At 59.3% G+C, this 57181-nt stretch carries 52 protein-coding genes (1 of these 52 cut by a window edge); 33 read left to right on the top strand and 19 right to left on the bottom strand.

Going from position 1 to position 57181, the window contains the following annotated elements; all coding sequences use genetic code 11:
• From ilvG to ompA, 6 genes are all read left to right on the top strand, one after another.
• Nucleotides 1-1421: the 3' portion of an acetolactate synthase 2 catalytic subunit gene (gene ilvG, locus AB5Y81_RS17625; RefSeq protein ID WP_279485122.1), read on the top strand. The gene continues 241 nt to the left of window position 1, outside the view; 1421 of the gene's 1662 nt are visible here — the last part of the coding sequence; its start codon lies beyond the left edge, outside the window; its stop codon occupies nt 1419-1421.
• On the top strand, nt 1418-1669 hold the full coding sequence (gene ilvM, locus AB5Y81_RS17620) for an acetolactate synthase 2 small subunit (protein ID WP_005306810.1): 252 nt from the start codon (nt 1418-1420) through the stop codon (nt 1667-1669). Before ilvG ends, ilvM begins: the two co-directional genes overlap by 4 nt.
• Before the next feature lie 12 nt (nt 1670-1681).
• A complete protein-coding gene (locus AB5Y81_RS17615) occupies nt 1682-2626 on the top strand; it encodes a branched-chain amino acid transaminase (protein WP_010635712.1) in 945 nt (314 codons plus the stop codon).
• A gap of 146 nt (nt 2627-2772) precedes the next feature.
• Nucleotides 2773-4614 carry a dihydroxy-acid dehydratase gene (gene ilvD / locus AB5Y81_RS17610; protein WP_279485123.1) on the top strand — a complete coding sequence of 614 codons (1842 nt, stop codon included), beginning with the start codon at nt 2773-2775 and terminating at the stop codon, nt 4612-4614.
• A 104-nt stretch (nt 4615-4718) separates the two neighbouring features.
• A complete protein-coding gene (ilvA, locus tag AB5Y81_RS17605; RefSeq protein WP_017781280.1) occupies nt 4719-6239 on the top strand; it encodes a threonine ammonia-lyase, biosynthetic in 1521 nt (506 codons plus the stop codon).
• 245 nt (nt 6240-6484) lie between these two features.
• The gene (gene ompA, locus AB5Y81_RS17600) at nt 6485-7591 is read left to right on the top strand and encodes a porin OmpA (RefSeq protein WP_279485124.1); all 1107 of its coding nucleotides are present in this window, start codon (nt 6485-6487) and stop codon (nt 7589-7591) included.
• Nucleotides 7592-7641: 50 nt separating this feature from the next.
• Here ompA and AB5Y81_RS17595 read toward each other — a convergent pair whose 3' ends face one another.
• Entirely contained in the window at nt 7642-8040 is a 399-nt protein-coding gene (locus AB5Y81_RS17595; RefSeq protein WP_185450496.1) for an HPP family protein, read from the bottom strand.
• Between the two features lie 137 nt (nt 8041-8177).
• On the opposite strand from AB5Y81_RS17595, the gene AB5Y81_RS17590 reads away from it, so the two are divergent.
• Both AB5Y81_RS17590 and AB5Y81_RS17585 read left to right on the top strand, forming a co-directional pair.
• On the top strand, nt 8178-8732 hold the full coding sequence (locus tag AB5Y81_RS17590; RefSeq protein WP_017781277.1) for a TetR/AcrR family transcriptional regulator: 555 nt from the start codon (nt 8178-8180) through the stop codon (nt 8730-8732).
• 52 nt (nt 8733-8784) lie between these two features.
• Nucleotides 8785-9912 (top strand): hypothetical protein, encoded by a 1128-nt coding sequence (locus AB5Y81_RS17585; RefSeq protein ID WP_017781276.1) that lies wholly within the window; start codon nt 8785-8787, stop codon nt 9910-9912.
• A 56-nt stretch (nt 9913-9968) separates the two neighbouring features.
• Here the strand turns inward: AB5Y81_RS17585 and priA are convergent, their stop codons facing one another.
• Nucleotides 9969-12176 carry a primosomal protein N' gene (priA, locus tag AB5Y81_RS17580; RefSeq protein ID WP_279485125.1) on the bottom strand — a complete coding sequence of 736 codons (2208 nt, stop codon included), beginning with the start codon at nt 12174-12176 and terminating at the stop codon, nt 9969-9971.
• A gap of 148 nt (nt 12177-12324) precedes the next feature.
• Here priA and rpmE point away from each other — a divergent pair, with 148 nt between their 5' ends.
• The 3 genes from rpmE to AB5Y81_RS17565 all read left to right on the top strand — a co-directional run bounded on the left by rpmE (nt 12325) and on the right by AB5Y81_RS17565 (nt 15538).
• Nucleotides 12325-12540: a 50S ribosomal protein L31 gene (gene rpmE, locus AB5Y81_RS17575; protein WP_005306787.1), complete on the top strand. Its 216-nt coding sequence runs from the start codon at nt 12325-12327 to the stop codon at nt 12538-12540.
• Between the two features lie 127 nt (nt 12541-12667).
• Nucleotides 12668-14101 carry a DUF2867 domain-containing protein gene (locus AB5Y81_RS17570; protein WP_054543723.1) on the top strand — a complete coding sequence of 478 codons (1434 nt, stop codon included), beginning with the start codon at nt 12668-12670 and terminating at the stop codon, nt 14099-14101.
• A 180-nt stretch (nt 14102-14281) separates the two neighbouring features.
• A complete protein-coding gene (locus AB5Y81_RS17565; protein WP_124249531.1) occupies nt 14282-15538 on the top strand; it encodes a malic enzyme-like NAD(P)-binding protein in 1257 nt (418 codons plus the stop codon).
• A gap of 76 nt (nt 15539-15614) precedes the next feature.
• Here the strand turns inward: AB5Y81_RS17565 and AB5Y81_RS17560 are convergent, their stop codons facing one another.
• The 4 genes from AB5Y81_RS17560 to trmA all read right to left on the bottom strand — a co-directional run bounded on the left by AB5Y81_RS17560 (nt 15615) and on the right by trmA (nt 19404).
• Nucleotides 15615-15797 (bottom strand): hypothetical protein, encoded by a 183-nt coding sequence (locus tag AB5Y81_RS17560; protein WP_010635722.1) that lies wholly within the window; start codon nt 15795-15797, stop codon nt 15615-15617.
• A 54-nt stretch (nt 15798-15851) separates the two neighbouring features.
• Entirely contained in the window at nt 15852-17177 is a 1326-nt protein-coding gene (gene rstB / locus AB5Y81_RS17555) for a two-component system sensor histidine kinase RstB (RefSeq protein WP_279485126.1), read from the bottom strand.
• 233 nt (nt 17178-17410) lie between these two features.
• Nucleotides 17411-18121, bottom strand: coding sequence for a two-component system response regulator RstA (gene rstA, locus AB5Y81_RS17550; protein WP_279485127.1), 711 nt, complete (start codon nt 18119-18121; stop codon nt 17411-17413).
• A gap of 149 nt (nt 18122-18270) precedes the next feature.
• Nucleotides 18271-19404: a tRNA (uridine(54)-C5)-methyltransferase TrmA gene (gene trmA / locus AB5Y81_RS17545; RefSeq protein WP_279485128.1), complete on the bottom strand. Its 1134-nt coding sequence runs from the start codon at nt 19402-19404 to the stop codon at nt 18271-18273.
• A gap of 170 nt (nt 19405-19574) precedes the next feature.
• Here trmA and AB5Y81_RS17540 point away from each other — a divergent pair, with 170 nt between their 5' ends.
• From AB5Y81_RS17540 to AB5Y81_RS17510, 7 genes are all read left to right on the top strand, one after another.
• Nucleotides 19575-20717 (top strand): DUF5610 domain-containing protein, encoded by a 1143-nt coding sequence (locus AB5Y81_RS17540; RefSeq protein WP_010635726.1) that lies wholly within the window; start codon nt 19575-19577, stop codon nt 20715-20717.
• 87 nt (nt 20718-20804) lie between these two features.
• Nucleotides 20805-21338, top strand: coding sequence for an ATP--cob(I)alamin adenosyltransferase (locus AB5Y81_RS17535; protein ID WP_279485129.1), 534 nt, complete (start codon nt 20805-20807; stop codon nt 21336-21338).
• A gap of 96 nt (nt 21339-21434) precedes the next feature.
• Nucleotides 21435-23117 carry an HAD-IIIC family phosphatase gene (locus AB5Y81_RS17530; protein ID WP_279485130.1) on the top strand — a complete coding sequence of 561 codons (1683 nt, stop codon included), beginning with the start codon at nt 21435-21437 and terminating at the stop codon, nt 23115-23117.
• On the top strand, nt 23110-23334 hold the full coding sequence (locus AB5Y81_RS17525) for an acyl carrier protein (RefSeq protein ID WP_094698603.1): 225 nt from the start codon (nt 23110-23112) through the stop codon (nt 23332-23334). Before AB5Y81_RS17530 ends, AB5Y81_RS17525 begins: the two co-directional genes overlap by 8 nt.
• Nucleotides 23331-24095 carry an AAC(3) family N-acetyltransferase gene (locus AB5Y81_RS17520; RefSeq protein WP_279485131.1) on the top strand — a complete coding sequence of 255 codons (765 nt, stop codon included), beginning with the start codon at nt 23331-23333 and terminating at the stop codon, nt 24093-24095. The genes AB5Y81_RS17525 and AB5Y81_RS17520 overlap by 4 nt, the downstream gene beginning before the upstream one ends.
• Nucleotides 24085-24489, top strand: coding sequence for a VOC family protein (locus AB5Y81_RS17515; protein WP_139398567.1), 405 nt, complete (start codon nt 24085-24087; stop codon nt 24487-24489). The genes AB5Y81_RS17520 and AB5Y81_RS17515 overlap by 11 nt, the downstream gene beginning before the upstream one ends.
• Nucleotides 24486-25847, top strand: a complete 1362-nt coding sequence (locus AB5Y81_RS17510) for a DUF4910 domain-containing protein (protein WP_279485132.1) — start codon at nt 24486-24488, stop codon at nt 25845-25847. Before AB5Y81_RS17515 ends, AB5Y81_RS17510 begins: the two co-directional genes overlap by 4 nt.
• Here the strand turns inward: AB5Y81_RS17510 and AB5Y81_RS17505 are convergent.
• From AB5Y81_RS17505 to pseF, 6 genes are read right to left on the bottom strand one after another with little or no spacing between them, the layout of a single operon-like run.
• On the bottom strand, nt 25829-26575 hold the full coding sequence (locus AB5Y81_RS17505; protein WP_123246500.1) for a class I SAM-dependent methyltransferase: 747 nt from the start codon (nt 26573-26575) through the stop codon (nt 25829-25831). The genes AB5Y81_RS17510 and AB5Y81_RS17505 overlap by 19 nt on opposite strands.
• The gene (locus AB5Y81_RS17500) at nt 26575-26835 is read right to left on the bottom strand and encodes a hypothetical protein (RefSeq protein ID WP_279485133.1); all 261 of its coding nucleotides are present in this window, start codon (nt 26833-26835) and stop codon (nt 26575-26577) included. Before AB5Y81_RS17500 ends, AB5Y81_RS17505 begins: the two co-directional genes overlap by 1 nt.
• Complete coding sequence (locus tag AB5Y81_RS17495; protein WP_279485134.1) at nt 26832-28127, bottom strand: motility associated factor glycosyltransferase family protein; 1296 nt, start codon at nt 28125-28127, stop codon at nt 26832-26834. Before AB5Y81_RS17495 ends, AB5Y81_RS17500 begins: the two co-directional genes overlap by 4 nt.
• Entirely contained in the window at nt 28120-29166 is a 1047-nt protein-coding gene (gene pseI / locus AB5Y81_RS17490) for a pseudaminic acid synthase (protein ID WP_368146745.1), read from the bottom strand. The genes AB5Y81_RS17495 and pseI overlap by 8 nt, the downstream gene beginning before the upstream one ends.
• 6 nt (nt 29167-29172) lie before the next feature.
• The gene (gene pseG / locus AB5Y81_RS17485) at nt 29173-30429 is read right to left on the bottom strand and encodes a UDP-2,4-diacetamido-2,4,6-trideoxy-beta-L-altropyranose hydrolase (RefSeq protein ID WP_279485136.1); all 1257 of its coding nucleotides are present in this window, start codon (nt 30427-30429) and stop codon (nt 29173-29175) included.
• The gene (pseF, locus tag AB5Y81_RS17480) at nt 30419-31114 is read right to left on the bottom strand and encodes a pseudaminic acid cytidylyltransferase (protein ID WP_279485137.1); all 696 of its coding nucleotides are present in this window, start codon (nt 31112-31114) and stop codon (nt 30419-30421) included. Before pseF ends, pseG begins: the two co-directional genes overlap by 11 nt.
• 164 nt (nt 31115-31278) lie before the next feature.
• Here pseF and AB5Y81_RS17475 point away from each other — a divergent pair, with 164 nt between their 5' ends.
• The 15 genes from AB5Y81_RS17475 (at nt 31279) to AB5Y81_RS17405 (ending at nt 48483) form a co-directional block, all read left to right on the top strand.
• The gene (locus AB5Y81_RS17475; protein ID WP_279485138.1) at nt 31279-31815 is read left to right on the top strand and encodes a GNAT family N-acetyltransferase; all 537 of its coding nucleotides are present in this window, start codon (nt 31279-31281) and stop codon (nt 31813-31815) included.
• A complete protein-coding gene (locus AB5Y81_RS17470; protein ID WP_005306726.1) occupies nt 31812-32045 on the top strand; it encodes an acyl carrier protein in 234 nt (77 codons plus the stop codon). Before AB5Y81_RS17475 ends, AB5Y81_RS17470 begins: the two co-directional genes overlap by 4 nt.
• The gene (locus AB5Y81_RS17465) at nt 32045-32794 is read left to right on the top strand and encodes an SDR family NAD(P)-dependent oxidoreductase (protein ID WP_279485139.1); all 750 of its coding nucleotides are present in this window, start codon (nt 32045-32047) and stop codon (nt 32792-32794) included. Before AB5Y81_RS17470 ends, AB5Y81_RS17465 begins: the two co-directional genes overlap by 1 nt.
• Nucleotides 32794-34164 (top strand): AMP-binding protein, encoded by a 1371-nt coding sequence (locus AB5Y81_RS17460; protein WP_279485140.1) that lies wholly within the window; start codon nt 32794-32796, stop codon nt 34162-34164. The genes AB5Y81_RS17465 and AB5Y81_RS17460 overlap by 1 nt, the downstream gene beginning before the upstream one ends.
• On the top strand, nt 34164-35222 hold the full coding sequence (locus tag AB5Y81_RS17455; protein ID WP_268027883.1) for an acyl-protein synthetase: 1059 nt from the start codon (nt 34164-34166) through the stop codon (nt 35220-35222). The genes AB5Y81_RS17460 and AB5Y81_RS17455 overlap by 1 nt, the downstream gene beginning before the upstream one ends.
• On the top strand, nt 35219-36406 hold the full coding sequence (locus tag AB5Y81_RS17450) for an acyl-CoA reductase (protein WP_279485521.1): 1188 nt from the start codon (nt 35219-35221) through the stop codon (nt 36404-36406). Before AB5Y81_RS17455 ends, AB5Y81_RS17450 begins: the two co-directional genes overlap by 4 nt.
• A gap of 158 nt (nt 36407-36564) precedes the next feature.
• The gene (locus AB5Y81_RS17445; RefSeq protein WP_017779509.1) at nt 36565-37548 is read left to right on the top strand and encodes a glycosyltransferase family A protein; all 984 of its coding nucleotides are present in this window, start codon (nt 36565-36567) and stop codon (nt 37546-37548) included.
• A complete protein-coding gene (gene glf, locus AB5Y81_RS17440) occupies nt 37545-38702 on the top strand; it encodes a UDP-galactopyranose mutase (protein ID WP_279485141.1) in 1158 nt (385 codons plus the stop codon). The genes AB5Y81_RS17445 and glf overlap by 4 nt, the downstream gene beginning before the upstream one ends.
• A gap of 3 nt (nt 38703-38705) precedes the next feature.
• A complete protein-coding gene (gene gmd / locus AB5Y81_RS17435) occupies nt 38706-39770 on the top strand; it encodes a GDP-mannose 4,6-dehydratase (RefSeq protein WP_017779511.1) in 1065 nt (354 codons plus the stop codon).
• A 3-nt stretch (nt 39771-39773) separates the two neighbouring features.
• Entirely contained in the window at nt 39774-41606 is a 1833-nt protein-coding gene (locus AB5Y81_RS17430; protein WP_279485142.1) for a radical SAM protein, read from the top strand.
• The gene (locus tag AB5Y81_RS17425) at nt 41603-43507 is read left to right on the top strand and encodes a glycosyltransferase (protein ID WP_164673738.1); all 1905 of its coding nucleotides are present in this window, start codon (nt 41603-41605) and stop codon (nt 43505-43507) included. Before AB5Y81_RS17430 ends, AB5Y81_RS17425 begins: the two co-directional genes overlap by 4 nt.
• Nucleotides 43504-44349, top strand: a complete 846-nt coding sequence (locus AB5Y81_RS17420; RefSeq protein WP_080631849.1) for an SDR family oxidoreductase — start codon at nt 43504-43506, stop codon at nt 44347-44349. The genes AB5Y81_RS17425 and AB5Y81_RS17420 overlap by 4 nt, the downstream gene beginning before the upstream one ends.
• Complete coding sequence (locus AB5Y81_RS17415) at nt 44346-44711, top strand: cupin domain-containing protein (RefSeq protein ID WP_164673739.1); 366 nt, start codon at nt 44346-44348, stop codon at nt 44709-44711. The genes AB5Y81_RS17420 and AB5Y81_RS17415 overlap by 4 nt, the downstream gene beginning before the upstream one ends.
• A 24-nt stretch (nt 44712-44735) precedes the next feature.
• The gene (locus AB5Y81_RS17410; protein ID WP_164673740.1) at nt 44736-46574 is read left to right on the top strand and encodes a radical SAM protein; all 1839 of its coding nucleotides are present in this window, start codon (nt 44736-44738) and stop codon (nt 46572-46574) included.
• Between the two features lie 13 nt (nt 46575-46587).
• Nucleotides 46588-48483, top strand: a complete 1896-nt coding sequence (locus AB5Y81_RS17405; protein WP_279485143.1) for a glycosyltransferase — start codon at nt 46588-46590, stop codon at nt 48481-48483.
• Nucleotides 48484-48506: 23 nt separating this feature from the next.
• Here the strand turns inward: AB5Y81_RS17405 and AB5Y81_RS17400 are convergent, their stop codons facing one another.
• From AB5Y81_RS17400 to yegD, 7 genes are all read right to left on the bottom strand, one after another.
• Nucleotides 48507-49973, bottom strand: coding sequence for a putative sugar O-methyltransferase (locus AB5Y81_RS17400; RefSeq protein WP_080631852.1), 1467 nt, complete (start codon nt 49971-49973; stop codon nt 48507-48509).
• A gap of 46 nt (nt 49974-50019) precedes the next feature.
• The gene (gene pseC / locus AB5Y81_RS17395; RefSeq protein ID WP_279485144.1) at nt 50020-51165 is read right to left on the bottom strand and encodes a UDP-4-amino-4,6-dideoxy-N-acetyl-beta-L-altrosamine transaminase; all 1146 of its coding nucleotides are present in this window, start codon (nt 51163-51165) and stop codon (nt 50020-50022) included.
• Nucleotides 51162-52166: a UDP-N-acetylglucosamine 4,6-dehydratase (inverting) gene (pseB, locus tag AB5Y81_RS17390; protein WP_279485145.1), complete on the bottom strand. Its 1005-nt coding sequence runs from the start codon at nt 52164-52166 to the stop codon at nt 51162-51164. Before pseB ends, pseC begins: the two co-directional genes overlap by 4 nt.
• Before the next feature lie 221 nt (nt 52167-52387).
• Nucleotides 52388-54217, bottom strand: coding sequence for a maltodextrin glucosidase (malZ, locus tag AB5Y81_RS17385; RefSeq protein ID WP_279485146.1), 1830 nt, complete (start codon nt 54215-54217; stop codon nt 52388-52390).
• Nucleotides 54218-54222: 5 nt separating this feature from the next.
• The gene (locus AB5Y81_RS17380; protein ID WP_017764864.1) at nt 54223-55071 is read right to left on the bottom strand and encodes an HDOD domain-containing protein; all 849 of its coding nucleotides are present in this window, start codon (nt 55069-55071) and stop codon (nt 54223-54225) included.
• An 80-nt stretch (nt 55072-55151) separates the two neighbouring features.
• A complete protein-coding gene (locus AB5Y81_RS17375; protein ID WP_017787065.1) occupies nt 55152-55571 on the bottom strand; it encodes an META domain-containing protein in 420 nt (139 codons plus the stop codon).
• 177 nt (nt 55572-55748) lie between these two features.
• A complete protein-coding gene (gene yegD / locus AB5Y81_RS17370) occupies nt 55749-57110 on the bottom strand; it encodes a molecular chaperone (RefSeq protein WP_219326665.1) in 1362 nt (453 codons plus the stop codon).
• Nucleotides 57111-57181 lie beyond the last annotated feature (71 nt).

Here is a 57181-nt window from a genome sequence, read left to right as displayed (position 1 = left end):
GCCTCGCGGAGGCGCTGCTCGACTCGGTGCCGCTGGTGGCCATCAGCGGTCAGGTGCCCTGCGCCGCCGTCGGGACCGATGCGTTCCAGGAAGTGGACGTGCTCGGCATGTCTCTCTCCTGCACCAAGCACTCCTTTATGGTGACGGATGTGGCGGATTTGCCTCAGGTGATTGCCGAGGCCTTCGCCATCGCCAGTGAAGGGCGCCCCGGCCCCGTGCTGATCGACCTGCCCAAGGACGTGCAACTGGCCAATGTTCAACTGACCAAAGCGCCGGCCCAGAGTCTGCTGTTTGCGGTGGCGGAGCCCGAGCATCTCAATCCGGCCGAGCTGACGGCCGCTCGCACCCTGCTTGCTGCTGCCGAGCGTCCGGTGCTCTACGTCGGTGGCGGGGTGGGGATGGCCAACGCCGAGCAGCAGCTGCGCAACTTTGCCGCCGCCACTGGCATGCCTGCGGTCACCACCCTCAAGGGGATAGGGGCGCTCGATCCCGACAGCCCCGTTTATCTGGGCATGCTCGGCATGCATGGCACCAAGGCCGCCAACTATGCGGTGCAGCAGTGCGACCTGCTGCTGGTGGTGGGCGCCCGTTTCGATGATCGGGTGACTGGCAAGCTGGAGGAGTTCGCCCCCGAGGCCAAGGTGATCCATCTGGATGTGGACGCCGCCGAGTTTGGCAAGCGCCGCGCCGCCGAAGTGGGCATCACTCAGGATCTCAAACAGGTGTTGCCGCGTCTCGCCATGTCCCTCTCCATCGACCCATGGCGTGAGCACTGCGCGAACATGGCCCGCGAGTACGCCTTTCGTTACGACCATCCCGGCCAGCCCATTTATGCCCCGGCACTGCTCAAGCAGCTTTCTGCCAGGTTGCCGGAGAGCAGCGTGGTGGCCTGCGACGTGGGTCAGCACCAGATGTGGGTGGCCCAGCACATGCGCTTCACCAGCCCGCGCAACCACCTCTCCAGCGCCGGTCTCGGCACCATGGGCTTCGGCCTGCCCGCCGCCATCGGCGCCAAGATGTCGCGCCCCGAAGATGAGGTGGTGCTGGTGAGCGGCGACGGCTCTTTCATGATGAACGTGCAGGAGCTTGGCACCATCCGCCGGGCCCAGCTCAAGGTGAAGATGGTGCTGCTGGACAACCAGCGCCTCGGCATGGTGCGCCAGTGGCAGGAGCTGTTCTTCGACGGCCGCTACAGCGAGACCATCCTCTCCGACAATCCCGATTTCGTCGCCCTGGCCGCCGCCTTCGGCATTCCGGGCGAGACCATCACATGCAAGGAGGAGATAGCCCCGGCCCTCGACCGTCTGCTGGCGAGTGAGAGCGCCTATCTGCTGCATGTGGCCATTTCAGAGGAAGAAAACGTCTGGCCCCTGGTTCCGCCAGGAGTCGCCAACCACCAAATGATGGAGCAACGCCCATGAGTCAGTTCAATACCTTGCAAATCCATGCCCAGCCCAGACCCGAAGTGATGGAGCGGGTGCTGCGGGTGGTGCGTCACCGCGGTTTCAACCTCTGCGCCCTCAACATGGAGCAGGATTGCCAACAACTGCGGATCACGGTTACTGTCGAGTCGGTGCGTCCCATCCAGCAGTTGTGGAGCCAGCTGGTGAAGCTGGTGGACGTCTCCCGGGTCGATGCACTGGAACAGCAACCCCGGATCAGAGCTTAAGGAGCCAAGCCAATGTCACAGCCTTCCCAATCCGCCACTCATCCCCAATACATCTGGTTCAACGGCAAACTGGTGCCCTGGCAGGATGCCCAGGTGCACGTGATGAGCCACGCCCTGCACTATGGCTCCTCGGTCTTCGAAGGGGTGCGTGCCTATGACACCCCCAAGGGGACCTGCATCTTCCGCCTGCAGGAGCACACCCGCCGCCTGTTCGACTCCGCCAAGATCTACTGGATGGAGGTCCCCTACAACGAGGCCGAGATCAACGAGGCCTGCCGCACCGTGGTGCGCGAGAACGGCCTGAAAAGCGGCTACCTGCGCCCGCTGGCTTTCATCGGTAACGTGGGCCTTGGCCTGCATCCTCCCAAGGATGCCAAGGCCGACGTGATCGTTGCGGCCATTCCCTGGGGCGCCTATCTCGGCGAAGAGGGGTTGAAGAACGGGGTGGATGTGTGCGTCACCTCCTGGAACCGGCTCGCCCCCAACACCATTCCCACCGGCGCCAAGGCGGGTGGCAACTATCTCTCCTCCCAGCTGATCAGTCGCGAGGCCAAGCGCAACGGCTTCGCCGAGGGGCTGGCGCTGGACGTGAACGGTTACCTGAGCGAAGGGGCGGGGGAGAACCTGTTCCTGGTGAAGAACGGCGTGCTGTTCACCCCGCCCGCTACCGCCGCCATCCTGCCCGGTATCACCCGCGACACCATCATGACGCTGGCCCGCGATCTGGGTTACGAGGTGCGCGAGCAGGCGCTGCCCCGTGAGGCCCTGTATGTCGCAGACGAGATCTTCATGACCGGCACGGCGGCCGAGGTGACCCCGGTGCGCTCCGTCGATCGGATGCAGGTGGGTGCCGGTTGCCGCGGTCCGGTGACCGAGCAACTGCAGAACGCCTTCTTCGGCCTGTTCAACGGCCAGACCGAAGACAAGTGGGGCTGGTTGACCCCGGTGGCTGACTGACAAATGAGGGGAGGCGATGTGCCTCCCCGAGTCGCTTCCGGTGAGGGCACTGCGCGGTGCCCTCACCAGGATCGATTCCCGATCCGAGAGTCACTTTTTCATTTCCAAAGATAATGAGCCCGCTGGGCATTCAGGGAGTAGAGACAATGCCGAAGTTGAGATCCGCCACCACCACCCACGGACGTAACATGGCCGGGGCCCGCGCCCTCTGGCGTGCCACCGGCATGACCGATCAGGATTTCGGCAAGCCCATCATCGCCGTGGTCAACTCCTTCACCCAGTTCGTGCCGGGCCACGTCCACCTCAAGGATCTGGGCCAGCTGGTGGCGCGAGAGATCGAAGCCGCCGGCGGGGTGGCCAAGGAGTTCAACACCATCGCCGTGGATGACGGCATCGCCATGGGCCACGGTGGCATGCTCTACTCCCTGCCATCGCGCGAGCTTATCGCCGACTCGGTGGAGTATATGGTCAACGCCCACTGCGCAGACGCCATGGTCTGCATCTCCAACTGCGACAAGATCACCCCGGGGATGCTGATGGCCGCCCTGCGCATCAACATCCCGGTGATCTTCGTCTCCGGCGGCCCGATGGAAGCGGGCAAGACCAAGCTCTCCGACCAGATCATCAAGCTGGATCTGGTGGACGCCATGATCCAGGGCGCCGACCCCAAGGTTTCAGACGCCCAGAGCGAACAGGTGGAGCGCAGTGCCTGCCCCACCTGCGGCTCCTGCTCCGGCATGTTCACCGCCAACTCCATGAACTGTCTGACCGAGGCGCTGGGTCTCTCCCAACCGGGCAACGGCTCGCTGCTGGCGACCCACAGCGATCGCGAGCAGCTGTTCAAGCTGGCGGGCCAGCGCATCGTGACCCTGGCCAAGCGTTGGTATGAGCAGGAGGATGCGTCGGCTCTGCCGCGCAACATCGCCACCAAGGCGGCGTTTGAGAATGCCATGGCGCTCGACATCGCCATGGGCGGCTCCACCAATACCGTGCTGCACCTGCTGGCGGCAGCCCAGGAGGCGGGCGTCGACTTCACCATGGCCGACATCGACCGCATGTCGCGCAAGGTGCCCCAGCTGTGCAAGGTGGCGCCCTCTACCCAGAAATATCACATGGAAGACGTGCACCGCGCCGGTGGCGTCATCGCCATCCTGGGCCAGCTGGAGAAAGCGGGTCTGGTGCACGGGGACGCCCGCAACGTGCTGGGCACCTCGCTGGTGGAGCTGCTGGCCGAGTATGACGTCAGCCGCCAGCCCAGTCAGGAGGTGGTGGACTTCTACCGCGCCGGCCCGGCCGGCATCCGCACCACCAAGGCGTTCAGCCAGGATTGCCGCTGGCCGGAGCTGGATCTGGACCGCACCGAGGGCTGCATCCGTTCGCTGGACAACGCCTACTGCCTGGAGGGCGGCCTCGCCGTGCTCGCCGGCAACCTGGCGCTTAACGGCGCCATCGTCAAGACCGCCGGGGTGGACGAGGAGAACCTCACCTTCCGTGGCCCGGCCCGGGTATTCGAGAGCCAGGACACGGCGGTCGCCGGTATCCTGGATGGCACAGTCCAGGCAGGTGAAGTAGTGGTGATCCGCTACGAGGGTCCGAAAGGGGGCCCCGGCATGCAGGAGATGCTCTACCCCACCACTTATCTGAAATCCATGGGCCTCGGCAAGGCGTGTGCGCTGATCACCGACGGCCGCTTCTCCGGCGGCACCTCGGGTCTCTCCATCGGTCACGTCTCGCCGGAGGCGGCCTCTGGCGGCACCATAGGTCTGGTGGAGGATGGCGACATCATCAACATCGACATCCCGGCCCGCAGCATGGTGCTGGAGGTGGCCGACAGCGTGCTGGCCGCCCGCCGCGTCGCCGTCGAGGCCCGTGGCTGGAAGCCGCTCGATCGCCAGCGTCAGGTCTCCTTTGCCCTGCGCGCCTATGCCATGTTCGCCACCAGTGCCGACAAGGGTGCGGTGCGCGATCGCACCCTGTTGGGGGAATAAAGATGAATTCCAATATGAACTATGAGCAGTCGACCCGATTGGTCGGTCTTTGTGCCGACAAAGGGTTGATGTGGCGCGATCGCTCGATGCTGGGGGAATAAGTCATGGTCTCTGCGGCGGATTATCTACGCAAGGTGTTGCTCTCCCCCGTCTACGAGGCGGCGCGGGTCACCCCTTTGCAAACCCTGAAGAAACTCTCCGAGCGGCTCGGCAACCACGTCAGTCTGAAGCGGGAGGATCTGCAACCGGTTCACTCTTTCAAGTTGCGCGGCGCCTACCACAAGATTGCCACCCTGACCCAGGAGCAGAAGGAGCGCGGCGTCATCGCCGCCTCTGCCGGCAACCACGCCCAGGGGGTCGCCCTGTCGGCCGCCAGGCTCGGTATCAAGGCGATCATAGTGATGCCCAAGACCACGCCGGACATCAAGATCGATGCGGTGCGCCGCCAGGGCGGCAACGTGCTGCTGTTCGGCAACAGCTTCGACGAGGCTTACGGCGAGAGCCGCCGTCTCGCCGAGTTGGAGGGCTACACCCTGATCCCGCCGTTTGACGACGTCGAGGTGATCGCCGGGCAGGGCACCATCGGCAAGGAGCTGCTGGAGCAGGACACCCATCTCACCCACGTCTTCGTGCCGGTGGGGGGCGGCGGGCTGGCCGCCGGGGTGGCGGTCTACATCAAACAGCTGCTGCCGGATGTGAAGGTGATCGGGGTGGAGGCGGAGGGCTCCGCCTGCCTCAAGGCTGCGCTGGCGGCCGGCGAGCCGGTCAATCTGGAGCGAGTCTCGCTGTTTGCGGACGGGGTGGCGGTCAAGCGCATCGGCGAGGAGACCTTCCGCCTGTGCAACCAGTATCTGGACGAGGTGGTGACCGTCTCCAACGACCAGATCTGCGCCGCGCTCAAAGACATCTTCGACGACTGCCGCGCCATTGCCGAGCCGTCGGGCGCCCTGTCACTGGCCGGCCTCAAGGCCTACAGCGAGCGGGAGCAGGTCAAGGGTGGCCGGATGGCGGCCATTCTGTCCGGTGCCAACGTCAACTTCCACAGCCTGCGCTACGTGTCGGAGCGCTGCGAGATCGGCGAGAAGCGCGAGGGCATGCTGGCGGTGACCATCCCCGAGCGCAAAGGGGCCTTCCTCGACTTCTGCCGTCAGCTCGGGCCCCGCATGGTGACCGAGTTCAACTACCGTTACGCCGATGCCGAGCAGGCCTCGCTGTTCGTCTCGGTGCGCCTCAGCGGCGGTGACGAGGAGCTGGGCCAGATCATCGATCAGCTCGGCGGCAACGGCTATCCGGTGGTCAACATGACCGAGAGCGAGCTGGCCAAGAACCACGTGCGTTACATGATTGGCGGCCGCCCGGCCCGGCCCCTCGGTGAACGTCTCTACAGCTTCAAGTTTCCGGAGCAACCTGGCGCTTTGATGCGCTTTCTGGAGACCTTGGGCTGTCGCTGGAACATCAGCCTGTTCCACTACCGCAACCACGGTGCCGACTACGGCCGGGTGCTGTGCGCCTTCGAGCTGCCGGACGAGGACGTGGCCGCCTTCCACGACTACCTGCACGAGATTGGCTACGGCTGGAAAGAGGTGAGCGACGACCCCGCCTACCGGCTGTTTCTGGCCAGCTAGGCGCGCTGCAAGCAGCAAGAGGGAGGCCATCGGCCTCCCTTTTTCATGGTGCTGCCGGCGCACCCGTGGATACACCTGCATGGGGCGTTTTGCGGTCGGGAATGCCGAGCGCTTCACACTCTTGAGTCCCAAGTCATTTGAGGCTGACAACAGATGGGATAACCTGATGGGCGGGGCCGGGTTTGCCCCATCAGGGAAGAGAGGCGCAAGAGCGCCCATCACGACTCATTGCAGAGGCTTTTACCATGAACAAATCGATACTTGCCGTGCTGGTCAGCGGCCTGCTCGTCAGCGGGGGCGTGCAGGCTGCCGCTCAGGACAACACCTGGTATGTCGGCGGCAAGGCCGGCTGGTCCAAGTTCTTCGACGTGGATCAGAAGCAGGTCGTCTCCGACACCCTGGGGGCGTTGCAAAACACCAGCACCAGCAAGGATACGCTCGGGCTGGGCGCTTTTGCCGGCTATCAGCTCAACCCCAACCTGGGCTTCGAATTCGGCTATGACTGGTTCGGCAAGTACACCTCGTCCGGCGAATTGAGCGGGGTGAGGGTGGAAGGGGAAGCCAAGAGCCAGATGATCCAGACCACCATGAAGATAGGGTTCCCGGTCAACGATGCGCTGGATCTCTATGGCCGGATCGGCGGTGGCTACGCCTGGACCAACAGCGAACTGTCGGCCCAGACGGCCACTGACTTCATCAAGGATACCGGCAACAAGCATGGCGCCGTGTTCGTCGGGGCGCTGGGGGCCGAATACGCCATCGACCGTGACTGGGCCGCCCGCCTCGAATACCAGTACACCACCCCGCTCGGGGATACCTCCCTCGATCGTTCCGGCATCGAGATGGACAACGGCCTGCTGGCCTTCGCCATGCTCTATCGCTTCGGTCAGCAGGGCGGCGAAGTGGCGACGCCCGCACCGGCCCCGGCAGCGGCGCCTGCTCCCGCCGTGGTGGTGGTGCCCAAAACCTTCAGCCTGAGCTCGGACGTGCTGTTCGAGTTCAACAAGGCGACCCTGAAGCCGGCTGCCAGCCAGGCGCTGGACAACCTGTTCAGCCAGATAGTGGCGGCCAATCCGAAAGACGGGGTGGCAACCGTGATCGGCCACACCGATCGCATCGGCTCTGACGCCTACAACCAGGCGCTCTCCGAGCAGCGCGCCCGCAGCGTGGCAGACTATCTGATTGCGAAGGGGCTGTTTGCCGACAAGGTGCGGGTCGAGGGGCGCGGCAAGTCCTCTCCGATCACCGGCAACAACTGCAGCAGCGGCTCCAAACCGGCGCTGATCGCCTGTCTGGCACCGGATCGACGGGTGGAAGTGCGACTGGAGGGGGTCTCCCAGCAGGCGCAATGACCAGGGTATCTGCATGAACGACGAGGGAGGCCCAGGCCTCCCTCGTCTGTTTAGCCGGTACCAAGCCGTCGCTGCCATTTGACCCGCTGGAAGCCGTAACCCAGCAGGATCAGCAGCAGGGCGCCGGGCAGTACCGTGTGCCACAGAAAGGGCCACTGTTGCCCCGTCATCAACACCAGCAGGGGATTGGCGCCGGCGGGTGGGTGGATCAGATCGAGCCCCTGCATCAGCGCGATGGCCAGCCCCACGCCCAGGGCCAGTTGCAGCTCCAGCGGCAGGGGCAGCTCCTGTACCAGCAAGCCGACGGTGGCCGTCAGCAGATGGCCGCCGAGCACATTCCACGGCCGTGCCAGCGGGCTCGCCGGCAGGGAAAACAGCAACACGCAGCTGGCCCCGAAGGGCGCCATGATCAGGGCGGTATGCCAGCTGATGTTCAACCAGCCCAGCACACCTATCGCCAGTGCCGCACCCACTCCTGCCCACAAGGGGCCATACCATCTCGTCATCACGGTTTCCTTCTTGGTTTGTCAGCCGTGATTAGGCACATTAGGTAGACAGATCGGTGTACTTCAAGGGGAAAAACACGATGAGCGAAAAACGGCAGCAGCTGATGGAGACGGCCTACCGTCTGTTCAACCGCCATGGCTTTCACGCCACCGGCATCGACCGCATCTGGGCGGAGGCCGGCAGCACCAAACGCACCCTCTACCGCCATTTTCCCACCAAGGATGCTCTGATCGAGGAGGTGCTGCAGTCCCGCGAGCGGGAGTTCTTCGCCCTGCTGGAAGCGCGCCTGCAGGGGCAGGAAGGGCGGGAGAGCCGGCTGCATGCCCTGTTCGACGGTTTCGGGGAGTGGTTTGGCCGCAGCGACTTCTATGGCTGCAACTTCATCAACGCCAGCGCCGAGTTTGCCGATCCCCGTCACCCGGTTCGCAAGCTGGTGGTCGCGCACAAGCAGGCGCTGCTGGACTGGGTCAGCACCAGGCTCGACTGCCACGAGAGGCAAGCCACCGGCATCTGCCTGTTGCTGGAGGGGGCCGTGGTGATGGCACACAGCTATCAGCAACCGCTGGCGCTGGTGCAGGCAAGGTCGTTGGCATTGGCGCTGTTATGCGCCGACGGCGAGGCGTCTGCCGGCTGATATAGCCAATCGGTGTTAAGCCCGCCCCGGCAGTTGGTCGATAACTGACCAGATGTATGGCGCCGAGGGCGAAGATATGCGCATCGATCACTACGACCTCCAGGGGGAGGTGCAATACCAGCAACAGCAGGCCCAAGCCCGCAAGGTGCGCCGGCTCGGCCCCGTGCCGCCAGCCAGCCAGGTGCAGTCCCCTGCCACGGCGCCGGCGGACTCTACACCTGCTGCTGCCGGCGGCGGCAGCCAGCTCACCTTCACCCGCAGCAGCCTGCTGACGCTGCAGATGGCCAGCCGCAGCGCCGCCGGTGCGGTTCAGAGCGCTCCTGAACCGGCGTCGGCCAAGTCCACCGAGACCGGCAAGAGCGAACAGGATGGCATCCCTAACGACGGGCTCGACAATCGTCAGCGGCTCATCAAGCTGATGATCGAAGCCATGCTGGGCCACAAGATAGAGCTGCCGGAGCCCATCAAGCCGGCCGAGCAGGGCGCGGAGGGGGTGAGTGCCCCGACGGGTGAGGGGGCCCAGCCCGCCGCCGAGCCGGATCAGCTGGTGGAGGTGACCGACAGCCTGCTGCAAAAAGAGCAGCTCAACGTGGTGGCGGCGGCGAATGTGCAGACCCAGGATGGCCAGAACCTGCAGCTGGATCTGGGTTTTGTGCTGGACTGGCGCCAGCTCGACATCAGCCAGCGCCGCACCACCCTCAATGCCTTAAAGGATCCGCTGGTGCTCAGCCTGGACGGCAAGATAGCCGGCCTGACCGACGCCCGGGTCAATTTCGACCTCGATCAGGATGGCAAGGCGGACAGCCTGCCCGGCCTGAGTGAGGGGAGTGGCTTCGTGGCGCTGGATCGCAACGGCAACGGCACCATAGATGACGGCGGCGAGCTGTTCGGCGCCCGCTCCGGCAACGGGTTTGGCGAGCTGGCGACCCTGGATGAGGATGGCAATGGGGTGCTGGACGAGCGGGACAGCCAGTTCTCGGCGCTGCAGTTCTGGCAGCCGGACCAGTCACCCATCGCCCTGGTGGAGCTAGGGATAGGAGCCATCCTGCTGCATCCCCTCGACACCCCCTTCAACCATCTGGGGGAAAACGGCAATCAGGGGGTGTTGCGCCAGTCCGGCCTCTATGTGACCGAGCAGGGCAAGGGAGGCTGGGTGCAGCAGGTCGACCTGCGGGTCTGAACCCTGCGCCCGCATGGCAAACCCGGCCGCTTCACCATCAGCGACAAGAGCCTGACTCAGTTCAGCTCGGTGGGGTCTATGTCGAGGCTCCAGCGTACCCGCTTGGTCTCGGGCCACCCCTCCAGCTCCTTCACCGCCCAATCCAGCAGATGGGCCAGTGGCGCCCGGCTCGGCCCCTGCACCAGCAACTGCATGCGAAACTTGCCCGCCTTGCGCTCCATGAAGCCGCTGATGGGCCCCAGCACCTGCACATGTGGGTAGCGGGCGCTGCGCAGGGTGTCGGCGAGGCGGGCGAGGAACAGCTGCACCTCGTCGCGGCCGTTGGCCTCGGCCCGAAACAGCCCCTGATAGCTGAACGGGGGCAGCCCCAGCAGGCGGCGCTCCTTCAGCGCCGTGTCGGCGAAATGGCCGTAGCCATTCTGGGTCAGGTCCTGCAGCAAGGCGTGCTCGGGATGGTGGCTCTGCAGCACTACCAGCCCCGGCTTGCTGGCGCGGCCGGCGCGGCCCGCCACCTGGGTGTAGAGCTGGGCCAGCTTCTCGGCGGCGCGAAAATCGGCGCTGAACAGGGCGCCATCCACATCCAGCAGCCCCACTAATGTCACATCCGGGAAGTGGTGGCCCTTGGCCAGCATCTGGGTGCCGATCAGGATCTTGTACTTGCCCGCCTTGATGTCGCCGAGGTGGGTCTCCAGCTCCCCCTTGCGACGGGTGTTGTCCCGATCGATGCGCACCACCGGATATTGCGGGAACACGGTGCCGAGCAACTGCTCCAGCTGTTCGGTGCCCACCCCGGAGCCGATCAGTTCGTTGCAACCACACTCGGGGCAGTGGTGGGGCAGCGGACGCACGCTGTCGCAGTGGTGGCAGTGCAGCCGTCGCCCGGCCTGGTGCCAGGTGTACCAGGCGTCGCAGCGCTCGCAGGCGGCACTCCAGCCGCACTGGTGGCAGATCAGGGCCGGCGCATAGCCGCGGCGATTGAGAAACAGCATCACCTGGTTGCCGGCCGCCAGATGCTCCGCCATCAGCTGCTCCAGCTGGGGGGAGAGGCCGGCCTGCAGTCGCACGTTCTTGATGTCCAGGATCACCTGGCGGGCGGTCTGGGCGTTGCCGGCGCGCCGGGTCAGGCTGAGGTGGTGATACTTGCCGCTGCGGGCGTTGTGCAGCGTCTCCAGCGACGGGGTGGCCGAGCCCAGCAGGATGGGAATGCCGGCACGGTGGGCGCGCATCACCGCCAGATCCCGCGCGTGGTAGCGAAAGCCGTCCTGCTGCTTGAAGGAGCCGTCGTGCTCCTCGTCGATGATGATGATGCCGAGGTCGTGAAACGGGGTGAACACCGCGGAGCGGGTGCCGATCAGGATGGCGGCACCGCCGTCGCGGCAGGCCAGCCAGGCATCGAGCCGCTCCCGATCGTTCATGGCGGAGTTCATCGCCACCACGGGTACGTTGAAGCGGCGGCGAAAGCGGTTGATGGTCTGCGGGGTGAGGCCTATCTCCGGCACCATCACCAGCGCCTGCTTGCCCGCCTTGAGCAGGGGCTCGAGGATGCTCAGGTAAACCTCGGTCTTGCCGGAGCCGGTGATGCCGTCCAGCAAAAAGGCGCCGAACCTGTCGCTCTGGCTGGTGACGGCAGAGACCGCCAGCGCCTGCTCACCGTTGAGACGCAGCCCCTCGCCCGGCTCGAAGCGGGCGGCCCAGTCACCCTCATGGCTTGGCTCCAGCGAGCGCTTCTCCAGCAGCCCCTTCTTCTCTAGCGAGGTGAGGGCGGCACTCTGGATCTCCTCCTGCTTGAGAGCGGAGGGGGTCTGCGGCCCCTTGCGCAGCAAGGCTAGGGCCTGCTGCTGCTTGGCCGCCCGCTTGAGCTCGTTGAGATCGACCGCCATGCCGGCCTCGGTGGCGAACCAGTACTCCAGCTCCCGATAGGCGGCGGGCTCCCCCTTGCGCACCAGCACCGGCAGGGCGTGGGGCAGTACCTCCCCCAGGGGATGCTGATAATAGCTGGCACTCCAGTTCATCAGCGCCAGAATATCCGGCCCCAGCACCGGCGCTGCGTCCAATACCCGCTTGATGGGTTTGAGCTTGTTGCGCGATACCTGGCTCTCGGCCGGGTGATCCACCACCAGTCCGACCAAGGTTTGCGGGCCGAACGGGATCTCGACCCGGCAGCCGGGGGCAGGCAAGGGCAGGGGGGAGAGATAGTCGAAATGACGGCGTAACGGCACCGGCACAGCCACACGAACCAGATCCAGCGTTTGGGAAGAATTCACCAGAGATTGCCTATTTTTTCTGCGAAGCCACTTGCCTGATCTCAGGCATTTCCTATATTATTCGCAGCCTTTGAAACTGTGTTCAACAATCGTGTGGTGTCCGACAGAAGATCGGATGGCGACACGGCCTATTACTTTGAGGTTGTCCATGAAAGCTGGTATCCACCCTGACTACGTAGCCATCACCGCCAAGTGCTCTTGCGGTAACGTCATCAACACTTTCTCTACCGTTGGTAAAGATCTGAACCTGGACGTGTGCTCCGAGTGCCACCCGTTCTACACCGGCAAGCAGAAAGAAGTTTCTAGCGGCGGCCGCGTAGACAAGTTCAACAAGCGTTTCGGTGCGATGACCACCAAGAAGTAATTTTACTTCTGAAGAATTCTGAAAAAGGCGCCCAATGGGCGCCTTTTTTATTGGTCGGCGTTCTGTCAGGGCCCGCTTTGCCCTATGGTGGTGTGGTTGACGAGGGATGCAGAGCAGGAGCGAGTGAATGAGAAATTGTCTGGTGATGGGGGCGGCGGGTTACATAGGTTCTTACTTGGTGCCCCATCTGCAGGAGCTGGGTTATCGGGTGATTGCCGGGGCGCGGCGCCCCTGCCGGCTGCCGCCCGGGGTGGAGTTTCGCCTCGCCGACAGCCTCAAGCCCATCACCCTGTTGCCTGCGCTGGCGGGCATCGACACCGTCTTCTATCTGGTGCATGCCATGGGAGCGGGGGCCGACTTTCACCGGCTGGAGCAGCAGGGGGTGAAGAACTTCGCCGCAGCCGCCCGCGCCGCCGGGGTGCGCCGCATCATCTATCTCGGCGCCATCCAGCCCGAACCCTGCAACAGCCGCCATCTCAACTCCCGCCGTCACTGTGGTGAGCTGTTTCGGGGCGCCGGCGTGCCGACGGTGGAGCTGCGCGCCGGCATCATCATTGGCCCCGGCTCGGCGGCGTTTGAGGTGATGCGGGATCTGGTGTTCAACCTGCCACTGATGGTGACCCCCAAGTGGGTGCGTTCGCGCACGCCGCCGATTGCACTGTCCAACCTGCTGCACTATCTGGGCGGGCTGGTGGAGGCCGACGGGGTGGACGGCCAGATCTTCAACGCCGCCGGCCCCGAGCTGCTCAGCTACCAGCAGCAGTTGCAGAAGTTTGCCGCCCATATCGGCAAGCGCTGCCCCATCATTCCCATCCCCTTCCTGAGCCCGCGCCTCTCCGCCTGGTGGCTGCAATTCGTCACCTCGGTGCCGCAACCTGTGGCCAAGGCGCTGGTGGGCGGCCTCAAGCACGACATCCCGGCCGACGACGGCCCGTTGCGGGCCCTGCTGCCGCAAACCCTGCTCAGTTTCGACGAGGCACTGGCGGAGAGTCTGGCTCTGGAGCAGCGGCTCGGCGCCGAACAGCAGGGGGAGGAGACCCCGCTCGGCCTGCGCTGGCGCCATCCCGAGTACGGCTTCTATGACCGCACCGCCAGCGGCGAGGCCCTCAGCCTCGCCGCCCCCGAGGTGGTGTGGCAGGTGCTGCAGCAGCTGGGGGGCGAGCAGCGCTACTTCTACATGAACCAGCTGTGGGTGGTGCGTGAATGGATGGATCACCTGATCGGCGGCCCGGCGCTGACCCGTGGCCGTACCAATCCGGATCGCTTCGTGAAGGGGGACATGCTGGACTCCTGGCAGATCCTCGGGGTGGACGAGGGGCGCAGGCTGGATCTGCTGTTCAACATGCGGGCCCCCGGTGTCGGCCGGCTGGAGTTCAACATACTGCCGGAGGAGTCGGGGCTGACCCGGCTCAAGGTGACGGCCCACTGGCATCCGCAGGGGGCCTGGGGGCTGGCCTACTGGCTCGCCATGCTGCCGTTCCACCTTTTTATCTTCCAGGGGATGACGGAGGCGATCGCCCGGAAGGCGGAGGCCAGGGCGGGAATCCCCGTCATGGATTGAAACCATATCTATAACTAAATAGGTATTGGTAAGTGGTGTGACATGCTAATTACTGGCTTGTCATTGGCGGGTTGGCGATACTTTCCTCTGTGAAAGCCCGGTGGTTTTCTTTATGATCCCCAGCCCTCGCCCGTGGGCGAGCCAATGCACCACTCATTCACTACCGTATCGGGGTCCCCCATGTCCGATCAGCAGCACGATCTCCGCCAACAGGCACTCGACTACCACGCCCAGCCCGTGCCGGGCAAAATCGCCATCGCCCTCACCAAGCCCGCCGAGACCGCCCGCGATCTGGCACTGGCCTACAGCCCGGGCGTCGCCGAGCCGGTGCGCGAGATCGCCGCCAACCCGGCCGATGCCTACCGTTATACCGGCAAGGGCAACCTGGTGGCCGTCATCTCCAACGGCACCGCCATCCTGGGGCTGGGCAATCTGGGCCCGCTGGCCTCCAAGCCGGTGATGGAGGGCAAGGCCCTGCTGTTCAAGCGCTTTGCCGGCATCGATGCCATCGACATCGAGGTGAAGCACGACACCAGCGCCCAGTTCATCGACACGGTCGCCGCCATCGCCGACACCTTCGGTGGCATCAACCTGGAAGACATCAAGGCCCCCGAGTGCTTCGAGATTGAACAGGCGCTGATCGAGCGCTGCGACATCCCGGTGTTCCACGATGACCAGCACGGCACCGCCATCGTCACCGCCGCCGGCCTGCTCAACGCGTTGGAGGTGCAGGGCAAGCAGATTGGCGACAGCCGCATCGTCTGCATGGGGGCCGGCGCCGCCGCCACCGCCTGCATGGACCTGCTGATCAAGTGTGGCGCCAAGCCCCACAACATCTTCATGCTGGACCGTCAGGGCGTGATCCACTGCGGTCGCACCGATCTGAACCAGTACAAGCAGCGCTTCGCCAACGACACCCCTCTGCGTACCCTGATGGAGGTGATGGACGGGGCCGACGTCTTCGTCGGCGTCTCCGGCCCGGACGTGCTGCCTGCCGAGGCGGTGGCGCTGATGGCCGCCAACCCGGTGATCTTCGCCTGCTCCAACCCGGATCCCGAGATCAAGCCGGCGCTGGCTCACGCAGTGCGCGGTGACCTCATCATGGGTACCGGTCGCTCCGACTACCCGAACCAGATCAACAACGTACTCTGCTTCCCCTTCATCTTCCGCGGTGCCCTCGACGCCCGTGCCAGCCGCATCAACGATGCCATGAAGATTGCGGCGGTCGAGGCGATCCGTGGTCTGGCCAAGGAGCCGGTACCGGCCGAGGTGCTGACCGCTGCCGGCGTCAGCGAGCTCGCCTTCGGCAAGGATTACGTCATTCCCAAGCCGATGGATGCCCGTCTGCTGCCGCGCGTCGCCCGCGCCGTGGCGCTGGCAGCGGTGGAATCCGGTGTTGCCCGCATCGCCCTGCCGGCGGACTACATGCTGGGTTGAGTCACGGCAAGCGCGCAGAAAACAGAAGGGGCCCCATCTCGGGGCCCCTTTTCATTACGGGAAGCTTGCTGGTCGATTACTTGGTCTTGGGAGCAACCTTGACGGCCGGCGCCTTGGCGTGGGCAGCCTTGTGGTGTTTTTTCACGACCTTGGTCTGGGTAGCCTGGGGAGCGGCAGCCTTGGTCGGGGTGGCAGCCATGGTGAAGCCGGAGGTCAGGGCGAAGACAGCAGCCAGGCTCAGGGGGATCAGCTTGTTCATATTCCAGTTCCTCATTCGGGTTGATGACATGGAGCGTTTCTCCATGACTTCATCCTAGGGCTGTTCCGCCTGTGGTTCAGTGAGTGACTGGTGACGGTTTGTATCCAAATGTACAGGCAGCATCAGGCAGAAACGGGCACCGCTGCTGCTTGGCAACAGCTGCACCTCGCCGCCGTGGTGGCGGGCTATGCTGCGCACTATGGCCAGCCCCAGCCCGGCACCACCGGTGCGCCTGTCGCGGCTCTGATCCAGCCGCACGAAGGGCTCGAAGATCTGCGGCGCCAGTGCGGGATCGATGCCGGCGCCGTCGTCGGCTACCTCCAGCAGATAGTGATCCTGCTGACGCGCCATGCTGAGGGTCACCCGGCCGGCGGCGTGGCGCAGGGCGTTGCCGATGAGGTTCTCCAGCGCCCGATCCAGCAGACGAGTATCGCCGCGCCAGGGCAGGGCCATGGCCGGGCGCACAAAGTCGAGCCGCTTGTCCGGCCGCAGCGCCTGCCAGTCGGCGAGACGGCTGCCGGCCCAGCTGCCAAGCTCCAGCTCGCTGCACTGCAGCGGCAGCTCGGGGCGATCGAGCCTGGCGTAGGTGAGCATCTCCTCGATGAGGGCATCCAGCGCGCCGAGATCCCGCTCCAGCCCCTGCTGCTCCTCGGCCGAGGGGGCGGGATCCAGCATGGCGAGCCGGTAGCGCAGCCGCACCAGCGGGGTGCGCAGCTCGTGGGCAATGGCGTCGGTCAGCTGCTTGCGGCTGGCCAGCATGGCCTGCAGCTGCTCGGTCATCTGATCGAAGGTACGGCCGACCCGGCCCAGGCTGCTGCCGGGGGGCAAGCGGGTGCGGCAGGAGAGATCCCCGTCACCGACCCGGCGGGCGGTCTGTTCGAGCTGCTGCAGGCCGCGCCAGTGCGGGCGCAGCCAGAGCAGGATCGGCAGCCCCAGCGAGAGACCGATGGCCAGCAGCAGTCCCACGTCGACCCAGTGCAGCTCGTGCAGGTAGGAGAGATAAGGCACGGGGCCGACGATCAGCACCTGATCTGTGCCCGGAATGCGCTGCAGGAAGGTGTCATCCTCCTCGACGATGACGATGTTGCCGGCCTCCAGGAAGGCCTGATCCTCGTTGGCCAGCGGCTGGTTGGCGAGGGCGCCGATCTGCAGCGGCAGGGTGAGCTGGCGGCTCTGCTCGGCCATGCGGGCGGGCCAGTGCTCCGGTGGCAAGCGGGCCAGCTCACCGGTGAGCAGGCCGAGGGAGCCCTGCATCATCCGCTCCAGATAGCGATCTCCCGCCCGCTCGGCGGTGACCTGATAGACCATGCCGACCAGCAGGATGGCCAGGGTGAAACAGCCGATCAGCAGCAGATAGAACTGGATAAACAGGCGGCGCATCGGGGCTCTCCTCTTGCCTGGATTGCGTCTGGGCATTGCCTTGTTGCCCCCTCATCCCCAACCCTTCTCCTGCAAGGGGAGAAGGGAGCATCAAGGTCATTCGGTGGGGCTTATTCCCAGGTGTGGGGCACCAGCAGAACAGAAGATAACTCTTCTGGCGCACCATATTGATCCAGATCGAGTTGTTGCTGTCATTCCCTGGCTTCTGGTGTGCAGGCGTGTGAGACACCAGCTCATTCCCAAGCCTGGGGTACTAGTAGATAACCCTTCTGGCGCACTGTCTTGATGCGGGTCGGGTTGCTGGTGTCGTCCCCCAGCTTGCGGCGCAGGCGGGAGATGGCCACGTCCATGCTGCGATCCTGGCCGTCGTAGTCACGGCCGCGCAGGCTGCGAAACAGCGCCTCCCGCCCCAGGATCTGGCCGGCGTGGCAGGCCAGCTCCCACAGAAGGTCGAAATCGGCGGTGGAGAGCGGAATGCTGTCGCCGTCGAGGCGCACGTCCCGGCCCGGCCCATCGATCTGCAGCCGGCCGAACTGCAGGCGCTGGGGCGGCATGCCGGCGACCACGGGTTGCGGGGCCTGCTGTCCCTGCTGGCGGAACTGGACCCGCAGCCGGGCCAGCAGCACGGGGGGCGGCGTGGTCTTGAGGATGTAGTCGTTGGCCCCCAGCTCCAGGCTCAGGATCTGGTTCATGTCGCTGTCGAGCGAAGTTAGCATGACGATGGGACCGGCAAAGCGCGGGCGCAGATCCCGGCACAGGGAGAGACCATCCTGACCCGGCAGCATGATGTCGAGCAGCACCAGGTCCGGCTGCTCGGCCTCGACCCTGGCCAGCGCCAGATCGCCCCTCGGCTCCAGCAGCACTTCCATGTCGTGGCGGGCCAGCCAGCTGCTGATGAGCTGGCCTATCTCGGGATCATCTTCAACAAAAAGAATGCGTTGCATGGTGGCATGACACCCAGACTGTGGCGCGGATGCGCGTGCCGCCAGCATAGCGGCTCCGGCCGCCCCATGCACTGGGATAAATAATCAAACAGGGCCCGCGGGCCCTGTCTTGTCTTGCTGGTCGAGCGGGGAGCTGTGCCCCGGCGGCATCAACCCGCCTTGCGCTTGAGATAGACCCCGGCCTCCATGTGGTGAGTCCAGGGGAACTGATCGAACAGGGCGAAGCGGGCGATCTCGTGGGTTTCGCCCAGCACCGCCATGTTGGCCTGCAGGGTCTCGGGGTTGCAGGAGATGTAGAGGATGTTGTCGTAATCCTGCACCAGCTTGACGGTGGCGTCGTCGAGGCCGGCCCGGGGCGGGTCAACGAAGATGGTGTTGCACTGGTAGGCGGAGAGATCGACCCCCTTGAGGCGATTGAACTCCCGCTCGCCGCGCATCGCCATGGTGAACTCCTCGGCCGACATGCGCAGGATGATCAGGTTGTCGACGCCGTTGGCGGCGATGTTGAACTGGGCGGAATCCACGCTCGGCTTGGCGATCTCGGTGGCCAGCACCTTGCTAAAGTTTTGCGCCAGGGCGATGGAGAAGTTGCCGTTGCCGCAGTAGAGCTCCAGCAGGTCGCCCTCGCTCCCCCTGGTCACGTCCAGCGCCCAGCCCAGCATCTGTTCGTTGATGGCAGCGTTGGGCTGGGTGAAGCTGTTTTCCACCTGCTTGTAGACCAGCTCGCGGCCCTGCACGGTCAGCCGCTCGATGACGAACTCCTCCCCCAGGCAGATCTTCTGCTTGTGGGCGCGGCCAATCAGCTGCAGTTCGAACCCCTTGGCCCGCAGGTCGGCCTGCAGCGCTTCGGCGGCCTGCTGCCACTCGCTCTCCAGCTTGCGATGGTAGAGCAGGCTGACGCAGATCTGGCCGGACTGGGTGGAGAGGTAGTCGATCTGGAACAGCTTGCGGCGCAGCACGGGGTGCGGGCGCAGCCCCTCCAGCAGCACCGGCATCAGCTGGTTGATGAGGCGGCTGGCGGTGGGGAACTGATCGACCCGGATGATCTCCTTGGTGGCCGGCGCATACATGCAGTGGTACAGGTCGTCACCGTCGTGCCAGATGCGAAACTCGGCGCGCATCCGGTAGTGTTCGGCGGGGGAGGCGTGCACTTCCAGCGCAGGCAGGGTGAAGTCGGCAAACAACCCGCAGAGGCGCTCGCGCTTCTCGTCGAGCTGGGCCTGGTAGTCGGCCGGGGTTCGAAGGGGCGCCGGGTCGGCGGAAACCTGCTGGGATTGGGTCATGATTTACCTCACATGCACACCGGTCTGGCCGGGACGAAATCGGGGGAAGCCTGCGGCCACCCAAAGGGGCCCGATTTTAAAAGGCCGCTGCGGATTGTCCAGCATTTTGTGGTCAAGAAGTGTGCAGTCAGGCCGATAGCTGATCTACAGGCATGGTGGGAGGACACATTATGCAGATCGACGGAGTGGGCGCGGCCCAACCCAAGGGAGTGGGTGTTGCTCCCAAATCGCCCCAGCAGGCGGAAGCAAAGCAGACCAACAACGAGGATGAAGTCTCGTTGCACAAGGCGCCGAAATGGGCGCAGGTGCTGGTGCAGCAGGCGCTGCAGTTCGCGCTGGAGATCAACGGCCAGGGCTACAAGGCGCCCAAGGCACAGGATCAGCCGGAGGCGGTGACCCCGGATACCCTGTTCGACTTCCAGTCGGTGGCCGACAACGTGCTGCAGTTCGTCACCGGCCGGCTGGGGGCTGCCCGGGCCGACGGCAAGTCGGACGACAGCCTGACCGGCATGATGGAGCAGGCCCGCAAGGGGGTGGACAAGGGCTTTGGTGACGCCAGGAAACAGCTCGGCGACTGGGCAGACAACGAAGACATCAAGACCGGCATGGATCAGAGCTACAAGCTGATCCAGGAGGGGCTCGACCAGTTCGAGAAGGAGTTCTTCGGCAAGGTTTCCACCACCGACATGGGCCAGGCCGAGATGGCCAGCCGCCAGCAGGGCTCGCTGGAGATCCAGACCAAGGATGGCGACAAGGTGGTGCTGCGCTTCAACGACAGCTGGCAGACCAAGTCCCAGAAGGATGACAGCGGCAGCCAGTTCAGCCTCAAGTCGAGCCAGAGTTTCAGCTTCTCGCTGGAGGGCAACCTGAGCAGCGAGGAGATGGACTCCATCGGCAAGCTGGTCAAGGGGATCGACGATCTGGCCGGCAGCTTCTTCTCCGGCAATTTCGACGACCTGTTGAAGAAGGCGGGCGAGCTGAAGCTGGATGACAGCCAGCTGGCCTCCTATTCGCTCAAGCTCAAGCAGAGCCTCAAGCTGAGCCAGACCTATCAGGGGGCGCACTCCCTGCAGGAGATGCTCAAGCCACTGGCCGACTACCTGCCCAAGCTGGATCAGGTGCAGCAGCAGGCGGATGCCCTGTTGCCGGCATCCCAGCAGCAGGCGCTGACGCCAGCGGTGCTGGCGGCCCGTGGCCAGAGCGATCCGGCCCAGGTGGGCAGCTTCACCAGCTTCAACCAGCGGATGCTGGATGCGCTGCGGATGATCGGCCAGTTCCAGCCGGCGACGGATGCCAGCAGCAAGAGCGTCTGAACCGTTTCGAATCGAGGACCATGACCGGCCGTTTGCCAGCTCCTGCGGGGGCTGGCAAACTGGCCTTTTTCCCGATCCGGCCAGCCCATGAACCCGAAAAAGCCCAGAGACAAGCGCGAGCTTTGCTACCCCTTCATCTTCGAAACCCAGTTCCAGTGTGACTACGAGATCGCCACCGACGAGCTCTGCTGCCAGGTGGGCGCGGTGTTGTCACACCTGGCTCCGGATGCCGAGCTTGCGCCCATGCAGGCGGATCTCGCGGCGCTGCAGCGGCTTATCTACAACCTCAACGGCTCGGTGCGCGGCAGGCTCGGCATCTTCGAGGAAGATCTGGCGTGGCTGAAGGGGCGTTACGATCACTACAACGAGGCGAGTCGCGGCCGGGTCACCGGTTTCGTGCTGCCGCAAGGGCCGCAGCCGATCCCGACCCTGCACCTGTGCCGCTGCGGCAGCAAGAAGGTGGTGCGGCTGCTGGTGCGGCTGGAGGAGAGCGGGGTGCGCTTCGACCCCATCCTCTATCGGTTCGCCAACCTGCTGGCCAACTTCTTCTTCGTGCTGACCGTCTACCTCAAGCAGCTGTGGCAGGTGAACGAGGTGCCCTACGTCAGCATCAACTACTGAATACGGCCAAAAAAGCTTTTGTTTTTCATGAAGATCAAACACGATCATCCCATTTGTCGGTCGCCGGGATGGTTCCGGTAGCGCAGGGGGAAGGTCATGACCATGCTTCATCTCAGTGGCAGTTCGTTCTTGATGCCGGGCAACCTCGCCTGGCGCCCCCTAGCTGAATACGGCGAAGTGCAGGTGGCCCCCCATGGCCAGTGGTTGCAGACCCTGATGCACCAGAGCGCCGATGCCGCGGCCGGAACCCACATCATCATCTGGTTGTGGGAAGATCTGGTGCCCGCCCGGACCCTGCAGGAGTGGGGCCATCTGGCGCAGAACGAGCAGCAGCTGGCGGTCGCCGCCTTTGTCGACGCGCTCTGCCTGCCTCTGTTGCAGCATCTGCAGCGCCGCCCGCAGGATCATCTGCTGGTGGGGGCCTGCAGCCATGCCCCGCTCTGCGTCTATGGCCCGGCCCCTGCCGTGCTCGCCGCGCTGGCCAGTGCGTTCGAGCAGCAGATGGCCCGCCTGCGCCTGCAGCAACCCGGCCTGGACGACCTGCACCTGCCGCTCTGGCTGCAACAGCATGGCCACCAGCGCTGCTTCGACCGGCGCAACCTCTATCTGATGTCCTGCCCCTTCTCCATGGCCGGTCTGGCCAGCCTGGCGCAGTGGATGCTCCCCTTGCTGCAGCGGTTGCAGCAACCCGCCCACAAGGTGCTGGTGCTCGACTGCGACAATACCCTGTGGGGCGGCGTGGTCGGTGAAGACGGTGTCGGCGGCGTCCTGCTGGGGCAGGACGGGATGGGCCGGCTCTACCAGGCCTTCCAGCAGGCGGCCAGCCACTGGCACGGGCAGGGCATAGTACTGGCGCTCTGCTCCAAGAATCTGGCGGACGATGTGTGGCGGCTGTTTGACGAGCATCCGGGCATGGTGCTGACACGGGCGCAGATCGCCGCCGCCGAAATCGGCTGGGAGCCCAAATCCCAGGGGCTGCGGCGGCTGGCAACCCGCCTCAATGTCGGGCTGGACAGCCTGGTCTTCTGGGATGACAGCGAGCTGGAGCGGGCCGAGGTGCGGGCCAACTGCCCCGAGGTGCTGGTGATTACCCCGCCGGCCGATCTCTGGAGCTGGCCGGATGTCCTGCTGACGCTGCCGGCCCTGTGCAGTCGCCACCAGAGCCGGGATGACGGCCTGCGGCAGCACTCCTATCAGGCCCAGGTCGAGGCCGAGGCGGTGCGCCGGCAACTGGGCGACGAGCACGCCTTCCTGCAGCAATTGGCGCTGCAGGCCGACTGGCAGCCGCTCTTCCCGGGCAACCAATTGCGAGCCGAACAGCTCAGCCAGAAGACCAATCAGTTCAACCTCTCCGGCCGCCGCTATCAGGCGGCGGAGCTGGCCCGGCTGGCCAGCGAGGGGGGCGAGGTCTGGCTGGCCAGCCTGCGAGACCGGTTCGCCGATCACGGCATGACGGCGCTGCTGGTGGTGCGCCCGCTCGATGAGGGCAGGGCGCTGCTGGATACCCTGGCCATCAGCTGCCGGGTACTGGGGCGCGGTTTTGAATACTGGCTGCTGGCGCAACTGGCAAACCATCTGCGGGCGCAAGGGGTGAGCGAGCTGGTCATCAGCCTAGTTGCCACCACCCGCAACCAGCCGGCACGGGATTTTCTGGCGAGCCTGCCAACCCGGCCGATAACCACTCCAGCGGGCTTGCTGCCGCTGGCGGACGAGCTGTTCCTCACGCTTGATCTCTGCTCTCTTTCTCTCCCGTTTTTGGAGTTCTATGCCAATGAATGACCTTATCGCGCTGGCACACCAGCAGTTTCCCCAGGCCAGCATCAATGCACAGTCTGCCCTCGGCAGCTTTCCCGAATGGGACTCTCTGGGTCACTTCAACCTGCTGCTGCTGGTCGAGCAGCACTATGCCGTGCGGTTCGAGCCGCACGAGCTGGCCGAGTTGAAGAGCCTGGCCGACATCCAGCAAGCCCTGCAGAGCAAAGGGGTTGCCGTGTGAAACAGGCGCTCGAGCAGGCGTTGACCGAGCTGGGGATCCCCAGAGGCGGCGCCCTGATGGTGCACTCGGATGCCATGGTGGTGGCCCAGTTTGCCGGCATGGGCAACGCCGCGGGCATTGCGGCTTTCTGGACATGCCTCGAGCAGTGGCTGGGCGGGCACCTGCTGGTGCCGACCTTCAGTTACAGCCCGATGGCGGACGAGTGCTTCGACCCTGCGCAGACCCCGAGCAAGGTGGGCTTGATGACGGAGCTGTTCCGCCAGCGGGAAGGTGTGGTCCGCACACTGGATCCCGTCTTCAGCATGGCGATCAGCGGCCCGCAGGGACCTGCGCTGGTGGCCCGGGAGTGCCACGACTGTTTCGGTCAGGAGAGCCCGTTCGGCTGGCTGGCGGAGCAGGACGGCTGGCTGCTGGGGCTGGGTTGCCACCCCGACCGCATCACCTTCACCCACTACGTGGAGCAGCGGCTGGCGGTCTCTTATCGCTATCACAAGATGTTTGCGGGCCAGGTGCGCGTCGATGGCCGCGTGCGGGAGTGGCAGGCGGATTACTATGTGCGCGACCTGTCGCTGGCCAGCGAAATCGACCTCTCCCGGCTGGTGGCCCTGCTGCAGGAGCGGGGCGTCTGGCGCCAGACGCTGTGCCAGCGGGTGCCGGTCTGGGCGGTATCGTGCCGCGACTTCATCCTGGCTGCCGGCGAGTTGCTGGCAGCGGCCCCATACGCCCTGATCCGGGCGGGAGGAGAGTCCCATGCAGTTTGATCACATCGGACTGGTGGTGCCGGACCTGGCGAGCGGTGTGGCCTATTGTCGCGACGTGCTGGGGCTGAGCCGCTTCTCGGCGGCGGTGGAAGATCCGCTGCAACGGGTCTGGGTGCAGTTCGTGCATGACGACCATGGTATCTGCTATGAGCTGGTCGCCCCGGCCGGCGAGGAGAGCCCGGTCACCCAGGTGCTCAAGACCCGGCGCAACGTCATCAACCACCTTGCCTATCGGGTGAGCAACCTGCAGGAGAGTGCCGAACGGCTGCGCGCGCAGCGCCACCTGCCCCTCGGGCCCAGCCAGCCGGCCATCGCGTTTGGCGGCGCCCACGTCCAGTTTTTCCTGAGCCCCCTTGGCCACATTGTCGAATTGATCGAGGCACCAACCCCATGAGTTTTTCACCCAAGAGCGGTTATCTGCCCACCGACTGGGACGACCAGGCACAAGTCGGTGAACAGCTGCATCGGCTGCTCACCCTGCTGTTTCCTCTCAACCGCAGCCTGACCGGGGACGGGGTTCGGCAGTCGCTGGCCCTGTGGCGCGAGCACTGTCTGCCCGAGCTGCAGATCCATGAAGTGGCCAGCGGCACCGAGTGCTTCGACTGGACCGTGCCTGACGAGTGGAACGTGCGGGAGGCCTACATAGTGGGGCCGGATGGACGCAGGGTGGTGGATTTCCAGGATCACAACCTGCATCTGGTCGGCTACTCGGAGCCGGTGCGCTGCACCCTCTCGCTGGCCGAACTGCAGCCCCATCTTCACTCTCTGCCCGAGCAACCGGACGCCATTCCCTATGTGACCTCCTACTACAAGCGCCGCTGGGGCTTCTGTCTGCCCCATCGACTGCGTGAGGCGCTGCCGGAGGGGGAATATCAGGTGGTGATCGATGCCACCCTGGCCCCGGGTTCGCTCACCTATGGTGACTGGGTGCTGCCGGGGGAGAGCGAGCAGGAGATCCTGCTGTCGAGCTACACCTGCCACCCCTCCATGGCCAACAACGAGCTCTCCGGCCCCTGTGTCGGCGTCTTTCTGATGGCCTGGCTGGCGTCACTGCCCACACGTCGCTACAGCTACCGGCTGATGCTGGTGCCTGAAACCCTGGGGGCCATCGTCTATCTCTCCCGCCATCTGGACCACCTCAAGCAGCGCACTCTGGCCGGCTTCAATCTGACCTGCCTTGGTGATGACCGCAGCTACTCCTTCCTGCCCTCACGCCAGGGCAACACGCTGGCGGATCGCATCGGTCGCCATGTGCTCGGCCATCTGGCGCCGGGCTACAAAGCCTACAGCTTCCTGGAGCGGGGCTCCAACGAGCGGCAGTTGTGTGCGCCCGGCATCGATCTGCCGGTCACCTCGGTGATGCGCAGCCGATACGGCTGTTATGCCGAGTACCACACCTCGCTCGATGACCTCTCGCTGGTGACGCCGGCCGGTCTGGCCGGCGGCTTCATGGCGCTGCGCCGGGCCATCGAGTGTCTGGAGCTGGACGAGCGCTGCGAGGTCACAGTGCTGGGCGAGCCCCAGCTCGGCAAGCGGGGGCTCTACCCGGATTTGTCGACCCGCTATTCGGGCTGGCAGGTGCGGGAGATGATGAATCTGCTGGCCTACAGCGACGGCAAGCTGACCCTGTTCGAGATCGCCGAGACCATAGGGGCGCCGTTCTGGCGGGTAGAGCCGCTGGCGCGGATGTTGCTGGATGCCGGGCTGCTGCGTCGTCTCAGCCCGCAACCGGACTACTCGATCACCAGATAGGCTGGTCCCGGGTTGTGCGGGGTGCGACGGATGGCGTAGCGATCCAGCCCCAGCACCTCCTTGAGGGCCAGGGTCTCCCCCGGGAAGGCGGGCCAGTTGAGCTCATCGAATGCCAGCACCGAGCCTTTGGTCAGGTACGGCTTGATGAGCTCGAGACAGCGGCGGGTCGGCTCGTAGAGATCAAAGTCAAAATAGGCCAGCGCTATCATTGTTTCCGGCTGACGAGCCAGATAGGCCGGCAGCGTCTCGGTCACATCCCCTTTCACCAGCTCATGCTTGACGATATGGTCCAACGGGCTTTCCGCCTCATGGGCGGCGAGCAGTTGGGCCAGATGCTGCTCGTAGCCCGGCGTCACCCCGTAGGCGCCGGGCTGGATGGCGGCGTCGCTGCCATCTTGCGGGGCGTGGGAAGGGAAGCCGCTGAAGGTATCGAATCCCACCAGTTTGCGGTTGTAGTTGTAGGGTTCATACATGCCGCGAAACGAGGAGAAGAGCGCCAGGTTCTGACCCCAGCGGGTGCCGAAATCCATGATGACGCCGTGGACCGGTACGATCTTCTGATACAGCTCGTGCATGAACAGGATGCGGGAGAGCGACTGGCGCTTGAGGTAGAGGCCCAGGTTGTTCTGCAGCTCGGCCGCGGGCAGCGGGCTGGCGTGCAGCAACTCGCTGAAGGTCTGGCGGCGTGACAGCTCTTGCTCGGAGGCGTTGGACATGGCCTTGATCATCAATGGTCTCCTGTGGGGGTGTCGCCGGCCGGGGTCGACAGGCCGTGCACCACTTCATATTCGAGGTAGTCGGCCAGCCCCAGCCAGTCCTGGCGTTCCTGGCACTGCAGCAGGGCGGCTACCAGTCCGGGCGGCAGGTTGCCCTGCTCGGTGAGCACCTCTTGCAGCAGTTCCGGCAGTGCCTGACTCGCGGCGACCGACTGCCCCAGCCGAAACTGGTGCGCCAGGGCGGTGAGGCGGGTGATCTGGCCGTTTTTCATTGCACGTACTCCGGGTGATAGCGGCAGCCGGCGATCTCCGCCCCCTCCCTGCTGCAGTTCCAGAACTGCACCTCGGGGTGGCGCGCTATGTAGCGCTCGAGCTCGGTGCGGTAGGCAGAAAAGTTCGGATTGGTCTTGACCCGCCGGCCATGGCCGTCGAGGGTCCAGCTGAGTGCCAGCGCGGCGCTGGGGCCGAGCGCACCGTCGGCCCAGCCCGAGTGGGTGAGCTCGCCGGGAAAGGCGAAGTCGGTGCCCAGCAGGATGACCTGGCGGCAACCCATCTGCACGGCGAGATCCACGGCAGGATGAATGACGCTGCCGCCCGAGTGCAACACGCCCTTGGGGATCGTCTGTCGCAGTTGTTGATACATGGGGCTGCGGGAGTAGGCGGTCTTGCGCGGCCCCTGCCAGGCCAGCAGGGCCGCCGTGGGTACCGTGGGGTAATAGACCAAAGTGGTCTGGGCCGACTGGGCGGCGGGCAGCCGGTTGCCGTGGATGGCGTCATCTATGGTGACGACGATGTCGGGCCGGATGTCGTGGCCAAGCAAGAACGCCAGCGCGGTATCGACGCTGATCAGCAGGTAGTCTTGCCGACGACTCTGCAGCTGGGCCTGCAGGGTGGCCAGGTTGTGCTGCAGGGTCGGGCCGCTCGCCACGATCAGCGCCTGCTTGCCCTGAGCCAGACCGAACAGGGAGGCCACATCGCCGTCACCGGCCAGCAGATCGCGGTTTTCGGCCAGCCGCCGGGTGACGTCGGGGTGCTCGGCGTCGAACCTGGCCCGGGCGAACGGCAAGTCTATTTCACTCACCAGCCGGTCGCGGATGCGGGCGGCGGCATCTTCCACCAGCAGCAGCTCGGGCGGCAGGGCGAAGAAGGGCAGCCGCACCTCCCCCTCGTCGCCGGCCATCATCAGCTCGACCTTGGGGTCCGTCAGCCAGTCCTGCTGGTCCAGCAGCCGCAGCACCAGGGCAAACAGGGCGCCATTCATGATCTTCACTTCCAGCCGCTTGAGGCTGCTGCGCCCCAGCAGGGCGCGCGGCAGATCGCCAAGCCCGGTGCCGTAGAGGTGCAGCACAGCTTGCTCGGGCAGGCTGGCGGCCTGCAGCTCGGCCTCCTTCACCCGATCGTGCCGGCTGGTGAGCTGGATACCGTGGAGGCTGAGGGTGGAGCCGAGCCCCTCGGTCAGTTCGGCCGGCAGGCTTTCCACGTCCTGTGCCAGCAGGCGGGGCCAGAGGGCGGGCCAGCGCTGGCTGATGAGCCTGCCGTGCTGGTTGAAGAGATCATCACTCATCGTTATCTATCCACTCCCAGCTCAGCGGTTGATTGGCGCTCAAGCTGCGGTTGACCCGCTTGCCGATGAGCCGATCGTAATCGGCCGGGGGCAGGCCGAGGGCGGGGCGCACCGACTTGATATGTTCTGCGGTGAGCACCTCGCCGGCGGCCATCTCCTTGACCAGATAGAGGGAGCGGCGAAACGCGCGGTTGCCCTGTTCACTGGCGGTGAGCTGGTAATCGGCCACCCCGAGGGCGGCATGGGCGGTATTGACCGAGGCCACCAGCTCGGTGAGTTCGGCCGGTTCCATGGAGAAGGCGCAATCCGGCCCGCCGTCGGCGCGGGCCAGGGTGAAGTGTTTCTCGATGAGGGTCGCCCCGAGCGCGGTGGCGGCGATGGCCGTGGCCGACCCCAGGGTGTGATCGGAGAGCCCCACCTCGACCCCGAAGCGCTGGCGCAACATGGGGATGGTACGCAGGTTGTATTCGGCTGCCGGCGCCGGATAGCCGCTGACGCAGTGCAGCAGGGCCACCTGGCCGTTGCCGTGCTTGAGTGCCATCTCGACCGCGGCGGCGATCTCGGCCTCGTTCGCCATGCCGGTGGACATGATGAGTGGCTTGCCGGTCTGGGCGGCGTAGCGGATGAGGGGCAAGTCCACCAGCTCGAAGGAGGCGATCTTGTAGGCCGGGCAGTCGAGGGATTCCAGCAGATCCACCGCGCTGAAGTCGAACGGACTGCTGAAGACCGTCAGCCCCAGCTCGCGCCCCTTGGCAAACAGGGCCTGATGCCACTCCCAGGGGGTGTGCGCCCACTCGTAAAGGTCGTACAGGTTGTGACCATCCCAGAGGCCGCCGTGGATCTGGAACTCGGGCCTGTCACTGTTGAGGGTGATGGTGTCGGGCCGGTAGGTCTGCAGCTTGACCGCGCTGGCCCCGGCCTCCCTGGCGGCGGTCATGATGGCCAGTGCGCGATCCAGGTTGCCGTTGTGGTTGGCCGACAGCTCGGCGATCACGTAGGGAGCCTGCGCCGGGCCGATGGATTGATGGGCGATCTGCATCTGTGTTCAGACTCCTGTGCCAAGTTGCCAGCCTTGCGGCGCCGGCTGCCAGGGGGCAGGGGGCGCTATCTGCGGTGGCTCGGCAAGATAGAGGGGAAATTGGGAGAAAATTGTCTGCAAGCGATGTGCCAGCTCTTGCCACTCCGTGGGCTGAAGTGGCCGGGCGGCCTGCCATGTCAGCCGCTGGCCGCTCAGGGTCAGGGTGAGCAGCAACTGGTCATCATGGCGTAGTTGCCACTGTTGGCCATCTGGTAACAGTTGATAATCCGATTGTTGCAGCAACCAGGAGGTGAGCCGATCCAGCCCCAGCCCGTCCACCTGCTGCTGGCCGCGGCGGCGGTAGTCGTCTGACTGTTGTTCAAGCCGTTGCAGAGCCTGCAGCAGCCGCTCAGGCTCGGCCAGCTCGCTCAGGGTCAGCCGCTCGGCCAGCTGAAAGCGGGCGATCACCTGGTCGTTGAACTGCTGGTTGTCGACGATGGGCACCGCCAGGGTCGGCAGGCCGAGACAGGCTCGCTCCCAGGTCATGCCGCCGGCGGCGCCGATGGCGAAGTCGTGCCGGCTCATCAGGTCGGCCATCTGGTCGCTCTGGCGCAGCAGCGCCAGGTCGAGGTCGGCCAGCTCGGCCACTCTCTGCTCCAGCTCGGGCCAGAAGGGATTGGCGCCGCCCGCCACCAGGGTCCAGCGGATGGTGCGGGCCCAGGGCAGCCGGGCCAGGCTGTTGAGGGTGATGAGGCAGGCGCCGGCCGGGTCGGCACCGCCAAAGCAGATAAGCCCCCTTTGCCACCGGTCTGTATGTTGACGTGCCAGCTGGCGATAGGCGGGACGCAGCAGGGCGTAGTCGGTGCCCAGCAGCAGCCGGCAGCCGGCGGGGGTGAGCGGCTGGTAATCGGCGACGCGGCGCAAGGGGCCCTGATCCAGCAGCAACTGGCAGTGGTGCGGCCGGTCGGCCAGATCATCGATCACCAGCACGCGGCCGCAGTGGACCGCCAGTTTTTGTTCGATTGTGTGGTCAATCTGGTAGTGATCGAATACCAGCCAATCGGGCTGCAGGCGAGGCAGGGCACCAGCGTCATCCAGCGCGCTCAGGGGATGATGGTGATGGGGTCGCAGCAGCGCCAGCAGGTGCGCCGGCAGATCGTGGCAGAGGAAGTGGCACTCGGCCCCGGCGGCGTGCAGCCGATCGGCGATGGCCAGGCAGCGCATCAGGTGGCCCAAGCCGATCTCGGCGCCGGCGTCGAGCCGGAAGGCAACCTTAAGCGTCATCTTGGGACAGCACTTGATAGAGCAGTTCGGCCAGGTGCCAATCTTCCGGCGTGTCGATGTCGACCACTCTGTGCCTTGGCAGTATGTGGCCAATCCCTTCTCCCCCCACCGGGCTGATCCCTCCCAGCCAGGCCGCGCGGCTGCCCCAGTAAAACTGACCGGCATCCTGATAGGCGGGCTCCAGATCCTGGGAGCGTTTCGCCATCTGCTCCGGCCAGAACGGTGTGACCCTGCCTTGTGCGTCCATGCGTACCGCCCGCTGGATCGGGAAGCCGAATTCGGCCACCGTGTAGACGAAGGGGGCCTTGCTGGCGAGCAGGCGATCGTGGGCGGCGCGCAGGTCGGCGGCCTGGATCAGCGGCACGGTGGCATAGATGCAGCAGTAGTGCTCTGCCTGGATGCTGAGCTGGTCGAGCCGCTGGATGGTGTCGATCACCACAGGGGTGGTGCCGGTATGGTCATCGGCCAGCGCGGCGCCCCGCAGGAAGGGCACCTCGGCCCCGAGGCGACGGGCCACCTCGGCGATCTCCGGGTCATCGGTGGAGACCACCACCCGACTGAAACAGCCCGAGTCTCTGGCTGCCCCGATGGCGTAGGCAATCATGGGCAAGCCGCAGAAGGGGCGGATGTTCTTGCGGGGAATGCGCTTGCTGCCGCCCCGTGCCGGGATGATGGCGATGGCCATGATGCTCTCTCCCTGAGGAGCCCGACGTGGTCGCCGAGCCGGATAATTGATGACAACTCGTTGATTATTTTTGAGATTATACCGAGTTTTCATCTTATATTATTGAGCTTTGCTACGGAATTGCCCGGTGATGGTCGATAACATGGGCAAGTGATGGGACGTCGTTGGTATTGAACATGAGTTATGGTGTCGAATTGCGCCCGCTCCAGCCCTGGGATCTGCCCACCCTGCGACGCTGGCGCAACCTGGACGAGGTGCGGTTGCAGATGGTGGAGCAGACGCTCATCTCCCCCCGCCAGCAACGGCAGTGGTTCGTCAGCAGCCTGGAACGGCCTGACCAGCAGCACTGGGTGCTCTGGTGCCGTGGCCTGCGGGCCGGCTACGTCAACCTGAAAGGGGAGACGAGGCAATCGCTGCAGGGGCAGCCGGTGGCCGATGCCGGCCTCTATCTGGGCCGCTCCAGCGTGCGCCACCCTATGCTGGCCGTCGCCGCCGCCCTGTCACAGCTCGATCAGGGCTTCGATACCTTCGGGCTCGGCTGCATCCGCACTCTGGTGCGCATCGGCAACGACGCCGCCCTGCGCCTCAACGCGCAGCTCGGCTATCGCCAACAGGGGCAACAGGGTGACTTCATCGCCCTCGAACTGCAGCCCGCCGACTATTATGCCGCCCGAGAACGGCTACGGAGATTTTTCAGATGACTACAGCGTTGGAACAGGTTTTTGCCGATGCCCTCGGCATCGACGTCGGCAGTGTCAGCGATCAGCTGGCCTACAACAGCATTCCCCAGTGGGACTCCGTCGCCCACATGGGCCTGATCGCCCAGCTGGAGGATTGCTACGGTGTGCTGCTCGATACCGATGACATCATCGACATGAGCTCGGTCGCCAAGGCGCGGGAGATCCTCGCCAAATACGGAGTCGCCCTCTGATGCAGGGGCTGCTGCAAGGCAAGCGGGTGTTGATCACCGGCGCTGGGCGCGGCATCGGGCTCGCCATTGCCCGGCTGTTTGCCGCGCAGGGGGCCGAGCTGTGGCTGGCGGGACGTGACGAGGCGGCCATGAGCCGGCTGGCTGATGAGCTCGGCGCCGAGTTCGGCGTACCTTGTCACTCGCTCTATGTCGACGTGGCGCAGCCGCAGGCAGTCAAGCAGGCCTTTCAGCAGCTGTTTGCCCAGACCAGAATGCTGGACGTGCTGGTCAACAATGCCGGCATGCTGGAAGAGGGGCTGCTCGGCATGGTCAATCAGGCCCAGCTGGAGCAGACCTTCAGCCACAACACCTTCAGCGTGGTCTATTGCAGCCAGTATGCCGCCCGCCTGATGCAGCGCAGCGGTGGCGGCAGCATCATCAATCTCGCCTCCCTGATGGGGCGGGTGGGTGCCGCCGGGCTTTGCAGCTATGCCGGCAGCAAGGCGGCGGTGATCGGCATCACCCAGTCGCTGGCCAAGGAGCTGGCCGCCAGCCAGATCCGGGTCAATGCCATCGCCCCCGGTTTCATCGACACCGAGATGGCCCACGCCATCCCGGACGACAAGTTTGCCGAGCGGCTCGCCAGCATCGCCATGGGGCGCATCGGCACGCCGGACGAAGTGGCCAAGGTGGCGCTGTTCCTCGCTTCCGACCTGGCAAGCTATGTGACCGGTCAGGTCATCGGTGTGGATGGAGGCATGACGGTCTGATGGATCACGCGCACGCACTGCTCGCCCACCTGCGGGAAGACAACCCGGCGCCGGCCTGGCGCGACCCGCAAGAGGGCTGGCTCTCCTACGGCGAGCTGGCACGGCGGCTGGCGCGGCTGGCGGCCGGCTATCCGGACGAGCGCAGCCTGGTCTATCTGCCCTTTTTCACCCGCACCGCCCACCTGCTGCACTATCTGGCGGCGCTCAAGCTGGGGCATGTCGTGATGTTGGCAGACCCGGCCCTCCCAGCGAGCCAGCACGATGCCAGCTGCCGGCAGTTTGGTGTGCGCTGGCGGGTCAATGACGTCGGCCAGCTGGAGCGGCTTGCCGCGACGACGCCCGCCCTGCACCCGGAACTGTCAGTATTGCTGCCGACTTCGGGCAGCACCGGCAGCGCCAAGTGGGTGCGGTTGTCGGGGCGCAATCTGGCGGCCAACGCCGCCTCCATCGCCGACTATCTGACGCTGACCGCGGCCGAGCGGGCCATCACCAGCCTGCCGCTGTACTACTCCTACGGCTTGTCGGTGCTCAACAGCCATCTGCTGGTGGGAGCCTCCCTGGTGCAGCACGAAGGGAGCGTGCTGGAGCGCGACTTCTGGCAGCAGGTCGATCTGCACGGCGTGAGCAGCTTTGCCGGGGTGCCCTTTACCTATCAGATACTGGCCCGGCTGCGCTTTGACTGGGCCCGCTACCCCTCGTTGCAGACCCTGACCCAGGCGGGCGGGCGTCTCGAACCCGCGCTGGCACAGCAGTTTGCCGAGCAGGCCCTGCGGCTGGAGCGGCGCTTTTTCGTCATGTACGGCCAGACCGAGGCCACCGCCCGCATGGCCTGGCTGGCAGCGCCCGAGGTGGCCGCTCATCCCGATGCCATCGGTCGCGCCATTCCCGGCGGCCAGTTCACCTTGCGCGCGCAGGAGGGGGGCAAGCCAGGGGAGGGGGAGCTGGTCTATCGCGGCGACAACGTCATGCTGGGTTACGCCGTTACGGCCGAGGATCTGGCGCTGGGCGCCCAGCTGCAGGAGCTGGCTACCGGCGATCTGGCCCGCTGTGACGAGGCGGGCCGCTACTACATCTGCGGCCGGCTCAGCCGTTTTCTCAAGCTGTTCGGCAAGCGGGTCAGCCTGGCGGAGGTCGAGAGCCAGCTCCATCGCTGGGGCTGGACGGGGGCCTGCGGTGGGCGTGACGACTGCCTGCTGGTGGCTGTCGAGCCCCGCGATGACTTGACGACCGACGGCTTGCTGCGCGAGCTGGCGCAGTGGCTGCAGGCCCCGCCGCGGGCGGTGCAGGTGGTGCAGGTGACACAACTGCCGCGCACCGCCAATCACAAGATTGACTACGCCGCCCTGGCCAGACTGGCGGGGGAGGCGTGATGGAGCAGTTGCTGAGCGCGCCGGTCTTCGCCCTGCCCCAGGCCGCCAAACAGGCGCTGCTGCTGGCGCGGCTCAACGCGCTGACTGCGCACCATCGGGCGCACTGCACGGCCTATGACAATGTGCTGCAAGCCTTCGGCTGGACGGCCGCGGCGACCGACTACGATGCGCTGCCCTACCTGGCGGCCCGGCTGTTCAAACTGGCCCAATGGCAGAGCGTGCCGCAGAGCGAGGTGTTCAAGGTGCTCACCTCGTCGGGCACCACGGGCTCGCCATCACGGATCGTGCTGGACAGGGAGACCGCCGCCCTGCAGAGCAAGGTGCTGGTGAAGATCCTGCAGGAGTTTGTTGGCAAGCAGCGCCTGCCCATGCTGCTGGTGGAGCAGCCCGCCCTCATCCAGAACCGCAGCGGCTTTTCGGCGCGGGGCGCGGGCGCGCTGGGGCTCTCCTTCCTCGGTCGTGATCATACCTATGCCCTCGACGAGCAGATGCGGCCCAATTGGCCGGTGATAGAGGCTTTTTGTGACAAATATGCCGGCCAGCCGGTGCTGCTGTTCGGCTTCACCTTCATGGTCTGGCAATGCCTGCTGGAGCCGCTGCGCGAGCGCGGCCTGCAATTGCCGCTGACGCAGGGCATTTTGTTTCACAGCGGCGGCTGGAAGAAGCTGCAGCACCTGGCGGTGGACAATTCCGCCTTCAAGGCCCGCTGCCGTGACCAGCTGGGGCTGGGCCGGGTACACAACTTCTACGGCATGGTGGAGCAGGTAGGCTCCATCTTCGTCGAGTGCGAGCAGGGTCACCTGCATGCTCCCGTGTTTGCCGATGTACAGGTGCGCGATCCGCTCACCCATCAGCCGCTCGGGATTGGCAGCCCAGGCCTGCTGCAGGTGCTCTCCGCCATTCCCGGCAGTTATCCCGGCCACAGCCTGCTGAGCGAGGATCTCGGCGTGCTGCTGGGGGAGGATGACTGCCCTTGTGGCCGCCATGGCCGTTATTTTCACGTAGCGGGACGCCAGCACGGCGCCGAGGTGAGGGGATGCAGCGACACCTTCCAATGACCCCGTCCGGGACGATCACAGTGCTCTGGCAGGAGGGGCCGGCGGTCAGCTTCGTGGCCCCGACGACGGGCTGGCCAACCTTCTGCCCGCAGCCGCTGCCCTGCTTTGCCCCCGTCATCTGCGATTTCGTGGCGGCGCTGTCGGCCCGCCTGCAACAAGAGGGGCGTCGTCACCCCGATCTGGCCGCATTCGGTTTCTGGCTGCGGCCCCGCCAGCTGGCCAGAGAACAGCTGCGTTTGCAGGGACGGGGGCCGCTGGGGGTCACCTTTCACCTGGTGCCCTCCAACGTGCCGACGGTGGCTTTCTACTCCTGGTTGATGGCCCTGTTGATGGGCAACCCCTGCGTGGTGCGGCTGTCGTCACGTCGCGATCCGCAGCAGGAGGCCATGCTGGCGATCCTCAACGAACTGTTCAGCCTCGGTGAATGGCAAGAGATCGCCGCCCGTACCCGCTTCATTCGCTATGAGCACGACGAGGACATCACCGCCTGGCTGTCGGTGCGCTGCCGGCTACGCATCATCTGGGGCGGCGACGAGACCATCCGTCAGGTGCGGGCCATTCCCCTGGCACCAACGGCGCAGGAGGTGGTGTTTCCGGATCGCCGCTCGATGGCGGTGCTCGACAGCCGCTGGCTGGCCGGGCTGGATCCGCAAGAGTGGCAACGGACGCTGGATGCTTTACAACAGGACTGCACCCGTTTCAACCAGCAGGCCTGCGCCTCGCCGACCACTCTCTGCTGGCTGGGCGAGCCCGACGAGGGGCTGCGCCGCCGCCTGCTGGAAGCCCTGTTTGCCCCCTTTGCCGCCGATCCCGCCCTGGCGATGGAACGACTCATCCACAGTCAACAAAATGCCGCCGAGCAGGGGGCAATGAAGGTGACCAGCTTGCCCGGCGTCACCTTATTGACTCCGGCGAGCGGGCTGCGGCTCGCACACGTCGGAGGAGGTACAGTTGCCGAATTTGTGGCCGATACCCTGAATGAGCTGCTGGCACAACCCTGGGACATGCAGACCTGCGTCTGGGTCGGCGGTGACAGGGCCGGGGTCGAAGCGGTGCTGCCGACTGCCCCGACCTGCCGGATTGACCGGGTGGTGGCGCCGGGACAGGCGCTCGCATTCGAATGGCACTGGGATGGCATCGACATGCTGCAATTGTGCAGTCGTGGCCTCAGCCGACGCGAATAATCGGGTGTGGCTCACATAAATCCAGCAGCTTCAATGGATTAGCTTGGTCAGGCATACCTCTTGCAGTAAAACCTGACAGAGAGGGAGAAGGGTTGACAGGGACCGTGCGGTAGCCTTGCCCATTTTCTCCTATCCGCTTCTTTTCTATTCATTTTCCCTTGGATTTCCCTATGAAAGTCAGCGTATTGGTGCCCGTCTACAATCTGGCGCGCTTCATCGAACCCTGCCTGCTCAGCCTGCTCGAACAGCAGACGGATTTCGAGTTCGAGGTGATCGCCATCGATGACGGCTCTAGTGATGACTCCTGGTCCATCATGCAGCGGCTGGCACGGCAGTGGCCGACCCTGCGGGCCCTGCAAAACGAACAGAACATGGGGCTGGCCAGAACCCAGAAGCGGCTGCTTGGTGAAGCAAAAGGGGCTTACCTTGCCTATGTGGATGGCGACGACCTGGCCTTGCCGGGCAAGCTGCAGCGTCAGGCAGACTACCTGGACGCGCACCCCGGCTGCACGCTTTGCTATCACGAGGCGGAGATGTTTGATGATGAGACCGATGCGTGCATCAAGCTCTTCACTCGTGATTACTACAATGCCCGTTACCTCGAACCCGTGATGACGCGGGAGGCGTTGATCCGCTTCGGGGTCTTCGTCAATGCCAGCTCCATCATGTTCCGCCGCTATGACGGCATGGCCGATGCCATCGATGAAGGGTGCAAGATCATTCTCGATTATCCCTGGCACATCCTGAATCTCTCCCTCAATCCGGGCACCCTGGATTTCATCCCCGAGCTGCTGGGGCGTTATCGCTTCCATACTCAGAGCTTCGGCGGGCAGACCCGCAAATCCGCAGAGCGGCGTGAGCAGTCGCTGCGCGACCTGCTGCGCGCCTGTGACAATGCCGCTGCATTCGGTGCAGACCCGGTGGTCATTGCCCAGGGGCGTGCCCATCACTACTACTCTGCCGCGCTCTACTTTTTGCGGCAGGATGATGTCGCCCGCTTTACTCAGCTCATCGAGCAGTCGGCGGCAGAGGTTGCGGAGCTGGCCCCTGGCTGGTTCTTCGACGAGCGCCATCAACTGGCGTGGGCGCAGCGGGCCCATCCCGCCCGGGTCGTGCAACAACTGTTTGGAGAAGCGGCGTGAGTTATCAGGCAATCGTCATTGGCGCCGGGCTCTCCGGTGCCGTTATGGCTGAACGAATGGCCAGCCAGCTTGGCTGGAAGGTACTGGTGCTGGAACAGCGCGACCACATCGGGGGCAACTGTTTCGACGAGTATGACAAACATGGCGTGCTGATCCATCGCTATGGGCCGCACCTCTTCCATACCGACAGCAAGGAGGTGTGGGATTACCTGTCGCAGTTTACCGAGTGGTTGCCTTACGAGCATCGCGTGCTGTCACGTATCGACGGGCAGTTGGTGCCTATCCCGTTCAACCTGACCAGCATCGAGCGCTGTTTCCCCGCCGACAAGGCCGGCGCCATGATTGAGGCCCTGCGCACCCGGTTCGGGGATAACGCCAGAGTACCGATTCTCGAACTGCGCAAGGAGCAGGATCCCCTGCTGGGCGAACTGGCGGATTTCATCTATCAGAAGGCCTTCGTCAACTACACCAGCAAACAGTGGGGGGTACCGCCCGAGCAGATCTCCCCCGAGGTGACGGCGCGGGTACCCGTGGTGGTCAGTCGGGATGATCGCTACTTTACCGACTCCTGGCAGGCGGTGCCGGCCGCAGGCTATACCTCCATGTTTGAGCGCATGCTCGCGCACCCGCTGATTGAAGTTAGGCTGTCGACTCCCATGGTGCTGCGTGTCTCGTTGGACTGGGAAAAGAAAGTAATTCTGTTGGATGGGGAGGTTTTTAACGGTCCAGTCATTTACACAGGTATGATTGATGCACTTATTCCGGACAATCCCGAGCCACTACCATATCGCTCATTACGTTTTGAGCATCAGCATATTAAGCAAGCGCAATTTCAATCGGTGGCGACAGTCAACTATCCCAATGAAGAGCAGTTTACCCGTATTACCGAGTTTAAACATCTGACTGGACAGGTGAAACCAGATACCAGCATTGTTACTGAGTATCCATGTGATTATCTTTCTGAATATGGTCTTGAACCTTACTATCCTATGTTACAAGATTCTACGATGAAACGATATCTACTATATAAAGATACTCTAGAGAAAATGAAAAATTTATTTCTCCTCGGTAGATTAGCTGAGTATAAGTACTTTGATATGGATGATAGTGTCTCTAATAGTTTGGAAAAATTCAGGGTTTTCGATAGGGGATAATAAATGAAGACCGCGTTGATTATTGGTGTAACTGGTCAAGATGGCTCATACCTTGCCGAAATTTTGATTGGTAAGGGGTATATTGTTCATGGCGTAAAACGACGTACCTCGATGTTTAACACTGGAAGAATTGAACATCTGTATCAGGATATCCATGTTCGAGAAAGACAGTTTCATCTCCATCATGGTGATATTACTGACTCCAGCAATATGTTGCGTTTGATCCAGCAAATTCAGCCGGATGAAATCTATAATTTGGCAGCTCAGAGTCATGTAGCTGTGTCTTTTGAACAACCTGAATATACGGCGAATGTCGATGCCTTGGGGCCTTTACGTATTCTTGAGGCTATCCGAATTTTAGGGTTACAGAATAAAACGAGGTTTTATCAAGCTTCCACATCTGAACTATATGGATTAGTTCAATCTATTCCGCAAAATGAGAACACACCTTTCTATCCCCGGTCTCCTTATGGTGTGGCAAAGCTATATGCATACTGGATTACAGTAAATTATCGTGAGGCATATGGCATCTATGCATGTAATGGTATATTGTTTAATCATGAATCCAGTCGGCGTGGTGAAACCTTCGTAACTAGAAAAATAACCCGTGGTTTATCTAGAATTAAAGTAGGATTGGATGAAAAATTATATCTTGGTAATCTTGATTCTCTAAGAGACTGGGGACATGCCAAAGATTATGTAGAAATGCAATGGCTTATGCTGCAGCAGGACAAGCCAGAGGACTATGTAATAGCCACAGGACAGCAACACAGTGTCAGAGAGTTTGTTGTACGCTGCGCTAAAAAACTCGGAATGAATATCGAATGGAGTGGACAAGGTGTTGATGAGAAAGGTTATGATCAGAATGGTCGGTGCATTGTAGAAGTTGACCCATTTTATTTTAGACCGACAGAAGTTGAAACATTGTTAGGGGATGCATCAAAAGCTCGCAAAGAGTTAGGTTGGGAGCCATCAATAACTTTTGAAGAGATGGTGGATGAAATGATTGAGCACGATCTCATTGAAGCTAAGCAGACACTACTCTTGCAAACAACGACACTGGACTAAATCATGAAAATCTTTCTGAGTAATCCTCCTTGGTATCATAAACCGACTGCGAAAGCACCTGGTTGGCATGGTGTACGCGCAGGCTCTCGTTGGCCTCATACATTTCCGTACTATTCGCATACAGATGAAAATGGCACTATTTCTGAGCTACGAAATAGCTACAAACCATTTCCATTCTGGTTGGCTACCGCGACCAGTATGTTGAATGAACTACCCGGTTTTGAGGTCGAATTAAGAGACTCGATCGCTCTCTCAGAAAGCTACATGGCATTCTATGATGCGTTTTGTGTGTCTCATCCTGATATTCTTGTCTTGGAGACTGCATCAGCAACATTGGATCACGACCTAGAGATCATCGCGCAGCTCAAGGAGTTTAACGCTGATTTAACCGTAGTTTTGACCGGCTTGCATATCGAGCTGGATTCTCCAGATTTTTTAAAAAAACACGTAAGCATAGATTACATCGTTTATGGTGAATATGAGCTATCATTAGTTAGCCTTCTTGAGGCATTAAGAGATAAAAAAACACTTTCTGACGTTCCTGGTTTATTATATCGAAATGATGATGGTTCTGTTGTAAAAAATACATTTAGCGTGGGGAAATCAGTGACTGATTTCCCTTGGCCTTATCGGGATCCCGTGGTCTCCCTTGCCTATAATGACACCGCAAGTGGCCTCCCAATGCCACAACTGCAGATCATGGCTACCCGTGGTTGTCCATATGGTTGCATATTTTGTATTTGGCCGCAGATGTTCTATCGCAGCGGTAAGTATAGAAAGCGTACCGTTGAAGATGTGGTCGATGAAATTGAGCACAACATGAAGACGGGCCACTATGCAAGCTTTTATCTGGATGATGACACATTCAATATAAACAGCAGATTTGTTATTGAGCTTTCCCAAGAAATCAAGAAGAGAGGGTTGAATAATTACCCGTGGGGTGCGATGGGACGGGCCGATTTGATTGACCAAGCCCAGGTCGACGCATTGAAGGAAGCCGGGTTATATAGTGTAAAATACGGTGTGGAATCAGCAGATCAAACCGTATTGAATAGTTCTGGTAAGCACATTGATATTAATAAAGTGATTCGTGGCATTGAGTTGACTCATAATGCAGGTATAAAGGTTCATCTAACTTTTACCATCGGCCTTCCAAATGACACGCATGACACCATAAATCAGACAATTGACCTTGCATGTTCGCTACCTTGTGAGTCAGTACAGTTTTCCATAGCGACACCTTATCCAGGAACCAGTATGTATGACATATATAAGGATAAGGACTGGTTAGTGTCTGACAAATGGTCTGACTATGTAGGTTCAACCAAGGCGGTTAGTAAGACGGATACGTTGACACCTGAGGATTTGGAGCATTATCAAAAGCTCGCAATGTCACGCTACGCAGAGGCAGATGCACGGCGTAAAGTGACGGAAGATAAATTTATTTCTAATTTAAAAGAGCGCCTGGCGGTTATTGGTAATGACGGACGCCCCATATTATTATTTCAGTCTGCTCGTGTGTCATTTACCAAAGCACTTCTGACTACCTTGTTAAACCTTGGCCACAATGTACATGTATTATGCCATGAGCGCTTCTGTGATGAATTTAGAGCTCTGATTAAGGATAGCCAGTTACATTCATTCTCTAAATCGAGCAACTTTGACTTCATGCAATTGAAAGACCTCTGTGAAAATCTGAGTGGTCACTTTTGTGGTGCACTGATTCCCTATAGTCACCGGTTTGGTTCAGGTTATACTGAGGTAGAGAAAATGGCTCTCGTTGCAACGGGAAAGATAATAGCAGGTGTAAATTTGGATGGAGAGTTTATAAAGTGAGCCACCCAATACTTGTTGTTGGCGCATTTGACTATCCTTACATAAATAATCATTGGCTCGAGCCATTAAGTATAATATCTAACGAAAATTTCATATCAGTTGATGTTAACGTATTGCTTTCTATTTTCTCTACAAAAGATGTTGAAAAATATCTAAAGAAGATAATTAAAGAATTTGAAGTGCGATACGTTTTTTTCTATCATGATCTCATCTTTGCAGATCTGAGTGATAGTTTTTTTTCGGAAATAAAAGAAACCACTAAAGTTATTACATTCTATGCCGACGATGAGCCACCAGTATGGTTTCAAAGGAATGTTCGCTTTGATCATCATTATTCATATATAGCCACGCATTCCGTTTCAGCTATTGAAAAAAGAAAGGAGCAGTTTCCTGAACGGGAATGCTATTATTTTCCTTGGGGATTTAACCCTCGTATCATAAAATATGACATGAGCGAAGATAAGCATCAGTACAATTATGATGTGATATTTATTGGCCGTAACAAAGATTCGCTAGGGAGCGGCTTATATAGAGAAGATGGTGCAATCCGTGACCAATTATTACAGGCAATTGCCAATGCGGCTAAATATCATGGATGGCGATTTGCTATTTTTGGCTTTGGGTGGGAAAACCACCCAACCTTAGCTCCTTGGTATGCTCGCCAGATTTCGGATGATGAATATCAAAAAGTACTGGCATCGTCACGCATAGTCTTCAATCCTGGTTATGCGTGGGATGGTCAGTCATTAAAGTCTCAAGTAAAACTACGCCATTTTGAAGTTGCAGCTAACGGATATGCAATGCAGCTGACTAATGAGAATGCCGAGCTTGGTACTCTTTTTGAGGAGAATAAGGAAATAGTCTTCTATGATAAAGCTGCTGACTTAGTCGAAAAGATAAAATATTGGTTAGATAAACCGCAAGAGTGTGCCAGTTTTGCAAATTTAGCTAAGAATAAAGCTTTTAAACAACACACAATTGATAGTCGACTTCGTGATTTATTGAACATCTGTAAAGTGAGTACGCCAGTCTGTAATAACGTTAGAGATATTGAAAAATTAGCTTTTAATGAAAACATTGATATTTTAAAGGCGCAACTTGAGTTATCAACCGCTGAATATGTTTATATCTGTCCGAAAGGAACTGAGGTTCGTATTCCCAACGTGCCGGCATCGCATGCTGTTTTGGATAGGCCAGAGATAGTCGACTGCGAGCTATTTTCCTATGGGTATAGCAAGCTACGAGATCCTGTACAGCCTCGCAGGGAAGAAATATATGCTTGCCACGTATCAAAGGGTGAGTTTACAGGAAATATTACGCCAGGTTTAATGAGCATTATTGGTGAGGGGTTAATTGAAACCCTAAAAATGCCACTCCATACCAGTTTGATTCACCGCGAAAAATTGTTGGAATGTATCTGTGATACAGACAGTATCCATGCATTAAATAGTAAGCTGGCTTCTTTAAGTCATAGAAGTAGCTTGAATACGATGCTGATTATAAGGTTTGACTCATGGTTGCGTGGTGATTTTGGGGGAAATACAGTCAATCCTTTATACTGGCTTCTTGATCGTGTATCAGAGCGTTGTATATATGAAAAAAAGAAACTAACTGTATACGGCGTTAGAGGTGATCTGGCTGAGTCAGCAATATCGTATCTGAAAACGTCAAAAGGAATAGATTCACTGATTCTTGTTGATAATGCTCTTAAGGGGAGTTGTCTTCCGATAGGATATATATATGGACATGGTGATATTTCCTCTATAAAAGACATGATTGTACTCATTTGTGCTGCTATTTCTGGGCCAGCAATCATGGCACAATGTGCATCACTAGATAAAAGTGTGAAACTTTTGCCTCTCTATGATCCTTTCTTCCCTGCGTGGAGTGAATTTACATGAGTAGGACAATATGGATAACAGGTGCCTCTGGCTATATTGGTAGGTATCTAGTGGATGCTTTTTCTAACAGTAAGGGCTTTCATGTTATACCCATCGGTGGTCGCTCGGGTAAATCTAATTGGTCCGGAGACCTAACGTCTAATGACTTTGTCTGTCAACTAATCACTAAAAATGGTATCCCCGACATTATTATACACTGTGCAGGGAATAAGAATGTTAAGTGGTTAGAGACAAATAGAAGACAGGCACGAATAGATAATGCTGAAATGGTAGTCAATCTTTGCCGGTTAGCTCCTTCTGCTCATTTTATATTCATTAGCACCGATCATGTTTTTGATGGAGTACAAGGGTTTTACAAAGAGAGTCACCGACCAAACCCTCATACTATATATGGAAAAAGTAAGTATTTAGCAGAGCGATATTTGAGGCTATATAGTAAAAAGGCAACCATAGTTAGAACATCAGCAGTATTTGATCGAGATGCAGCATTTCCTGCGATGTTATTAAGTGCTTGGTCTGACAACAAAGTTGTAAGCTGTTTTAGTGACGTGTTTTATAGCCCGTTATATCTTCCATTTTTTTATGATGGACTTGCCGCCATTATAGATAAAGTTCATTTAGGCACTGTGCATCTTGGTGGTGAGCGATGTTCTAGAGTCGAATTCGCTCAAAAACTAGCTAATGTTGCAGGTGTTTCATCTTCTTTAGTTGACGCTTCTTGTAGTCTTTCATCGAATGATATTTTCGATCTTTCTCTAGATTCGACAGCCTCATGGAATTTATTGGGTATGACAACTCCGAAACTGAGCCGCTCGCTTCTTGATATGTGGAGTATAGGATGAAGTTAATTGAGTCATATATGAATCGTATGGATGCAAGAGGTGAGGTTACCGGTATATTTAGAGAATTTCCTCTCGCTGAAATAAATATGATTAGAACCTTGGCTGGCTATGCAAGGGGTAATCATTATCACAAGATTACAAACGAATTTTTTATTGTATTGTCAGGTAGGTTACATTTAAAAGTGACCACACTTAAAAATGAGGTTTTGTTTGATGGGGAGTTATCTGAAGGAGCAAAGTTCATTATTGAAAAAAATGAAATACATACTATAACTGCAATTACCGATGTAGTTTGGATGAATGGCTTGGATATGAAGTTTTCTGATAGTAATCCAGATTTTCATATCATTACATCTAATTAAATATAAATGATGAAGGTGAACATAATGCGTGTACTTTTCCTTAATCCGCCTTGGTATAAACTTCCGGAAGACGGCCATGAAGGCTGGCGTGGTGTAAGAGCTGGTTCACGCTGGCCACACACTTTTACTGTTGATAATGCCTGTGAAAAAGATGGAATTCTTCCTGGTCTGCTCGGCGGTTATCTGCCATTTCCATTCTGGTTGGCAACGGCTGGTGCACTTGCAAAGCAGAGAGGTTTCGAAGCATATGTCAGGGACTCAATAGCTCTGGGTGAGACTTACGATAATTTCTATAGTTTTGTGGATTCATATAATGCGGATGTGATCGTTATCGAAACGGCCTCTGCTACACTGAAGCATGATCTTGCGATAGCAAATAAAATTAAGAATTCACATCCATTATGTGTTGTCGTATTCACCGGATTACATATTGAGTTAGAAGATAAGTCATTTTTGGAACGTACGCCAGTTATTGATTATATTGCATATGGAGAATATGAGGCCAGTGTGGTGAAGTTACTTGAGGTCGTTCGTGATGGTGTCAGCGATCGCCTCCTGAGTGAAATACCAGGTATTCTTTTCAGAAGTGAGCTACTTGGCGTAGTTAAAACTGAGTTCGGTGAATTGATCGGTCTTGATTCATTGCCGTGGGCAGAGAGAGAAGATGGATTACCTGCACTGAACTATTTTGATGGTGTATGTGGGTTACCCCGTCCACAATTACAACTCATGTCAACGCGTGGTTGCCCTTACGGATGTATATTTTGTGTTTGGCCACAAATGTTCTATAAAAGTGGTAAGTATCGCAAGCGTACACCGCAAGATGTCGTCGGTGAGATTAAAGCAAATTTGCAACAAGTCCCGTACAAGAGCTTCTATATTGATGATGATACATTCAATATGAGTAAAGCAAGTGTCATTGCTTTGGCTAAAGCGATTACTGATGCTGGGTTAAATACTATTCCATGGGCGACCATGGGGCGTGCGGATAGAATTGATGATGAACAACTAGATGCGCTCGTTGAGGCAGGACTTTACAGTATCAAATATGGTGTCGAATCGGCTGAACAATCAATTCTTGATGCTTCAGAAAAATACATAGATATCAATAAAGTTATTAGTGGTATCCAAAAGACTTCTACTCGTGGTATCAAAGTCCATTTGACGTTTACCTTTGGTTTACCTGGCGACACGATAGAGACAATTGAGAAAACAATTGACCTCGCATGTGAACTTCCTTGTGACACTGTACAGTTCTCCATTGCGACACCTTACCCCGGTACTCGTATGTATGAAATGTATAAAGAGGCAGGATGGTTACAGAGTGAAAATTGGGAAGACTATGTGGGTTCAACCAAAGCTGTTTCTCGTACGGAGAACTTTACCGGAGAGCAGTTGGAGTTCTACGTTCACGAAGCTTATCGACGGTTTAACCTATCTCGTCAAGTGAAAAAGTTCCATGACGGAAATTATGCTCAGACACTTTGTGATGGGTTATTGGACAGAGGTATTAGCAAAGATAAGCGTATTGTTTTACTTCAATGTGCAAATATTACGTTTAGCAAACTTGTTCTCACTGCGCTGAAAAATAATGGCTGGAATGTAAATGTATTCACCCATGAGCGGTTTGTGGATGATATCTCAGCAGTTATAGATGCCCCACATATCATCACCTTCAACAATGTGAAAAACTTTGACTATCAGAATCTGCACTCTCAACTGAGTTCATTGATAGATAATGGCTGCATTGTCTTTGCTCCCTGCTCCAACAATGATGGTAGTGGATATGAAGAGGTTCGTAAACTAATGACTTTAAGTCCGGCACCGTCTGTGATGTTTACTATGGAAGGGACATTTATTTGATATGGAAAAAATAATGATACTGGGTGCATTTAACATCGAGTATATCCATGATAATTGCCGTTCACCATTTCGAGATGTTATTGGATGTGCGGCAATAAGTATTAATGTCCTTCCTTTATCGTTCTATCTTGGTAAGAAAGATGTTGAAGCATATGTTTTGGATGTCGCTAATAAATGTGGTGTAAAATTCATCCATGTATATCACGACTGGATAAAAGAACTTTTTTCAGAAGAGTTCTGGCATAAATTGGCAGGTGGCAGAATAATATCTGCCTTTTATCCTGATGATGAGCCTGGACAGTGGATGGATCTGAATTTAGAAAAGTTCGATCACCATTATAATTATATATTCACTCATTCAAAAAAGGCTTATAAGATTAGGCGTGAACAAGGCTATGACAATATTAGTCATCTACCTTGGGGATATAATAATAGTCGATTTAGATACGAACCTGGTCATCATGGCCACGATATTGTTTTTATTGGTAAGAATAAACAATCCGACTCTAGTTTTACTGGGGCCGAAGATGGTAAACTGCGTGATATATTTCTGGAGATTTGCGCAGCCTACACTGTAAGTCGTAATCTAGATTTTGCTATATATGGATATGGATGGGAAGAGCACCAGACGTTAGGAGCATATGCTCGTGGGGTCTTGGATATAGCCGATTTTAACAAAGTTTATAGCTCGGCTGGTGTTGTCTTTAACCCCGCTTGGGCTCCTGATAGTCAGGAGTCTCAGGTTAAATTACGTCACTTTGAAGTCCTTGGTGCTGGAGCTGTTCAGATAACAAATAGCAACCCAGAGTTATACGAGATTTTGGGAGAATCTCCAGCAGTTATTTACTTCAATAGCGGTGAGGAACTACAAGAGAAGTTATCAACAATACTACATAGCCGTTCACGAGACCGTCAGAGACGATGGTTTGAGATAAATAGTAGCATGCATTCAATCCAGAATAGGGTGAGAACCATGCTTCATAAACTACATTTCCCTACAAATAAAGTAGATAAGCCATTTCTTGACATTGACCTAAAAAATCCATCACCGATGGGTGACATCCTTCTCAGAGTCCAGGAAACATTTAAGTACAATCCTGACATTGAGTTTATCACTTTCAATTCAGTAGGTGATGATACATATAAGTATGTTGATGAAGGGTTTATAGCTACTTATTGTAGAAATGATAAAATCTGCCAGTTTGGGGTGATGTTCGATTTCTCTGCTTTCCAGACAAACCATCTACATTTTTCAGATGATAACGGCGAGCTTTCTTGTGAATTTATAGAGTCATATGATGCGTTTAAACGACTACTTGCCGAGCCTGTATCTAAAAATGTAGACGAAAATAATGAGGTGCTTGTCACTCTTGATGGTGAGCCTATATTTATTGATACACTGGTATTTCCAAGGAATGCTGACTACTCGGCATTGATGGCGCGGCTAACGCATCGTGATTTGGTTAACTATACATCTCATTTCCCTGTAGAATACAAAGTTAGTAAGGATACCACTCGTTTTATAAAACCGATACAAATGTGGCGTAAAATTTTTGATCACTTAAGTTTATTGAAGAGTATCCAAAGTGAATTATCACTTTGCATCTATGGTATCGGTGGAAGTTTTGGTAAGTCGTTGATCCGCTTTTTTGAAAGTAACTTCAAAAATGTGAGGATTTTTGCTGTAGATAACCGGCTTGCAGGTCAATATATGGATGGTCTATATGTTTACGACAAAAGCATTCTTTGCAAATATAAAATAGATGCGATACTTATCGCAGCTGAGGTATCAGGGCCATTGATTTATGATGACATGAGAAATGAGGAACTGGTTGGTAAAGTAATAAGGGCATATGATACGACGTATATTTTATCTGATGTCTTAGATTTTATTGAATGTTATAAATAATCGGGGGCTATGCCCCCAATTATTTATCTGCGCTCATACAAAAATTCAGCGTGATGATGATGAGCTGAATTGATGCTAAACCAAGGCCAGCGTGAAGGTGATGAAAATATCAATTTGAAATTATTAAGAGGAGGGAAAGTGCTAACTGGATAGAACTCATAACCGGCGCCACCATCCAGCATGTTTTCATGGTAGATATAATGTCGACTTGTCTTACTGAATCGAGAAAGATAATTAGATATATTGTTAAAGTCCATTTCCGAGAAACTGATAGTGTTGATCGCCAGATCGACTGCAAGTTCTTCTACTTTTTCAATGAGATAGTGTGGTAACAAAACAATATCATATTTTTCTAGTGCTGCTCGGCTGAGAGTTTTAATATCATCTTGATATGTCAGTATCTTCTTATCGGGAAAGCTCATCATTAAGTAGTATGATGAAACTATTAAATTTTCAGGTAGGTCAAAATTTATATATGTCCCATGGAAGTTACATGATAGAAGTGACTCAGCATATCCACCATAACCTCCACCAACCTCCATAACGATGGGCTTTTCGATATCAGCTAACAGATTCATCGTCATCGAAGCGCGATAGTGATTCAACATATTATTGGCGTGAACAATATTGCCATTCAAATAGACGCCATAAGGATTACCTACTTTTTTACATGCCAACTGTTCAATGTTAGGAACTGGTAGACTATTTTTCCACACATTGAATGTTCGTCTAAAGTTGCCAGCATGTTGAGAATCATTACAGAATGCTTGATATGCCTCATTCCCGCCTAGAATGCCACTACTCATTTCATTTCTATAAAAATTACGTAGCAACCCTTTTAGATTAATTAGATTTTTATTCTCTATGGCAGAGTAAAAATTTGGTCTTGTAGCCTGTAGAAAACTATACCAGTTCTTTCCTACTCGTAATGCCGATGGGATTGTTCCACGTTCCGAATCATTAATTGTCTTTTGATGAGCAGAAAAAATTTCATTGATAATCTTTTCTTCCATAGCATTATCAATGCCTGTATCGACATCAGAAATCGATTTTTTGGAAATATCATATGATTTTGTTATCGTTTCCAAGTGGATGCCAACAACTGAGTGGTGTCGAATAGATATAGAACTACTAGACTCAAAAGCTCGAATTATAGTATGGAAGTCACTTTTGAATGACAGCGCTTTTTGAGTATCGATGCCACTTGTTGATAATATTGAATGAACATCACTTTTATCAAACTGGTTGTTAATTATAATGTAATCATATTCAATAGAAGCTAGTTCTCTAGGTTCTATGATTTTTATGTCTTTAAATACAACTGGTGTTTTATTTATATTGGGCTGAATATATCCCACAATGCTAATACCATAACGTGCACAGTTGAACTCAATGCCACTATTAAAGGCATTACCACTACCTACATGAAAATCGTTAGTGGGATTATTATCCTCAGTGATAAGCCCTGTTCCGTATATGATAACTTTCATAAGTATCTCTACAATATATTATTTGTTGGACTGGTCGTATTTCTGCTTAACTTACTGTCTCTATATTTATTTCTGATAGGCATTTCATTATCAATCTAAAGTCTGACTGTGACAGGTCTGGATATAGCGGTAAGGTGATTGCTGACTGGGAAAAACGTGCAGCATTGGAGGTTTTCCCCGGTGTTATCTTATGAAAAGGCTGATTATTTATCGCAATATAATGCACGTTTGCTGCGATGTGATTTTCTCTTAGCTTGTCGATCACATAATTACGAGCCGATTGTTTAACTCGGATAACACAAAGATGCCATGCGCTGAGACGAGCCTTGCGAGTAGCGAGAGGCTCAATATGTCGTGGTAACTCACTATGATAGCTTGCGGCAATCTCCCGTCGCTTAGCGAGAAGCACCTCCAGACGCCCAATCTGACTGAGCCCCAATGCCGCATGAATATCGGTCATTCGGTAGTTGAAGCCCAGCATTTGCTGCTCGTAGTACCAGGGGCCATCCGGTTCGTTGATGAAGTCTTCCGGTTCGCGGGTGATGCCGTGGCTGCGCAACATGCTCATGGTTTTGGCAAGCGCAGGGTCGTTGGTCATCGCCATGCCGCCTTCGCCGGTGGTGATGATCTTCACCGGGTGGAAGCTGAAGACGGTGATGTCGCTGTAACGGCCGTTGCCGGTGGGCTCGTCGTGATAGCGGGCGCCGAGGGCGTGGCAGGCATCCTCGATGATCCGAAAGCCGTACTCCTGTCCCAGGCGATGGATCTCCTGCATGTCGCAGGGCAGGCCCGCGAAGTGTACCGGGATGACCACCTTGGGCAGACATCCTTGAGCCTTGGCGGCTACCAGCTTGCGCTCCAGCTCCATGGCGCACATGTTGCCGGTATCGGGCTCGATGTCGACGAAGTCGACCTGAGCCCCGCAATAGAGAGCGCAGTTGGCCGAGGCGACAAAGCTGATGGGGGAGGTCCAGACCCAGTCACCCGGGCCGACACCCAGTGCCAGACAGGCGATATGCAGGGCGGCCGTACCTGAGTTGACCGCCACCCCGAAGCGAGCGCCGCAGTAATCCGCCACTGCCTGCTCGAAGCGGGGCACCACGGGCCCCTGGGTTAGAAAATCGGACCTCAATACTTCGACCACGGCTTCGATATCCGCTTCGCTGATCGACTGTCTGCCGTACGGGATCATTCCATTACCACCTTGCTGTTCAACTCTTTCAGCTGCTCAACCGTCAGGAAATCATCGTTGTCACGGGAGTTGTACTCGAACCCCTGGGCCACCATGGTTCCCTTTTCACCCGAGGCGGTGACGGAGAAGTCATTGTTGCGATTGTTGAAGTTGATGGTCGGTCCGATGATGAAGAAGTCGTCGAACTCGAAGGTGTGGTAGGAGTCGTCACACGGGCACATCACTTCATGCAGTTTCTCACCCGGGCGGATGCCGATGATCTCCTGCTCCAGCTGAGGGGCCATGGCGGTAGCCAGGTCGGTGATCCGCACCGAGGGCAGCTTGGGCACGAAAATCTCGCCCCCCTTCATGCGCGGGAAGTTGTTCATCACGAAGTCGACCCCCTGCTGCAGGGTGATCCAGAAACGGGTCATCTCGACATGGGTGATGGGCAGGGTGGTGGTGCCCTGATCGATCCGTTTCTGGAAGAAGGGCACGACCGAGCCGCGCGACCCCACCACGTTGCCGTAGCGCACCACCGCAAAACGGGTTGGATCCTGGCCGGCGATGTTGTTGGCGGCGACAAACAGCTTGTCGGAGGCCAGCTTGGTGGCGCCGTAAAGATTGATGGGGTTGGCGGCCTTGTCGGTGGAGAGGGCGATCACCTTCTTGACCTGATTGAGCAGGGCGGCCTGGATGACGTTCTCGGCCCCGTGGATATTGGTCTTGATGCACTCCATGGGGTTGTATTCGGCGGCCGGCACCTGTTTGAGCGCCGCCGCATGCACCACATAGTCGACCCCGCGCATCGCCATGGTGAGCCGGTTGGCGTCCCGCACATCACCGATAAAGTAGCGCATGCAGGGGGCGTTGAAGACCTGCTGCATCTCGAACTGTTTCAGCTCGTCGCGGGAGTAGATGATCAGTCGTTTCGGTTTGTAGCGTTCCAGCACTGTCTTGACCAGCATCTTGCCAAACGAGCCAGTGCCGCCGGTAATCAATAGGGTTTTATTGTCGAACATGACGGATTCTCGCTAGTGATGCCAAGTGACAAGCAATTTATGTGCCTTGGGCCAGTTTAGCCGAAAAGGGGCTGATACGGCCTTGTATGATGCCAGTTTTATTCCACTCTGAGTGAACTAACTAGATGATTCATAGAGAAATCCAACTCAGTTCAAACAACTTTATGCGATCTCGGGGGCTTTAACAAAAAGCGGAACACAGGGTTCCGCTTTTTTGACGCCTAGCTGGAGAGCAACACTCTGGCCGAGTTGGCGGGGATGGTGAGCTGAACCTCGCCCTGCACCACTTCGAACTTGTCGCCGTTGAAGGCGTCGGTGAATCGGCTGGCGGGACTGGCGGTCTGCCACAGGGGCAGGTTGATGGTGCGCGGCTCGCTGGGGTGACGGTTGCAGGCCACCACCACCTGATCGCTTTGCAGGGTACGGGCGAACACATAGCTGTGGGGCCCGGCGTAGAGGGTCTGGATATCGCCACGGCGCAGGGAGGGGCGCTGGCGGCGGATCTGGATCAGCCGACGGTAGTGGTCGTGCAGCACGTGATCCCAGTCTGTGGTATCCCACGGGAAGCAGCGGCGGCAGTCTGGGTCATTGCCGCCAGAGAGTCCCACTTCATCGCCGTAGTAGATGGAGGGCACGCCGATGTAGGTAAGCAGCAGGGTGGCGGCCAGCTGCATCCGCTGCTTGTCTTCACCCAGCAGGTGGAGGAAGCGGGCGGTATCGTGGCTGTCCAGCAGGTTGAACTGGGCCAGCTGGTTCTTGAACGGAATGTGGGTACGCGCCAGCTTGAGCCAGCGATCCAGCTCTTCGGCGCTGATCTTGATGGGGTGGTAGGCGATATCCTGCCCCGCCAGGAAGGCGCGGATCGGGTGGGCGAAGCCGTAGTAGTTCATGGCGCCGTCCTCCTGATCCCCCTGCAGCCACTGGCTCGCCTCGAAGAAGTGTTCACCGAGCACATAGGCGTCCGGGTTCTCCTGCTTCACCGCCCCGCGAATGGCGCGCACGTGGCCGCGGTTGCCCTCGGCGGTGCCGCGCTCCCCCAGCATGTGGATGACGTCGAAGCGCCAGCCGTCGATCTGGTAGGGGGCGCGCATCCAGTAGCGCAGGATGGCGTCGTCGGCGCGATAGACGGCGTCCTGCACCTGTTCGCTGGAGAAGTCGAGCTTGGGCAGGCTGCGGATGCCCTTCCAGCTGACGTAATCCCCTTCGCTGTCAAAGGTGTAGAAGCTGCGCCACGGGGAGTCCGGGTTGTGCTGGGCGCCCAGCGGCGGGCAGAACCAGGGGTGTTCGGTGGAGGTGTGATTGACCACAGCATCCAGGATGATCTTCATGCCGCGCTGGTGCAGGTTGCGGGTCAGCTCGGCGAACTGGGCGTTGGTGCCCAGATGCGCATCCACCTTGAAGTAGTCCTGGGTGTCGTATTTGTGGTTGCTCGGCGAATCGAAGATGGGGTTGAGGTAGAGCGCCGTCACCCCGAGGGACTGCAGATAGTGCAGTTTGGCGTCGATACCAGCCAGATCGCCACCGTAGAATTCACAGGCGCCGTGCCCCTCTTCGTGGCGGCTGACCGGCTCGCCCCACGCCTTGCTGATCACCGCCTTGCCACGGTACTCGTATTCGTGATGCTTGACGCTGAGGGACGGGTCGCCGTTGCAGAAACGATCGGGGAAGATCTGGTAGAACACCTGATCCTGCACCCAGGCCGGTGGCTGGTGCAGGCTGTTGAAGCGAAAATGCTGTTCCCGCGGCGGCATGGCCGAGCTGACGCCGGCGCCATGCAGCCACCACTGCTCCTCGTCGGTGAGGCACTTGAAACAGTAGAGGTGGATATCCTGCCCTTTGTGAAGCGGCAGGGTGCCCTGCCATACCTGCAGCCGATCGCGGGTGGAGACCGCCGTCATCGGCACCAGATACTCCTCGTTGTCCGGCTCGTGGCGCAGCCACACCTCGCGGATCGGCGCGTCCAGCTCGCTGAACAGGGTGAGTTGCAGGGCGTCGGCGCTCTCTTTGAACCAGGGCGCCACCTGGGGATGAAACAGAAACGGATGGGTCATGATGCTTATTGAGTCAGAAGATCGGCGAGGGCATTACCCTGTTCATGCAGTGTTTCGAGCTGGCCGGCGAGGGACTTGGGATCCAGTCCCAGCTGGTCGGCCAGCGGCTTGGGGAAGCGGGCTATGATGGCCTGGGCCGGCACCCCGGCGTTCCAGGCGAAGGAGATGAAGACCGCCAGGCGGATCAGTACCGCCTCCTTGCTGACCGGATCGTGGGAGAGGGGATCCAGCTGCTGGGAGATGGCGTCAACGAAGGCCTCCGACAGGTTCCAGCGCCGTGCCAGCTCGGCACCGAGCTGGGCGTAGTCGTACCCCAGCATCTCGCGCTGGGCCTCGACCCGGCTGCTCCCTTTCTGGATCGCCAGATTGATGAGCTCCGCCTCTTCCGGCAATGTGCTCTGGATCAGCAGCTCGCCGATGTTGTGGATGAGGGCGCAGGTGAAGGCGGTCTCGGGGTCGAGCACCTTGGCCTCCTGGGCCAGCGTCTTGGCGATGGTGGCGACCTGGAAGGTCTCGGTCCAGAACTTGTTCTTGTCGAAGCTGGGAGGGGCCTTGAAGCTGCCGATGATGCCGGAGGCGACCACCACAGATCGCAACCGGTTGAAACCGAGGCGGATCACCGCCTGTTCGATGGAGGTGACTTCGTTGCCGCGGCGCAGGGCGGCCGAGTTGGCCATTCGCAGCACCTTGACGCTGATCACCTGATCCATGGCGATCTTGGCCGCGATCTGGTCGATGCGGGCATTTTCATCGCTGAAGCTCTGCATCAACTCATGCAGCAGCTGTGGAATAGTGGGGAGTTGTTTGATCTTGTCAAACAGACGGTCCATCGACATGGCTGAGGCAGCCTCCATTGCGAGCACTGCCTCATATTGTGCCACAGGCGGGGCACATGTTCCTGTTTGTGATCCGGCTTTGTGATGCGAAGGGGGGACTACAGCACCCAGTCGCGCAGGGTGTATTCCAAACGATGCCGTTTGCCCTGCAGGATCAGGGTCTGGGTGGTGCCGTCCAGAGTGGCCCCTTCGGTGAGGGTGGTCAGCACCGCCTGCTCCACCGCATCGAGCGGGGCCTGGCAGGCCATCTCGGTACTGCCCAGACTGGTCACCCAGAACTTGTTCCCCTCGAGGTGGCCCTGACCGAAGTAGCGGTTGCAGCCGGCGATGCCGTTGACGGTGAAGTGCTCACCTATCTCGAAATCGGGCGGATTGTCTCGCGCCGCGGTGACGGGTTGGCCATCCAGCTTGTCGAGCACCCAGTGGTGGTGCTGCAGGTCTTGCGAGGCAAAGCGGGGAGTACTGCTGCAGGCGCTGAGCAAAAGCAGGGCGAGCAGCAGTAGCAAGAATCTGGGCATGAAAGGGCTCCGGTAGTGGGAGTGACAAGCATACCCTCTGTGCGGCCCCCCAGGCAGGGCAAGGGGGAGTGCCCCCGACCGCTTCTGTCGTCCCGCGGATTGGGCCTGTGTCGTTAAATGGCAACACCAGCCTTGCAAAAGGGTGCCTGCGTCGTCGCCGGCACCCCCGCGGGGGCGTCAGTTGCCGAATAGCCGCTCGGCGTAACGGGCCAGACCGGAGGCGACCGAGCCGAAGTCATCGCCCCCTTCCAGCGGTACCTGGGGTAGCTTCTGGCGGATGAAGGCCTGGATGAGGGGCGAGCGGGCGCTGCCGCCGGTGATGAAGACCCGGTCCGGCTGCACGTCGGCGGCGGCGATGGCTTCGTCCATCAGCTCACCGATCTTCTCCAGCAGCGGGGTGGAGGCGCTGGCCAGCTGATCGCGCCTGAGCTCAGCCGTCAGCCCGTGCTCCAGCTCGGCCAGAGATTGCTGGGCCGACTCCTCTTGGGAGAGGGCGATCTTGCCCTGCTCGGCGCGCCACACCAGCTGGTGGCTCAGCTTGTGGGCACGCAGACTGGCGAGGCGCCCCAGCTTGCTGCCGGGCAGGCTGTCGAGCTGCAGATCCTGCAGCTGGCGGCCCGTCTCCAGGCTGTAGAAGCGGCTCTGGGCGCTGACATCGTTGATGGCGGCGGCGTCCCAGAACAGCGGGTGGGGCAGCGGCTTGCCGGTCTTGAGGGTCTCGTGCATGCCGAGCAGCGGCATCATGCCCTCCACCGTCAGCCGGATGTCGAAGTCGTTGCCGCCGATGCGCTGACCACTGTGGCCGAGCAGATCGCCGCTGCGATCGAGCTGGGCGCGATGGCTCGGGCCCATCCGCAGCACCGAGCAGTCGGTGGTACCGCCGCCGATGTCCACCACCAGCACCACTGCATCCTCGTTGAGGCGTGCCTCGAATTCGAAGCCGGCCGCCACCGGTTCATAGAGGAACTCCACCTGCTCGAACCCGGCGAGGCGCGCCGCCTCGCTCAGGATAGCGATGGCCTGACGGTTGCTCTCTTCCCCCGCCAACCCCTGGAAGTTGACCGGGCGGCCAACCACGGCCCGGCGAATTGGTGCGCCGAGCTGCTGCTCCGCCTCGCGCCGCACGTGCAGCATCATGGCGCAGACGATGTCTTCGAACAGGGCGATCTGTGGTGCCTTGAGGCCGTAGGCGCCGAGGAAGGATTTGGGCGACTTGATGTAGTAGCCGTCGTCCGGCTCTTCCAGATAGCGCTCCAGCGCCGCGGCGCCGAAGCTGAGCTCGTCGATCAGCCCCTCTTCGCGCATCTGGCGGCGTACCGCCTGGGCCCGGGTCACCACGGGGCCGCGCAGCTTGAGGTACTCGTTCTGCTGGGCAGGCGCCAGCCCTTCGGCCAGCAGGCCGGCGATGGCATCCCGATGGGGCGCGTGCAGGGTGGAGGGAAGGTAGTGGGCACCGCTCAGGTTCAGCAGCCGGGGGCTGCCTTGTTCCATCACGGCGACGGCACAGTTGGAGGTACCGTAATCAAATCCGATAAACATGGGCAGCCAGACTCCTGAGCAAAAAAGGGCTGGTAGCCTACCCGAAGGCGCCGGGTCTCACAACCCGGCGC

Origin of the sequence: Aeromonas sp. s2, assembly GCF_040907935.1 — a bacterium.
In the GTDB taxonomy this organism is placed as follows: domain Bacteria; phylum Pseudomonadota; class Gammaproteobacteria; order Enterobacterales; family Aeromonadaceae; genus Aeromonas; species Aeromonas dhakensis.
This window is presented reverse-complemented; position numbering and strand designations above follow the sequence as displayed.

Bases quoted from the DNA above. Each gene is read 5' to 3' on its own strand.
- ilvM (WP_005306810.1), top strand. From the start codon at position 1,418: ATGAGTCAGTTCAATACCTTGCAAATCCATGCCCAGCCCAGACCCGAA.
- AB5Y81_RS17615 (WP_010635712.1), top strand. From the start codon at position 1,682: ATGTCACAGCCTTCCCAATCCGCCACTCATCCCCAATACATCTGGTTC.
- ilvD (WP_279485123.1), top strand. From the start codon at position 2,773: ATGCCGAAGTTGAGATCCGCCACCACCACCCACGGACGTAACATGGCC.
- ilvA (WP_017781280.1), top strand. From the start codon at position 4,719: ATGGTCTCTGCGGCGGATTATCTACGCAAGGTGTTGCTCTCCCCCGTC.
- ompA (WP_279485124.1), top strand. From the start codon at position 6,485: ATGAACAAATCGATACTTGCCGTGCTGGTCAGCGGCCTGCTCGTCAGC.
- AB5Y81_RS17590 (WP_017781277.1), top strand. From the start codon at position 8,178: ATGAGCGAAAAACGGCAGCAGCTGATGGAGACGGCCTACCGTCTGTTC.
- AB5Y81_RS17585 (WP_017781276.1), top strand. From the start codon at position 8,785: ATGTATGGCGCCGAGGGCGAAGATATGCGCATCGATCACTACGACCTC.
- rpmE (WP_005306787.1), top strand. From the start codon at position 12,325: ATGAAAGCTGGTATCCACCCTGACTACGTAGCCATCACCGCCAAGTGC.
- AB5Y81_RS17570 (WP_054543723.1), top strand. From the start codon at position 12,668: ATGAGAAATTGTCTGGTGATGGGGGCGGCGGGTTACATAGGTTCTTAC.
- AB5Y81_RS17565 (WP_124249531.1), top strand. From the start codon at position 14,282: ATGTCCGATCAGCAGCACGATCTCCGCCAACAGGCACTCGACTACCAC.
- AB5Y81_RS17560 (WP_010635722.1), bottom strand. From the start codon at position 15,797: ATGAACAAGCTGATCCCCCTGAGCCTGGCTGCTGTCTTCGCCCTGACC.
- rstB (WP_279485126.1), bottom strand. From the start codon at position 17,177: ATGCGCCGCCTGTTTATCCAGTTCTATCTGCTGCTGATCGGCTGTTTC.
- rstA (WP_279485127.1), bottom strand. From the start codon at position 18,121: ATGCAACGCATTCTTTTTGTTGAAGATGATCCCGAGATAGGCCAGCTC.
- trmA (WP_279485128.1), bottom strand. From the start codon at position 19,404: ATGACCCAATCCCAGCAGGTTTCCGCCGACCCGGCGCCCCTTCGAACC.
- AB5Y81_RS17540 (WP_010635726.1), top strand. From the start codon at position 19,575: ATGCAGATCGACGGAGTGGGCGCGGCCCAACCCAAGGGAGTGGGTGTT.
- AB5Y81_RS17535 (WP_279485129.1), top strand. From the start codon at position 20,805: ATGAACCCGAAAAAGCCCAGAGACAAGCGCGAGCTTTGCTACCCCTTC.
- AB5Y81_RS17530 (WP_279485130.1), top strand. From the start codon at position 21,435: ATGACCATGCTTCATCTCAGTGGCAGTTCGTTCTTGATGCCGGGCAAC.
- AB5Y81_RS17525 (WP_094698603.1), top strand. From the start codon at position 23,110: ATGAATGACCTTATCGCGCTGGCACACCAGCAGTTTCCCCAGGCCAGC.
- AB5Y81_RS17515 (WP_139398567.1), top strand. From the start codon at position 24,085: ATGCAGTTTGATCACATCGGACTGGTGGTGCCGGACCTGGCGAGCGGT.
- AB5Y81_RS17510 (WP_279485132.1), top strand. From the start codon at position 24,486: ATGAGTTTTTCACCCAAGAGCGGTTATCTGCCCACCGACTGGGACGAC.
- AB5Y81_RS17505 (WP_123246500.1), bottom strand. From the start codon at position 26,575: ATGATCAAGGCCATGTCCAACGCCTCCGAGCAAGAGCTGTCACGCCGC.
- AB5Y81_RS17500 (WP_279485133.1), bottom strand. From the start codon at position 26,835: ATGAAAAACGGCCAGATCACCCGCCTCACCGCCCTGGCGCACCAGTTT.
- AB5Y81_RS17495 (WP_279485134.1), bottom strand. From the start codon at position 28,127: ATGAGTGATGATCTCTTCAACCAGCACGGCAGGCTCATCAGCCAGCGC.
- pseI (WP_368146745.1), bottom strand. From the start codon at position 29,166: ATGCAGATCGCCCATCAATCCATCGGCCCGGCGCAGGCTCCCTACGTG.
- pseG (WP_279485136.1), bottom strand. From the start codon at position 30,429: ATGACGCTTAAGGTTGCCTTCCGGCTCGACGCCGGCGCCGAGATCGGC.
- pseF (WP_279485137.1), bottom strand. From the start codon at position 31,114: ATGGCCATCGCCATCATCCCGGCACGGGGCGGCAGCAAGCGCATTCCC.
- AB5Y81_RS17470 (WP_005306726.1), top strand. From the start codon at position 31,812: ATGACTACAGCGTTGGAACAGGTTTTTGCCGATGCCCTCGGCATCGAC.
- AB5Y81_RS17465 (WP_279485139.1), top strand. From the start codon at position 32,045: ATGCAGGGGCTGCTGCAAGGCAAGCGGGTGTTGATCACCGGCGCTGGG.
- AB5Y81_RS17460 (WP_279485140.1), top strand. From the start codon at position 32,794: ATGGATCACGCGCACGCACTGCTCGCCCACCTGCGGGAAGACAACCCG.
- AB5Y81_RS17455 (WP_268027883.1), top strand. From the start codon at position 34,164: ATGGAGCAGTTGCTGAGCGCGCCGGTCTTCGCCCTGCCCCAGGCCGCC.
- AB5Y81_RS17450 (WP_279485521.1), top strand. From the start codon at position 35,219: ATGACCCCGTCCGGGACGATCACAGTGCTCTGGCAGGAGGGGCCGGCG.
- gmd (WP_017779511.1), top strand. From the start codon at position 38,706: ATGAAGACCGCGTTGATTATTGGTGTAACTGGTCAAGATGGCTCATAC.
- AB5Y81_RS17430 (WP_279485142.1), top strand. From the start codon at position 39,774: ATGAAAATCTTTCTGAGTAATCCTCCTTGGTATCATAAACCGACTGCG.
- AB5Y81_RS17420 (WP_080631849.1), top strand. From the start codon at position 43,504: ATGAGTAGGACAATATGGATAACAGGTGCCTCTGGCTATATTGGTAGG.
- AB5Y81_RS17415 (WP_164673739.1), top strand. From the start codon at position 44,346: ATGAAGTTAATTGAGTCATATATGAATCGTATGGATGCAAGAGGTGAG.
- AB5Y81_RS17410 (WP_164673740.1), top strand. From the start codon at position 44,736: ATGCGTGTACTTTTCCTTAATCCGCCTTGGTATAAACTTCCGGAAGAC.
- AB5Y81_RS17405 (WP_279485143.1), top strand. From the start codon at position 46,588: ATGATACTGGGTGCATTTAACATCGAGTATATCCATGATAATTGCCGT.
- AB5Y81_RS17400 (WP_080631852.1), bottom strand. From the start codon at position 49,973: ATGAAAGTTATCATATACGGAACAGGGCTTATCACTGAGGATAATAAT.
- pseC (WP_279485144.1), bottom strand. From the start codon at position 51,165: ATGATCCCGTACGGCAGACAGTCGATCAGCGAAGCGGATATCGAAGCC.
- pseB (WP_279485145.1), bottom strand. From the start codon at position 52,166: ATGTTCGACAATAAAACCCTATTGATTACCGGCGGCACTGGCTCGTTT.
- malZ (WP_279485146.1), bottom strand. From the start codon at position 54,217: ATGACCCATCCGTTTCTGTTTCATCCCCAGGTGGCGCCCTGGTTCAAA.
- AB5Y81_RS17380 (WP_017764864.1), bottom strand. From the start codon at position 55,071: ATGGAGGCTGCCTCAGCCATGTCGATGGACCGTCTGTTTGACAAGATC.
- AB5Y81_RS17375 (WP_017787065.1), bottom strand. From the start codon at position 55,571: ATGCCCAGATTCTTGCTACTGCTGCTCGCCCTGCTTTTGCTCAGCGCC.
- yegD (WP_219326665.1), bottom strand. From the start codon at position 57,110: ATGTTTATCGGATTTGATTACGGTACCTCCAACTGTGCCGTCGCCGTG.